Below are 57224 nucleotides of genomic sequence, written 5' to 3'. Positions count from 1 at the left end.
GGGCCGGGCGACGCTCGTGGACGGGAAGCTGGCGTGACAACTCTCATCGAATTCGCTGCCGACCAGAAGTCGGCGGAGGTGACCGACTGGGCGGCCCGCCTCGGCTGGGTCGCCGGACTGCTGCTCTTCATCGCCTTCGTCTACTGGCTGATGCGCCAGGGCTGGACGTGGCGCGGCAGCCTCCAGTCGGACCTGCCGGAGCTTCCCGCCGCGCCGGAAGCCCCCGGTACGGCGACACTGAGCATGAGCGGGCGCTACCACGGGTCCACGACCGCCGGACAGTGGCTCGACCGGATCGTGGCGCACGGCCTCGGCACCCGCAGCCGCGTCGAGCTGACGCTCGGCGACGCCGGCCTGAACGTCGTACGCCCCGGGGCGACCGACTTCTTCATCCCGGCCGACCGGCTGCGCGAGGCCCGGCTCGACAAGGGAATCGCGGGCAAGGTCCTCGCCGAGGGCGGGCTGCTGATCGTCACCTGGGAGCACGGCGAGAGGCTGATCGACTCCGGCTTCCGCTCCGACCTGGCGGCCGAGCACACCGGCTGGGTCGCGGCCATCAACTCCATGACCACCAAGAACACCACCACGAAGACGGAAGGCGCCGCACGATGACGACCTCCACCCGGGGAACGAGGGTTCCCGCCGTACTCGTCCTGGAGGACGGCCGCACGTTCCGCGGCCGCGCCTACGGGGCCGTGGGGGAGACCTTCGGCGAGGCGGTGTTCTCCACTGGCATGACCGGCTACCAGGAGACCCTGACCGACCCGTCGTACCACCGCCAGGTCGTGGTCATGACCGCCCCGCACGTCGGCAACACCGGCGTCAACGACGAGGACCCGGAGTCGGCCCGCATCTGGGTCTCCGGCTATGTCGTCCGCGACCCCGCCCGCACCCCCTCCAACTGGCGCGCCACGCGCTCGCTCGACGAGGAGCTGGAGCGCCAGGGCGTCGTCGGCATCAGCGGCATCGACACCCGCGCGCTCACCCGGCACCTGCGCGAGCGCGGCGCCATGCGCGTCGGCATCTTCTCCGGCGACGCGTGGTCCGGCGTCCGCGAGGAGGCGCTGCTGGCGAAGGTCCAGGCGCAGCCGCAGATGAAGGGCGCGAACCTCTCCGCCGAGGTCGCGACCAAGGAGCCGTACGTCGTGCCCGCGATCGGCCCCGACGGCGAAGCCGTCCCGATTGGCACAGCGAAGTTCACCGTCGCCGCCGTCGACCTCGGCATCAAGGGCATGACCCCGCAGCGGATGGCCGAGCGCGGCATCGAGGTGCACGTACTGCCCGCCACCGCCACCGCCGACGACGTCTACGCCGTCAACCCCGACGGGGTGTTCTTCTCCAACGGCCCCGGCGACCCCGCCACCGCCGACGGCCCCGTCGCCCTCATGCGGGCCGTCCTGGAGCGCCGGACGCCCCTGTTCGGCATCTGCTTCGGCAACCAGATCCTCGGCCGCGCCCTCGGCTTCGGCACGTACAAGCTGAAGTACGGCCACCGCGGCATCAACCAGCCGGTGCAGGACCGTACGACCGGCAAGGTCGAGGTCACCGCGCACAACCACGGCTTCGCCGTCGACGCCCCGCTCGACCAGGTGTCCGACACCCCCTACGGCCGCGCCGAGGTCTCCCACGTCTGCCTGAACGACAACGTGGTGGAGGGCCTCCAGCTGCTCGACCAGCCGGCCTTCAGCGTCCAGTACCACCCCGAGGCGGCCGCCGGCCCGCACGACGCCGCGTACCTCTTCGACCGCTTCGTCACCCTCATGGAGGCCGAGCGTGCCTAAGCGCACCGATATCCAGTCCGTCCTGGTCATCGGCTCCGGACCGATCGTCATCGGCCAGGCCGCCGAGTTCGACTACTCCGGCACCCAGGCCTGCCGCGTCCTCAAGTCCGAGGGCCTGCGGGTCATCCTGGTCAACTCCAACCCCGCGACGATCATGACCGACCCGGAGATCGCCGACGCCACGTACGTCGAGCCGATCACCCCCGAGTTCGTCGAGAAGATCATCGCCAAGGAGCGCCCCGACGCGCTGCTGCCGACCCTCGGCGGCCAGACCGCGCTGAACACCGCGATCTCCATGCACGAGCAGGGGGTCCTGGAGAAGTACGGCGTCGAGCTGATCGGCGCCAACGTCGAGGCCATCCACAAGGGCGAGGACCGCGACCTCTTCAAGGGGGTCGTCGAGGCGGTCAACGCCAAGATCGGCCACGGCGAGTCCGCCCGCTCGGTCATCTGCCACTCCATGGACGACGTCCTCAAGGGCGTCGAGACGCTCGGCGGCTACCCCGTCGTCGTCCGCCCCTCCTTCACCATGGGCGGCGCCGGCTCCGGCTTCGCCCACGACGAGGACGAGCTGCGCCGTATCGCGGGCCAGGGCCTCACCCTGTCTCCCACCACCGAGGTGCTCCTGGAGGAGTCCATCCTCGGCTGGAAGGAGTACGAGCTGGAGCTGATGCGCGACAAGCACGACAACGTCGTGGTCGTCTGCTCCATCGAGAACTTCGACCCGATGGGCGTCCACACCGGTGACTCGATCACCGTCGCCCCGGCGATGACCCTCACCGACCGCGAGTACCAGATCCTGCGCGACGTCGGCATCGCCATCATCCGCGAGGTCGGCGTGGACACGGGCGGCTGCAACATCCAGTTCGCGGTCAACCCCGAGGACGGCCGGGTCATCGTCATCGAGATGAACCCGCGCGTCTCCCGGTCGTCGGCGCTCGCCTCCAAGGCCACCGGCTTCCCGATCGCCAAGATCGCCGCCCGGCTCGCCGTCGGCTACACGCTGGACGAGATCCCCAACGACATCACCGAGCAGACCCCGGCCTCCTTCGAGCCGACGCTCGACTACGTCGTGGTCAAGGCCCCGCGCTTCGCCTTCGAGAAGTTCCCCTCCGCCGACTCCACCCTCACCACCACCATGAAGTCGGTCGGCGAGGCCATGGCCATCGGCCGGAACTTCACCGAGGCCCTCCAGAAGGCCCTGCGCTCGCTGGAGAAGAAGGGCAGCCAGTTCACCTTCACCGGCGAGCCCGGCGACAAGGACGAGCTGCTGCGCGAGGCCGTGCGCCCCACCGACGGCCGGATCAACACCGTCATGCGGGCCATCCGCGCCGGCGCCACCCGCGAGGAGGTCTTCGACGCCACGAAGATCGACCCCTGGTTCGTGGACCAGCTCTTCCTGATCAAGGAGATCGCGGACGAGCTCGCCGCCGCGGACAAGCTCGAACCGGAACTGCTCGCCGAGGCCAAGCGGCACGGCTTCTCGGACGCGCAGATCGGCGAGATCCGGGACCTGCGCGAGGACGTCGTCCGCGAGGTCCGCCACGCGCTCGGCGTACGCCCGGTCTACAAGACGGTCGACACCTGCGCCGCCGAGTTCGCCGCGAGGACGCCGTACTTCTACTCCTCGTACGACGAGGAGAGCGAGGTCGCCCCGCGCGAGAAGCCCGCCGTGATCATCCTGGGCTCCGGCCCGAACCGCATCGGCCAGGGCATCGAGTTCGACTACTCCTGCGTCCACGCCTCGTTCGCGCTGCACGACGCGGGCTTCGAGACCGTGATGGTCAACTGCAACCCGGAGACCGTCTCCACCGACTACGACACCTCCGACCGGCTCTACTTCGAGCCGCTCACCCTGGAGGACGTACTGGAGATCGTCCACGCCGAGGCGCAGGCCGGCCCGATCGCCGGTGTCGTCGTCCAGCTCGGCGGCCAGACCCCGCTGGGTCTCGCCCAGGCGCTGAAGGACAACGGCGTCCCGGTCGTCGGCACCTCGCCGGAGGCCATCCACGCCGCCGAGGACCGAGGCGCCTTCGGCCGCGTCCTGCAGGAGGCCGGTCTGCCGGCCCCCAAGCACGGCACCGCCACCACCTTCGCCGAGGCCAAGGCCATCGCCGACGAGATCGGCTACCCCGTCCTCGTACGTCCCTCGTACGTGCTCGGCGGGCGCGGCATGGAGATCGTCTACGACGAGGCGCGGCTGTCCACGTACATCGCCGAGTCCACCGAGATCTCCCCGACCCGTCCGGTCCTCGTGGACCGCTTCCTCGACGACGCGATCGAGATCGACGTCGACGCCCTGTACGACGGCGAGGAGCTGTACCTCGGCGGTGTCATGGAGCACATCGAGGAGGCCGGTATCCACTCCGGCGACTCGGCCTGCGCCCTGCCCCCGATCACGCTCGGCGGCTTCGACATCAAGCGCCTTCGCGTCTCCACCGAGGCGATCGCCAAGGGCGTCGGCGTCCGCGGCCTGATCAACATCCAGTTCGCCCTGGCCGGCGACATCCTCTACGTCCTGGAGGCCAACCCGCGCGCCTCCCGGACCGTCCCCTTCACCTCGAAGGCGACGGCCGTGCCGCTCGCGAAGGCCGCCGCGCGCATCTCGCTCGGCGCGACCATCGCCGAGCTGCGCGCCGAGGGCCTGCTCCCGAGGACCGGCGACGGCGGCACCCTGCCGCTCGACGCGCCGATCTCCGTCAAGGAGGCCGTCATGCCGTGGTCGCGGTTCCGCGACATCCACGGCCGGGGCGTCGACACGGTCCTCGGCCCGGAGATGCGCTCCACCGGCGAGGTCATGGGCATCGACTCGGTCTTCGGCACGGCGTACGCCAAGTCGCAGGCCGGCGCCTACGGACCGCTGCCCACCAAGGGCCGGGCGTTCATCTCGGTCGCCAACCGGGACAAGCGCTCGATGATCTTCCCGGCGCGTGAGCTCGTCGCGCACGGCTTCGAGCTGCTCGCCACCTCCGGCACGGCCGAGGTCCTCAAGCGCAACGGCATCAACGCCACCGTCGTGCGCAAGCAGTCCGAGGGCGAGGGCCCCGGCGGCGAGAAGACCATCGTGCGCCTCATCCACGACGGCGAGGTCGACCTCATCGTCAACACCCCGTACGGCACCGGCGGCCGCCTCGACGGCTACGAGATCCGGACCGCCGCCGTGGCCCGCGGCGTCCCGTGCCTGACGACGGTGCAGGCGCTCGCCGCGGCCGTCCAGGGCATCGACGCCCTCAACCACGGCGGGGTCGGCGTCCGCTCCCTCCAGGAACACGCCGAACACCTGATCGCGGCCCGCGACTAGCAGCCCACGAGGGGGACACCGGAAACGGTGTCCCCCTCTTCATGAGCCCTGGTGGGCTCCTCATGAGGACACCACTGAGATGTACAAGTTCTTCTTCGCCCTCGTCTTCACGCGCATGGACCCCGAGCGGGCCCATCACCTGGCGGTCCGCTGGATCCGGCTGGCCGCCCGCGTCCCCGTCCTGCGCACCTTCGTCGCCGCCGTGCTCGCGCCCCGCCGCAGGGAGCTGCGGACGGAGGCGCTCGGTCTGCGCATGCACGGCCCGTTCGGGCTGGCCGCCGGCTTCGACAAGAACGCCGTCGTGATCGACGGCATGGCCATGCTCGGCTTCGACCATGTCGAGATCGGCACGGTCACCGGCGAGCCGCAGCCGGGAAACCCCAGGAAGCGCCTCTTCCGGCTCATCCCCGACCGCGCCCTGATCAACCGCATGGGCTTCAACAACGAGGGCTCGGCCGCCGTGGCCGAGCGGCTCGCGGCGCGTACGGAGCTCTTCAGGACCGTCGTCGGCGTCAACATCGGCAAGACCAAGGCCGTACCCGAGACCGAGGCCGCCGCCGACTACGTGAAGTCGACCGAGCGCCTCGCCGCCCACGCCGACTACCTGGTCGTCAACGTCTCCTCGCCCAACACGCCCGGCCTGCGGAACCTCCAGGCCACCGAGGCCCTGCGCCCGCTGCTCACGGCCGTACGCGAGGCCGCCGACCGCACGGTCGCCGACCGTCGCGTACCGCTCCTCGTGAAGATCGCCCCCGACCTGGCCGACGAGGACGTCGACGCGGTCGCCGACCTCGCGGTCGAGCTCGGCCTCGACGGCATCATCGCCACCAACACCACCATCGCCCGCGAGGGCCTCGGGCTCGCCTCCGACCCCGCGGTCGTCAAGGAGACCGGCGGCCTGTCGGGGGCGCCCCTGAAGCAGCGCTCCCTGGAGGTCCTGCGCCGCCTGCACGCGCGCGTGGGCGACCGGCTCGTGCTGGTCGGCGTCGGCGGCATCGAGACCGCCGACGACGCCTGGCAGCGCATTCTGGCGGGCGCCACCCTCGTCCAGGGCTACAGCGCCTTCATCTACGAGGGCCCGTTCTACGCCCGCGCGATCAACAAGGGCCTCGCCGCCCGGCTGAAGGCATCCCCGTACGCCACGCTCGCCGACGCCGTCGGTGCCGACAACCGGAAGGCCGCCGCATGAGCACGCTCGAACCGTTCGGTGCCCGTCTCCGCCGGGCCATGGACACCCGCGGCCCGCTCTGCGTCGGCATCGACCCGCACGCCTCGCTGCTGTCCGCCTGGGGTCTGAAGGACGACATCACGGGTCTGGAGACGTTCACGCGCACGGTCGTGGACGCCCTCGCCGACAGCGTCGCCGTGTTCAAGCCGCAGAGCGCCTTCTTCGAACGGTTCGGCTCCCGGGGCGTCGCCGTCCTGGAGAAGGCCGTCGCCGATGTGCGCGACGCGGGCGGGCTCGTCGTCATGGACGCCAAGCGGGGCGACATCGGCTCCACGATGGGCGCCTACGCGGAGACGTACCTGCGCCGGGAATCGCCGCTGTTCTCGGACGCGCTGACCGTCTCGCCGTACCTCGGCTACGGCTCCCTGAAGCCGGCCGTCGACCTGGCGCGCGAGAACGGCGCCGGGCTGTTCGTCCTGGCCCTCACCTCCAACCCGGAGGGCGCGGAGGTGCAGAGGGCCGTGCGCGCCGACGGGCGCACCGTGGCCGCCACCATGCTCGCCCACCTCGCCGAGGAGAACGCGGGGGAGGAGCCCATGGGCTCCTTCGGCGCGGTCGTCGGCGCGACCCTCGGCGATCTGTCCTCGTTCGACCTGGACATCCAGGGGCCGCTGCTCGCCCCCGGCATCGGTGCGCAGGGCGCGACCCCGGCGGACCTGCCCGCGGTCTTCGGCGCCGCCGTGCGCAACGTCGTCCCGAACGTCAGCCGGGGTGTCCTGCGGCACGGTCCCGACGCGGACGCGCTGCGCGCCGCGGCGGCCCGGTACGCGGACGAGGTACGGGCCGCCGTCTCCGCCTGACGCCGGAGGAACCCGCTGGACCCGCGGCCCGTGTGACGTACGTCATGGTGGACGCGGGTCCATGCCGCGCTGTGACGCCCTCGGGGCGGGCTGTGACCGGTGTTGACGCGATCCGGACCCGAAACGGGGTCTTTATGTGCAGAATGTCTGGGTAGCTCAATGCTGACCAGGACTTTTCCTCTGTTCTCGCTGACTCCGGCGGCCCTGGCCGCTAGTCTCCGACGAGAGTCAGCGTTCGCAGCGGTCACTGCGTTGCTCGTTGCTCCCCTGGTGTGGGCCGACTAGGTTCCTCACCGGTCCGTATCCGACAGTTCGACATCCGAGGTGACGTAGGCGTGGCTCTTCCGCCCCTTACCCCTGAACAGCGCGCAGCCGCGCTCGAAAAGGCCGCCGCGGCTCGCCGGGAGCGGGCCGAGGTCAAGAATCGACTCAAGCACTCCGGCGCCTCTCTCCACGAGGTCATCAAGCAGGGCCAGGAGAACGACGTCATCGGCAAGATGAAGGTCTCCGCCCTCCTGGAGTCCCTGCCCGGCGTGGGCAAGGTCCGCGCCAAGCAGATCATGGAGCGGCTCGGCATCTCCGAGAGCCGTCGTGTGCGGGGTCTCGGCTCCAACCAGATCGCATCCCTGGAGCGCGAGTTCGGCAGCACCGGAGCCTGACGTCAAGGCCACCGGTGGGAAGCTGGAATAATCGCCCCATGGCTGCAACATCCCGGGGGACGACCCCCGAGCCCCCGGACGTACGTCCGCGACTGACCGTGCTCTCCGGCCCCTCAGGGGTCGGCAAGAGCACGGTCGTCGCCCATATGCGCAAGGTCCACCCGGAAGTCTGGCTGTCGGTGTCGGCGACGACCCGTAAGCCGCGCCCCGGCGAGCAGGACGGCGTGCAGTACCACTTCGTCACCGACGACGAGTTCGACAAGCTGATCGCCAACGGTGAGCTGCTGGAGTGGGCCGAGTTCGCGGGCAACCGCTACGGCACCCCGCGCCGCGCCGTCCTGGAGCGGCTCGACGCGGGCGAGCCCGTCCTCCTGGAGATCGACCTGCAGGGCGCCCGGCTGGTGCGCGAGTCGATGCCCGACGCGCGGCTGGTCTTCCTGGCCCCGCCGAGCTGGGACGAACTGGTCCGTCGGCTGACCGGTCGCGGCACCGAGTCGCCGGACGTCATCGAGCGCAGGCTCGCGGCGGCCAGGATCGAGCTCGCCGCCGAATCGGAGTTCGACGTCACGCTCGTCAACACCTCCGTCGAGGACGTCGCCCGTGAGCTGCTAGCCTTGCTGTGTTTCACTGGGGGAAGTTCGATTACCCCCTGATTTCGACCTCTGTCCAATTTTTCGGAAGGTAGAGCGTGTCCTCTTCCATCACCGCGCCCGAGGGCATCATCAACCCGCCGATCGACGAGCTGCTCGAGGCCACGGACTCGAAGTACAGCCTCGTGATCTACGCGGCCAAGCGCGCGCGTCAGATCAACGCGTACTACTCGCAGCTCGGTGAGGGCCTGCTGGAGTACGTCGGTCCGCTGGTGGACACCCACGTCCACGAGAAGCCGCTCTCGATCGCCCTGCGGGAGATCAACGCGGGCCTGCTGACCTCCGAGTCCGTAGAGGGCCCGGCGCAGTAGGCGCTCCTTCATCTCATCACCAGGCCCGGCGGGCGATCCGCCGGGCCTGTGGTGTGTCCTGGAAACCGTACGGAGAATCCGTACGCATCGGTCGGCGAACCGTCGAAGCGGGAGACGTAGTGGAAGCGGGAGACGCAGTGGACAAGCCCAAGCCGAAGGTCGTCCTCGGAGTGAGCGGCGGCATCGCCGCCTACAAGGCGTGCGAGCTGCTCCGGCGGCTGACCGAGTCGGGTCATGACGTACGGGTCGTCCCGACCGAGGCCGCGCTGCACTTCGTCGGCGCCGCCACCTGGTCCGCGCTCTCCGGCCACCCGGTGTCCACCGAGGTCTGGTCGGACGTCCACGAGGTGCCGCACGTACGCATCGGACAGCGGGCCGACCTCGTGGTGGTCGCCCCGGCCACCGCCGACATGCTCGCCAAGGCGGCCCACGGCCTCGCCGACGACCTGCTCACCAACACGCTGCTCACCGCCCGCTGCCCCGTCGTCTTCGCCCCGGCGATGCACACCGAGATGTGGGAGCACCCCGCCACCCGGGAGAACGTGGCCACGCTGCGCCGCCGGGGCGCGGTCGTCATCGAGCCGGCCGTCGGCCGCCTCACCGGAGTCGACACCGGCAAGGGGCGGCTGCCCGAGCCCGGCGAGATCTTCGAGGTGTGCCGCCTCGTCCTGAACCGGCACCGGTCGGCCCGGGGCGTCACCGGACCGGACCTCGCGGGGCGTCACGTCGTGGTCAGCGCGGGCGGCACGCGCGAGCCCCTGGACCCGGTGCGGTACCTGGGGAACCGTTCCTCCGGGAAGCAGGGGTACGCCCTGGCCCGGACGGCGGCGGCCCGGGGAGCCAGGGTCACCCTCGTCGAGGCCAACACCGGCATCCCCGACCCCGCGGGCGTCGACGTCGTCCACGTCGGTACGGCGGTCCAGCTGCGCGAAGCGGTCCTGAAGGCGGCCGCCGACGCGGACGCGGTGGTCATGGCGGCGGCCGTGGCGGACTTCCGGCCCGCCGCCTACGCCGAGGGCAAGATCAAGAAGAAGGAGGGCCAGGAGCCGGCACCCGTCGCCCTGGTCCGCAACCCCGACATCCTGGCCGAGATCTCCGCCGAGCGCGCCAGGCCCGGCCAGGTGGTCGTCGGCTTCGCCGCCGAGACCGACGACGTCCTCTCCAACGGCCGGGACAAGCTCCGCCGCAAGGGCTGCGACCTGCTCGTGGTGAACGAGGTGGGGGAGCGCAAGACGTTCGGCGCGGAGGAGAACGAGGCGGTGGTCCTCGCCGCCGACGGCACGGAGACCCCGGTCCCGTACGGCCCGAAGGAGGCCCTCGCCGACACCGTCTGGGACCTGGTGGCCCCCCGGCTCGCCTGACCGCCCCGGCCGGGTGCCGCCGGAGCCCGCCGATCGGGCGCCCGCCCGACCGCCCCGCCGGCCGTGGCGTGCCCACGCCGTCCGGGACCGCCGCACCGCCGTCGGCCTCCGTGGGGATGAATCTCTCATTCGCCCTAGTAGACGTAGGAAAACGGGAGGAAAGGGGCTGATGGGGGCGTTTTATGGAAGACCGGAAGGTGATCTTCGTACCGTGGGGAGGCGCACTGTGGCCGATCTGGCTCCCACCGTGCGAGACACCTGGTCCAATGCACGAGAGCGCCCGATAAACTGTCCTCGGAACGACGCGGGGCGCAGCCCCCTGCCGGTCCGTCATTGATCGCCAGCAGCCGCTGCAAACCCAGGGAGCGTTGTGTCCCGTCGTCTCTTCACCTCGGAGTCCGTGACCGAGGGTCACCCCGACAAGATCGCTGACCAGATCAGCGACACCATTCTCGACGCGCTGCTCCGGGAGGACCCCACCTCCCGCGTCGCCGTGGAGACGTTGATCACCACCGGTCTGGTGCACGTGGCCGGCGAGGTGACCACCAAGGCGTACGCCGACATCCCCACGCTGGTGCGCAACAAGATCCTGGAGATCGGTTACGACTCCTCGAAGAAGGGCTTCGACGGCGCGTCCTGCGGCGTCTCCGTCTCGATCGGCGCGCAGTCCCCGGACATCGCCCAGGGTGTCGACACGGCGTACGAGAAGCGGGTCGAAGGTGCCGCCGCGGGCGACGGCGGTGACGAGCTCGACAAGCAGGGCGCCGGCGACCAGGGCCTGATGTTCGGATACGCCTCCGACGAGACGCCCGAGCTGATGCCGCTGCCGATCCACCTGGCGCACCAGCTCTCGCGCCGCCTCACCGAGGTCCGCAAGAACGGCACCATCCCCTACCTGCGCCCCGACGGCAAGACCCAGGTCACCATCGAGTACGACGGCGACAAGGCCGTCCGCCTCGACACGGTCGTCGTCTCCTCGCAGCACGCCTCGGACATCGACCTGGAGTCGCTGCTCGCCCCGGACATCCGCGAGTTCGTCGTGGAGCACGTCCTCAAGCAGCTCCTGGACGACGGCATCAAGCTGGACACCGACGGCTACCGCCTCCTGGTCAACCCGACCGGCCGCTTCGAGATCGGCGGCCCCATGGGCGACGCCGGCCTCACCGGCCGCAAGATCATCATCGACACGTACGGCGGCATGGCCCGCCACGGCGGCGGCGCCTTCTCCGGCAAGGACCCGTCCAAGGTGGACCGCTCGGCCGCGTACGCGATGCGCTGGGTCGCCAAGAACGTCGTCGCCGCCGGCCTCGCCTCGCGCTGCGAGGTCCAGGTCGCCTACGCCATCGGCAAGGCCGAGCCCGTCGGCCTCTTCGTCGAGACCTTCGGCACCGCCAAGGTGGAGGTCGAGCGGATCGAGAACGCGATCGCCGAGGTCTTCGACCTCCGCCCGGCCGCGATCATCCGCGACCTCGACCTGCTGCGCCCGATCTACTCCCAGACCGCCGCGTACGGCCACTTCGGCCGCGAGCTGCCGGACTTCACCTGGGAGCGCACCGACCGCGTCGACGCCCTCCGCAAGGCGGCGGGGCTGTAAGCCCGCTCCGCTCACAGACGCCCCGGGAGTCCGGCACCGTACGCGGTGCCGGACTCCCGGCGCTCTGGAGGCGTGGCCGCCCGGACCGTTCGGCCCGGCTCGCCGACAGCCGGTCTCCGCGATCTCCCCGGCCGGCCCGGCCCGGGTGACGGACAGCGGCCAGGCCGTGTCATGACCGGCCACGCGGCCATCCAGGCGCATGGCGCCGACAGCGACGCTGTCAGTGCGGTCTGGTAGGCATAGGGCTGTGAGCAGCGCGAACGGAAACGACGAGGGCAGGCGGCCGGAACAGCCGCCCGAGCAGCTCGCGCTCATACGGGACGCGGTGCGCAAGGCCAAGGTGCCCCGGGCCAAGCCACGGACGTGGCGGGGAGCCGCGCTGGCGAAAGAGCTGCCCGTCGCGCGGGTCGTCGTGAACAAGGGCGTCCTCCACCTGGACCAGTTCTTCGACTACGCCGTGCCCGAGGAACTGGACGCCGTCGCGCGCCCGGGAGTGCGGGTCCGGGTGCGGTTCGGGGCGGGCGCGCACCAGGTGCGGGGCGGTCGCCGTGAGGGCGGGCGGCTCATCGACGGGTTCCTCGTGGAGCGGCGCGCCGAGTCCGACTACAGCGGGCCGCTCGCCGCGCTCGCCGACGTCGTGTCGCCCGAGCCGGTGCTCGGCCCCGAGCTGCTCGGGCTGGCGCGGGCCGTGGCCGACCGGTACGCGGGCAGCCTCGCGGACGTCCTGCAACTGGCCGTGCCGCCGCGCAGCGCCAAGGCCGAGGCCAAGCCGTCGCCCGCGCCGCTGCCCCCGCCCGCCGCGCCCGAGCCCGGCACCTGGGCGCGGTACGCGCGGGGCGAGGCGTTCATCGCCGCCCTGGCGCGCGGCGGTGCGCCGCGCGCCGTGTGGAACGCCCTGCCCGGACCCCACTGGGCGGAGGAGATCGCCCGGGCCGCGGCCGCCACGCTCGCCTCCGGGCGCGGCGCCCTCGTGGTGGTGCCCGACGGCCGGGCCGCCGCCCGCGTGGACGCGGCCCTGACAGGTGTCCTGGGCGATGGCCGGCACGCCGTGCTGACCGCCGAGGCCGGCCCCGAGAAGCGGTACGGGCAGTGGCTCGCCGTACGGCGGGGTGCCGTACGGGCGGTCGTCGGCACGCGCGCCGCCATGTTCGCGCCCGTACGCGACCTCGGGCTCGTCGCCATCTGGGACGACGGCGACAGCAGCCACAGCGAGCCCCACGCACCCCAGCCGCACGCCCGTGACGTACTGCTGCTGCGGGCCGCGCACCACAAGTGCGCCTTCCTCCTGGGCAGTACGAGCTGCACGGTCGAGGCGGCCCAGCTCGTGGAGAGCGGCTGGGCCCGGCCCCTGGCCGCCCCCCGCGAGCGGATCCGCGCCGCCGCCCCGCTCGTCCGGACCGTCGGCGACACGGAGGTGGCGCGCGACGAGGCCGCCCGCGCCGCCCGCCTGCCCTCACTGGCCTGGCAGACCGTACGGGACGGGCTGAAGCACGGGCCGGTGCTGGTACAGGTGCCCCGGCGCGGATACGTACCGCGCCTGGCTTGTGAGCGGTGCCGCACACCGGCGCGCTGCGCCCACTGCGCCGGCCCCCTGGAGGCCCCCGGACAGCGGGAGTTGAGGTGTGGATGGTGCGGCAGGGGCGCGCCCGACTGGCACTGCGCGGAGTGCGGCGGGACCCGGCTGCGCGCCCAGGTGGTCGGCGCGCGGCGCACGGCCGAGGAGCTCGGGCGGGCGTTCCCCGCGGTGCCCGTCCGCACCTCGGGACGCGATCACATCCTGGACACCGTGCCGGGCCGGCCCGCCCTGGTGGTGAGCACCCCCGGCGCCGAACCGGTCGCCGACGGCGGATACGCGGCCGCGCTGCTGCTGGACGGCTGGGCGATGCTGAACCGGCCCGACCTGCGGGCGGGGGAGGAGGCGCTGCGGCGCTGGATCGACGCGGCGTCCCTGGTGCGGGGGCAGGACGAGGGCGGCACCGTGGTCGTGGTCGCCGAGCCCACGCAGCGCCCGGTGCAGGCCCTGGTGCGCTGGGACCCGGTGGGCCACGCCCAGCGGGAGCTGGCCGAGCGGGCCGAGCTGGGGTTTCCGCCGGTGTCCCGGATGGCGTCGGTGGCCGGTCCGCCGGACGCCCTCGCCGCGTTCCTGGCGGCCGCCGAACTGCCGCGTGACGCCGAGGTGCTGGGCCCCGTGCCGGTACCGCCGCCCCCACCCGGCGGTCCTCGCCGCCCGGGTGACACTCCGCCGGGCGAGGTCTGGGAACGGGCGCTGCTACGGGTTCCGCCGGGCAGCGGGGCGGCGCTGGCTGCCGCGCTCAAGACGGCCCAGGCGTCGAAGCAGGCCCGGGGCACCACCACACCGGTCCGGATCCGCGTGGATCCCCCGGACATCGGCTGAACCGGGGCGGCCCCCACCCGGTCGGGCGACCGTGCGCGTCGACGCGCGTCGACGCCCACACGACGGCCGCCCCCGCCGACCGGGTGGGGCGGACGGCGGGGGCGGCGGGGTGGAAGGTCAGCCGTTGCGCGGGCCGGGGAAGGCGCTCGGGCGGACCTCCTCGCGGAGGCTCTGGTCCCGCAGACCCTGCTCGCGAAGGCCCTGCTCGCGGAGGCCCTGCTCGCGAAGATGGGGCTGCTCCCGCAGGCCCGCGTCCCGCAGGCCCGCGTCACGAAGAGCCTGGTCCCGGAGAGCCTGCTCCCGGAGGATCGGCTGGTCCCGCAGGGCCGCCTGGTCCCGCAGCGAGGCCGAACCCGCCGTCGGCTGCGGCGGCATCGAACGCGCCGCGGGCACCGACGGCAGCGGCGCCCCGACCGGCAGGGGGCGCGGCGCGGCCGCCGGCTCGGCGACCCGCTCCGCGTCGGCCGCGCCCGTCTGCTGAGCCGCCGCACGCCGGGAGCCGTACCTGCGGTGCACCGCCTGCTTGGTCACCCCCAGCGCCGACCCGACCGCGTCCCACGAGAAGCCCAGCGAGCGGTCGAAGTCCACCGCCGCGGTCACCAGGGTCTCGACGCTGTCCCGCAGCTCCTGGGCGAGCCGGACAGTGGGGGCCGGGGCCCTGCCGTAGACGACGAAGCCCGTCGACGGGCCGGAGCGCCGCGGGCGGTAGACATTGCCCAGCTGCGCCGTGAGCGTGCGCAGAGCGTCCACCTGCCGGCGGACCCGCTCGATGTCCCGCACCAGCAGGTGCAGGCTTGCCCGGGCTTGGGCGTCGTGGGTTGCGTGGTCGGCCATTTACAAGCCTCTCGAACCGGCGTTGAAAGGGGCGGGCCGTACCGGGGCGGCCCGTTTCGGTCAATCTCACTTGACCAACGCGCCACCCTCGTCCGGGGTCACGCTGCAGGGGCGTATCCGCATATGCGCAGGGCGCACGGGCATACGTACGCCCCCTGGGGTCCCGGACCCTAGGCCGTGTCCGGCGGATCATGCTTGGGCCGCGTGCCCTGGCACGCACGTCTGCGGCGTTGTCGTCGGTCGCCGATGCTCCGCAGCGGCTCCCTCCTCCGCCGTGCGTCCGCATCGCACCAGACCCCGCTCACCAGCGGGACAGCGCAACCGGCTCCCATGCCACCATGATCCGCCGGACACTCCCTAGACTGGTGCGCTGCCCACCCGGTCCCCGGGGGCGGCCCCGGACCCCGGCCGGACACCCGCGACCGAACCCGAACATGCGAGGTAATCCCGAGTGAAGCTGGTCTTCGCAGGCACCCCCGAGGTCGCCGTTCCCGCCCTGGACGCCCTGATCGCCTCGGACCGGCACGACGTGGCGGCCGTCGTCACCCGGCCCGACGCTCCCGCCGGACGCGGCCGACGGCTCGTCGCCAGCCCGGTCGCCGAGCGCGCGGCGGACGCCGGGATCGAGGTGCTGAAGCCGGCCAGGCCCCGGGACGAGGCGTTCCTCGCACGGCTGCGGGAGATCGCGCCCGACTGCTGCCCGGTCGTCGCCTACGGCGCGCTGCTGCCCAGGGCGGCCCTCGACATCCCCGCCCACGGCTGGGTCAACCTGCACTTCTCGCTGCTGCCCGCGTGGCGCGGCGCCGCACCCGTGCAGCACTCCCTGATGGCGGGGGACCAGGTGACCGGCGCGTCGACGTTCCAGATCGAGGAGGGTCTCGACTCCGGCCCGGTGTACGGCGTGATCACGGAGGAGATCCGGCCCACCGACACCAGCGGCGACCTGCTGACCCGCCTCGCCTTCGCGGGCTCCGGGCTGCTCGCCGCGACCATGGACGGCATCGAGGACGGCACCCTCAAGGCGGTGCCGCAGCCCGCCGACGGCGTCACCCTGGCGCCGAAGATCACCGTCGAGGACGCCCGTGTGGACTGGACGGCACCGGCCCTCCGCGTCGACCGCGTGGTACGCGGCTGCACGCCCGCGCCCGGCGCGTGGACCGTGTTCCGCGGCGAGCGGCTCAAGCTGATCCAGGCGGTCCCCGTCCCCGACCGCACGGACCTCGCCCCCGGCGAACCGGCCGTCGCCAAGAACAACGTGTACGTCGGTACGGGATCCCACGCCGTCGAACTGCTCTGGGTGCAGGCCCAGGGCAAGAAGCCGATGCGCGCCGCCGACTGGGCCCGCGGCGTCCGCGTCGCGCCCGGGGAGCGACTGGGCGCCTGAGCCCGGACGGCGCCCGGCGGCAGGGGCGGCGGTCGGTCGGCGGTTGAGGGGTGGTGCCTGCCCCGTCCTCGCGCCGTGGCGCACCACGGCCACGGCCAGCACCACGATCACGGCGAGGACCACGGCCACGGCCACCGCCAGGACCACGGCCACGGCGAGGACCACGGCCACGGCGAGGACCACGGCCGCGGCCGCGGCCGCGACAACGGGTGGCGGCGGACCTGCGGGCGGCGGCGGACCTGCGGGCGGGGCGACGTACCCTGGGAGGGTTCGACCCCCACCCCAAGCGGAGCACCTTTTGAGCGAGCAGGACCGTCGCCGTTCCCCCAAGCCGCATCGGCGCCCCAAGAAGGATCCCGTGCGGATCCTCGCCTTCGAGGTGCTGCGCGCCGTCGACGAGCGGGACGCGTACGCGAACCTCGTCCTGCCGCCGCTGCTGCGCAAGGCCCGGCAGAAGGACGGCTTCGAGGCCCGGGACGCCGCGCTCGCGACCGAGCTGGTGTACGGCACGCTGCGCCGCCAGGGCACGTACGACGCGATCATCGCGGCCTGCGTCGACCGGCCGCTGCGCGAGGTCGACCCGCCGGTCCTCGACGTCCTGTCGCTCGGCGCGCACCAGCTGCTGGGCACGCGCATCCCGCCGCACGCGGCGGTGTCCGCGACCGTCGAGCTGGCGCGGGTGGTGCTCGGCGACGGGCGGGCCAAGTTCGTCAACGCCGTCCTGCGCAAGATCACGCAGCATGACCTGGACGGCTGGCTGGAGCGGGTCGCCCCGCCGTACGACGAGGACCCCGAGGACCACCTGTCCGTGGTGCACTCGCACCCCCGCTGGGTCGTGTCCGCGCTCTGGGACGCGCTGGGCGGCGGCCGCGCGGGGATCGAGGACCTGCTGGAGGCCGACAACGAGCGGCCCGAGGTCACGCTCGTGGCGCGGCCCGGCCGGTCCACGCCGGACGAGCTGCTGGACGTCGTCGACGAGGACACCGCGCTGCCGGGCCGCTGGTCCCCGTACGCGGTGCGGCTCGCCGAAGGCGGCGAGCCGGGCGCCATCGAAGCGGTACGGGACGGTCGGGCCGGCGTCCAGGACGAGGGCAGCCAGCTCGTCGCGATCGCCCTGGCCGATGCCCCGCTCGACGGCCCCGACGAGCGCTGGCTCGACGGCTGCGCGGGCCCCGGCGGCAAGGCGGCCCTGCTCGGCGCCCTGGCCGCCGGCCGTGGCGCCGCCCTGCTCGCCGCCGAGAAGCAGCCGCACCGCGCCCGGCTGGTCGAGCGGGCGCTCGCCGGCAACCCGGGCCCGTACCAGGTGATCGCGGCCGACGGCACCCGCCCGCCGTGGCGCCCCGGCTCCTTCGACCGCGTCCTCGTCGACGTGCCCTGCTCGGGCCTCGGCGCCCTGCGCCGCCGCCCGGAGGCCCGCTGGCGCCGCCGCCCGGAGGACCTGGAGGGCTTCGCACCGCTGCAACGCGCTCTCCTGGTCGAGGCGTTGGCGGCGGTACGGATCGGCGGCGTCGTCGGGTACGCGACCTGCTCGCCGCACCTGGCCGAGACCCGCGTGGTGGTCGAGGACGTGCTCAAGGGGCGCGGCGGGCTCCCGGCGGTCGACGCCGAGTGGATCGACGCCAGGCCGCTGATGCCCGGCGTCCCCGCGCTCGGCGACGGCCCCGACGTACAGCTGTGGCCGCATCTGCACGGCACCGACGCGATGTACCTGGCGCTGCTGCGCCGTACCGGCTGAGCGGCTCACGCCCGCGCCGCGCGGCCGGGCGGGCCCCGACCGCGCCGTACCGGGCCCGCCGTGTGCGGTCCGGTCGGCCGGTGTTCCGGGAAATCAGGGCCCTTCGGCCCTCAACCCCGGAGTTTTGCCGGGAATGGGCGGAGTGTGCCGGGCCGCGCGACCGCTCGGCGGGGATCGGGGCGAGGAACGGCCACGGAGCATGGCAGGCTTGGCACATGGCCCAGATCAACCCCAGCATTCTGTCCGCCGACTTCGCGCGTCTCGCCGAGGAGGCGAAGGCGGTCGACGGCGCCGACTGGCTCCACGTCGATGTCATGGACAACCACTTCGTGCCCAACCTCACCCTGGGCGTGCCCGTGGTGGAGTCCCTCAGCCGGGCGACGGACACGCCGCTGGACTGCCATCTGATGATCCAGGACCCGGACCGCTGGGCCCCGCAGTACGTCGAGGCGGGCGCCGGGTCCGTCACCTTCCACGTCGAGGCCGCCGCCGCGCCGGTGCGGCTCGCCCGGGAGATCCGGGCCAAGGGCGCCCGCGCCTCCATGGCGCTGAAGCCCGCCACGCCGATCGAGCCGTTCGAGGACCTGCTTCCCGAGCTCGACATGCTGCTCATCATGACCGTGGAACCCGGCTTCGGCGGCCAAGCGTTCCTGGACATCATGCTGCCCAAGATCCGCCGTACCCGTGAGCTGATCTCCAAGCACGGTCTCGAGCTGTGGCTGCAGGTCGACGGCGGTGTCTCCGCGGCCACCATCGAGCGCTGCGCCGAGGCCGGCGCGGACGTGTTCGTCGCCGGTTCCGCGGTGTACGGGGCCGACGACCCGGCCGACGCGGTCCGCGCCCTGCGCGACCAGGCCACGCGGGCGACGGCCTCGGCCGCGTGGGCGTGCGGACACTGAGCCACCAGGGGGTCACCGGCAGATGAACGCAAACCAACAGGCCTGATCAAGGACCGCCGGATCTGCAAGGATGGCGATCCGGAGTGTGTGAACAGCAGTGAGGAGAACGCGGTGTCGTCAATGTCGGCGGGACGACCAGCCCTGCGGATGGGACCCGCGGAGCTGGTGCAGGCGGCGGCCATGGCCCGTCGCTTCTATCTCGAGGGCAAGTCGAAGATCCAGATCGCGGAGGAGTTCGGCGTCAGCCGCTTCAAGGTGGCCCGCGTCCTGGAGACCGCCCTGGAACGCGATCTCGTACGCATCGAGATCCGCGTACCCGCCGAGCTGGACGCGGAGCGCTCCGACGCCCTGCGCGCCCGCTACGGCCTGCGCCACGCCGTCGTCGTGGAATCGCCCGCCGAGGGCGAGGACGAGTCGCCCGACCCCGAGAACCTGGGCGAGGTCGCGGCCGACCTCCTCGGCGAGCTGGTGGCCGAGGGCGATGTCCTCGGACTGGCCTGGGGACGCTCCACCATCCACATGGCGGCCGCCCTCGACCGGCTCCCGCCGTGCACGGTCGTCCAGCTCACCGGCGTGTACGACGCCGGCACCGCCGAGCGTGGCTCGGTGGAGGCCGTCCGCCGGGCCGCCCAGGTCTCCGGCGGCGAGGCGCACCCCATCTACGCGCCCATGCTGCTGCCCGACCCGGCCACCGCCGCCGCGCTGCGCAACCAGACCGGTATCGCCCGCGCCTTCGAGTACTTCGACAAGGTCACGGTCGCCGCCGTGTCCATCGGCTCCTGGGAGCCGGGCATCTCCACCGTCCACGACATGCTCACGGACGAGGAGCGCGCCCACTACGCCTCCCTCGGCGTCGCCGCCGAGATGTCGGCGCACCTCTTCGACGCGGCGGGCCGCCGGGTCGGCCGGGACCTGGGGGAGCGGTGCATCACCGTCGAGGCCGACCGGCTGCGGCGCATCCCCGAGGTCGTGGCCATCGCGGGCGGCCACCGCAAGGCCGCCGCCATCGGCGCCGTGCTCCGCTCCGGCCTGGTCACCAGCCTGGTGACGGACACCGCGGCCGCGGACTTCCTGCTCACCGAGTCGGAGCCCGGCCCGAGGCCCGCGCTGGAGCGCTTCGACCCCGACAACTGAACGCGGACCCTGGCGGGCCGCCGAGCGGCTTGGAGGAACCTCCCAGGTCACCCGCTGTGACCTGGAGGTTTCGCCCGGGGTTCGAACGGCCGCACCCATGGGAGAATGAAGTACGTGCGTTTTCCCCCCGGCTGAGATGCCCGGGGGCCAACTCCGAACGACTGGGATGTTCTGCACGTGCGTTTCCTCAATGACCTGAAGCCGCCGTACGACCTGACGTACGACGATGTGTTCATGGTGCCTAGCCGCTCGGCCGTGGGCTCCCGCCAGGGCGTGGACCTCTCCGCCCCCGACGGCAGCGGCACCACCATCCCGCTGGTCGTCGCCAACATGACGGCGATCGCAGGCCGCCGCATGGCCGAGACCGTCGCCCGCCGAGGCGGGCTCGTCGTCATCCCCCAGGACATTCCGATCGACGTCGTCACCGACGTCATCTCCTGGGTCAAGAGCCGCCACCACGTGCTCGACACCCCGATCGTGCTCGACCCCCACCAGACCGTCGCCGACGCGCTGTCCCTGCTCCCGAAGCGGGCGCACAACGCGGGTGTCGTCGTGGACGCCGACCAGCGGCCCGTCGGTGTCGTCACCGACCGGGACCTGACCGGCGTCGACCGCTTCACACAGCTGTCCGAGGTCATGTCCAAGGACCTGCTGCTGCTCGACGCGGACATCGACCCGCGCGAGGCGTTCAACACCCTCGATCACCACAACCGGCGCTACGCCCCCGCCGTCGACGCCGACGGCCGTCTCGCCGGCATCCTGACCCGCAAGGGCGCACTCCGCGCGACCCTGTACACCCCGGCCGTCGACGACCGGGGCCGGCTGCGTATCGCCGCCGCCGTCGGTATCAACGGCGACGTGGCGGGCAAGGCCAAGCAGCTGCTCGACGCCGGCGTCGACACCATCGTCGTGGACACCGCCCACGGCCACCAGGAGTCGATGATCTCGGCGATCAAGGCCGTCCGGGGCCTGGACCCGCAGGTGCCGATCGTGGCCGGCAACATCGTCGCCGCCGAGGGAGTCCGCGACCTCATCGACGCCGGCGCGGACATCATCAAGGTCGGTGTGGGACCGGGCGCCATGTGCACCACCCGCATGATGACCGGCGTGGGCCGCCCGCAGTTCTCCGCCGTCCTGGAGTGCGCAGCCGAGGCGAAGAAGTACGGCAAGCACGTGTGGGCCGACGGCGGTGTCCGCCACCCGCGCGACGTCGCCATGGCGCTCGCCGCCGGTGCGTCCAACGTGATGATCGGCTCCTGGTTCGCCGGTACGTACGAGTCGCCGGGAGACCTGCAGCAGGACGCCGACGGGCGCCTTTACAAGGAGTCGTTCGGCATGGCGTCGGCGCGTGCCGTCCGCAACCGCACGAGCGAGGAGTCCGCGTACGACCGGGCCCGCAAGGCGCTCTTCGAGGAGGGCATCTCCACCTCGCGGATGTTCCTCGACCCGACCCGCCCGGGCGTCGAGGACCTGATCGACTCGATCATCGCGGGCGTCCGCTCCTCGTGCACCTACGCCGGCGCGGGCTCCCTGGAGGAGTTCGCGGAGAAGGCCGTCGTCGGTGTCCAGAGCGCCGCCGGCTACGCCGAGGGCAAGCCCCTGCACGCCAGCTGGAGCTGATCCCCCCCGCGACGCCGGTCCCGACCGCGGCCCCGTAGGCGACGCCGGTCCCGACCAGGACCCCCGCCGACGCCGGTCCCGACTCAGGTCCCCCGCGTACGACCCCCGAGGCCCGGCCCCGCAGCACCCGGAGCCGCCCCCGCCGCCACGCGGGGGCGGCTTCCGCGTGTTCGTCACGAGGGTGCTGCGGGCAGCCGCCTTTTCCGCCTTGGCCGCCCTTTCCTGCTCGACTTCGGCGACAGCTTCGCGCTCAGAGGCCGTTGCATGTGGTGACGGCACCCCTGGCCGATCGCCTGCGGCCGGCGACGAGGGTCCCCTTCGCAGAACGCAGGAGGCCCAACGTGTATTCGTCACTCTGACGTGAATCCTGGTCGAACCACGTCCCTGTCGGCCCTGGCTAGCCGCTGCTCTGCGATGCTGGAGGCCGATCGAGAGGGGCCGCAGCGATGCAGTGGAAGATCCACGGGGAACGTCCGATCTACGAGAACAGCTGGGTGAACCTGTGGCTCACCGACGTCGAGACGCCGGACGGGCACCGCTGGGAGCACCACGTCGTCAAGCTTCGGCACCTGGCCGTGGCCGCCGTCGTCAATGAGCGCCGCGAGGTTCTGATGATGTGGCGGCATCGCTTCATCACGGACGCCTGGGCGTGGGAGCTGCCCATGGGTCTGGTCGAGGAGGGCGAGACACCGGCCGAGGCGGCGGCCCGTGAGGTGCTAGAGGAAACCGGCTGGCGCCCCGGTCCGATCAAGCCGCTGATCTACGCCGAGCCGGCCAATGGCATCACCGACTCACAGCACCACGTCTTCCGGGCGGACGGGGCGACGTACGAGGGACCGCCGACCGAGAAAAACGAGTCGGACCGGATCGAATGGATCCCGCTGGCCGACGTCCGGGGCATGATCGACCGGCGAGAGATCGTCAGCAGCGGCTCCCTCGTCGGGCTGCTCTACGTGCTCATGGATGAGGCGATCCGCTGATCTGCCGGGGCAGCACTTCCCTGAGCCGGGACTCGAACGCCGCTGCGGCCGGTTCGCGGCGGAAGGGCTCCAGCTGCTCGTAGAACTCCCGGAGGTGGCCGGCGACCCGTTGCGAGCTGACGGCCGCCGCCGGGGCCAGGGCGTCCATGGCCGTGTGGCACGCCTCGTCGAGTTTGCCGCGCTGGAGCTGGGTGCGGGCGAGCCAGAAGGCGTGGAAGGCGCGGCCTCGGTGGTTCGACTGGTGTTCTCGGCGGAGAGCGTCCGCGATGAGGGGTTCGGCGAGGGCGGCTTCACCCAGGCGGCCGTGTGCGATGCCGGTGTCCACGATCAGCTTTGGCTCGTCGAAGTAGGCGACCCAGGCCGGGTCCGGATCACCTGTGCTGATCCGCCCGAACTGGGTGTGGGCTTCCGAGATCGCGGTGTGAGTCGCGCCGTGGTTACCAAGGGTGGCGTGGGCGAAGGCTTCGCGCATCGCAAGCATGGCCAGCACGCGCGGTGTCGTCCCCGCAGCCGCTCGGGCTTGGTCCTGGGCGGCCGTAACGAGTGCGAGGGCGTCACCAGGCTTGTCCTGGTAGGTGGCCTGGAGGCTCATGCAGGCGAGGACGTTGGCCATGAACTGGCGGTCGTCGATGGCCTTGGCCAGACCGAGGGATTCGGTGAAGTAGGCGCGTGCCTGGTTGTACTGGCGGGCGTCGAAGTAGGTCCATCCGGTGAGCCGGGCCAGCTCGGCCGCGATGCTGTGCAGGCCGTCCCGCAGAGGATCCGGACGCTGCTCCTTGAGGAGATCGACGACGTAGCGGAGCTGGCCGACGACCGCTGGCCGTAAGGTCTCGCCACCGTGCTCGTCGTCCCGGCGCCAGTAGTCCGCGATCGACGAATGCAGCGCGTCCAGCGTCGAGGCGCTGAGATCCCGCTCGGCCGCCAGGGCGAGGATGCTGTCGACGTCCGTCCCCGGTAGTCCGGCGGCCAGTGGTTCGACGGCTGAGGTCGGCACCTCGGCCGGTTCGCGGGGCATGACCGTCAGGCTGGGCGGCGTCTCCCAGGAGCGTCGGGCAAGTCCGAGCATGTGTCCGGGGATGCGCAGCCCATCAGAGATCCGTTCGATCACGTCCATGTGCAGCAGCTGTCGCCGTCCGGCGATTACCTCGCCCACGCGGCTCGGGGTCAGGTCGCAGCGGCGCGCGATCATCGACGGATAGATGCCTGCTCGTGCCTTGACCAGCTGAAAGATGCGGCCGAAGTCTCTGGCCTGGCATGCCTCGATCATCACTGGGTCCGTGAGCAGGCTGACCGGGAGTTCCTTCGAGCGAGATGGCTCGGGCATCGGCACGCTCCGGCATGAGGACTACGGATCGCTGCACTTGGTCAACCGAGGGTGATGTTACCCAAGTTGGGTAATCCGCTTGGCCTTTCTGGCCGGTCCCGCGGATCGCGATGCTCCTGGCCATGGCGAACGGACAGGACGACGTACGGATGACGTTGCGGGTCTCCCGCGACTCGGGCCAGACGTGGGGGCCTCTCACGGAGGTACGCGTGGGCGAGGACCCGGTGGTCCCGGAGAACCCAGGTCGCTACCCGCCCTGCGTCTGTACCCGGTGCTCGCAGCAGGCCCGGAATGCCGTCGGGTCCTTCCGGATGGTGTCGTGATGCGTTGCGCACACTGGCGCCGGGTGCCCCTCGAACTGGCAAGGGAAGCGCGGGAGAAGTCGACCGCCCCGTACATCGACAGGGCCGTGCAGTGCCAGCTGTCCGCGCACGGCGAGGGGGAGCACTTCGGCCTCCTCACCGACGCCGGCGCATACGGGACCGCGCTGTGGCTCCGCTGGCACGGGCCAGACGAGACGGAACTCGTCGTACTGCCGGACTGCCCGGTGACCGCCCCTGGTCCTGACGGCGAGGGCTGCTGTCTGTTCGCCGACCACGCCAAACAGCACACCTGGGAAGACGCCATGGAGGAGGTCTCGTGCACCAGCTGATCGCGAGCCCGCACAAGCCCCAGCGCCCTCGCTCGCCTCGCAACGAACAGTGCGGGGACTGCGGTGGCAGCGGCGCCAACTCGTCCGGCAAGACCTGCGGCACCTGCAACGGCTTGGGAGAGATCCACTGCCGCGCCAGCCGGCAGGAGTCCCGTTCGCTGTCCCGCTCCGTGATCCGGAAGGAGGGCCACCGATGGCCCACGCTCTGATCGCCTCCCCGTTCCTCGACGGGCACCTGCTCCTCAAGCCGGGAGCAAGGGCCGGTGCCCGAATCTCCGCCGACCACTACGAGGGCCTGCGTCAGGCCGCCACCGACGGTGAGTCGCTCCCCGCCTGGGCGGTGCAGACCGCCGCCGACGTGTGGGGCCTGGACCTGGGTGGCCAGACCGCGCATGGCACCGTGCTGGTACGCGAACCGTCCCCATACGGCTACTGCCGGGCCTCCTGGGAGATCAACCTCGGCTGCAACTTCGGCTGCAAGCACTGCTACCTCGGCGAGCGCCCCTTCTCCGGCCTCGGCTGGGACGACAAGGTGCGACTGCTCGACATCATGCGCGAGGCCGGCGTCCTCTGGCTCCAGATCACCGGCGGCGAACCCACCATGGACCCCCACTTCCAGGGCGCCTACCGGTACGCCTGGCAGGCCGGGATGATGCTCACCATCTCCACCAACGGCTCGCTGCTCTGGCGGCCCGACCTCCTCGAACTCTTCCGGGACTGCCCGCCCTACCGGCTGGTCGTCAGCATGTACGGGGCGAGCGAGGAGTCCTTCGACACACTCACCCAGCGCCGCGGGGCGTGGAAGGCGTTCCGGCGCGGCATGGACGCCGCCCGTGAGGCGGGCCTGCCGCTGCGCATCAACATCGTGGTAACCGAGGACAACGCCTCCGAGGCCGACGAGATGGCCGCCCTCGCCGACGAGTGGAACGTCGAGAACCACGCGTACACGAACATGACGCCCACGATCTACGGCGGCGGTGAACCGCTGCTCGCCCAGTCCGCCGCCCACCTGCGACAGCGCAAGCCGTTCGCCGGCTGCAACGCGGGACACACCTTCTTTCACGCCGACCCGCACGCCAAGGTCTCGATCTGCAAGGTCGGCCGCGACGACCAGATCGACCTCATGGCCGAAGGCATCGACGGCCTCACCCGGCTCGGCGCCATCGCCGACCGCCTCATGCTTCGCACCGGAGGGTGCGAGGGCTGCGCCCTGTCCGGCACCTGCCGGGTCTGCCGCCCCCTGGCCAAGCACTACCAGGAGGCCAAGGCGCCGCTGCACAGCTACTGCCAGCACGGAGACAAGGAGAACGCCTCATGACCCCGCCCGTACCGGTGACCATCCTCCCCGGCCCGCCGGCCTCGGCCCGCCGCGCGGCCCCGCCCGTCGCGACCGCGTCGATCACCGCCGTCCAGGACCTCGACGTGATCGTGGAGAGCGCGGAGTGCTCCTGCGACGCCGGGGACGACAACCCCCACTGACCGACACGATCCGGTCAGCTCACTTCAGGCCCCGGCACGCTCCCGTCCGGGGCCTGAGCCCAGCCTGGCTCACCGTTAGGGTGCCGTTCATGTTCTTCCGCTGGGACTGGCTCCGGCCCCAACTGGCCGCGCCGATCGTGCCGACCCTCGGCCCCGTCCACCCCGATGCGCTGACCCCCGGCATCTTCGAGGACATCCTGCGAGCGGCCGACACCGGGGAGTTCCTGTCTTACGACAAGGACCAGCGCTGGGGCGGCGAGAAAGGCGAGAAAGTCCTCTGCGAAGACGTGGTGCACCAGTCCGAGCACACCCTCATCCCCACCTTGACCCCACGCGGACGCGGCACCGTCAAGGTCTTCGCCTACGGGCTCCCCGACAGCGTGGTGGGGGAGGCTGCCGAGCTGGCCGCGAAGCTTGCCGCCGCGCACGACGTGGTGAACGCCAGAGTCGTACGCCCTCTGGGCCCCCGAACCGCACACCCGTGCGGCACGCGCATCCAGGTGAAGGACTTCACCGCTGGCTCCTGCCCCGCCCCCGACGGCCCGGTCCGCCCCGTCACCGACTGGTCGACCGCCGTGCAGGAGACCTTCGCGCCGTTCGCCGAGGCCATGGCCGCCGACGGCCTGGCCTTCCTCCACAGCCAGATGCAAGCCGACCGGTGCGGCCCGGTCCTCGCCGCCGCTATCGAGGACCGCATCGTGGGCGCGATCGGCCCCATGGGGGTGCGCGCGGACGCGAAGGGGCGTCCCCAGCTCATGCCCCAGTACTTCGCCGTCCTGCCCGAGGCCCGAGGCCAGGGCCTCGGACGTGTCCTGTGGCGGGCCGCGATGCGCTGGGGCCAGTCCCACGGCGCCGCCTACCAACTCCTCCAGACCGAGGTCGGCGGCCCCTCCGACCGGCTGTGCCAGGCCGAAGGACTGACCTGCCTCGGCTTCACCCACACCATGCACGTGTAAGCCCGTCCCCTGCCCCTGCGGGAACACATGGGTCTCAAGACGGAGCCAACGACCTCAGTACATGAGGAACCTCTCCGTATCCATCCTGATGAACCCACGGTGGGTTGCGCCACGACGATTCTCAGGACCGTGCCCGCGCGTCGGGGGCCCCCGGGAATCCCGTCGCCCGCACCGCGCCCGCGACCGCTGCCGCCAGGCGGGCGTGGCCCGTGTCGTTCGGGTGCAGTCCGTCCGCGAGGTGTTCAGGGGCCAGCAGGTCCCGCCCCGGCAGCAGGGCGAGCCGCTCGTCGCCGGCCGCGACGAGGTCCCTGGCGGCCGCCTCGACGGCCGCCCTGAGGTCGGCGAGGTCCGCGCCGAGCGCGTTCGCCGCGGACTCGGCGGCGGGGCGCAGCAGCGGCGACACGACCAGCAGCGGGGTGTCCGGCCGGTTCCGGCGTACCAGGCCGACGAACGCCCGTGTCGTCTCGTACAGCAGGGGAGCGGAGTACGGCACGCCGTCCCAGCAGTTCGTGCCGAAGGCCACCGTGAGCAGCGCGGCGGGGAGCCGTGCCAGCTGCTGTGCGACGGGCGGTTCGCCCCGCGCCGAGCCCGCGTAGCCGAGGTTCACGGCGTCCAGGCCGAGGGCGCGCCCGGCCACGGCGGGCCAGGCACGGGCAGGGCGGGTGGACCACCACCCCTCCGTGATCGAGTCGCCGTACACCACCCAGCGCGGTCGGCGCGGCGCCGGGGCGACCGCCCCGCCGACCGGGCGGACGCCGAGGATCACCGGGGCCTGGCTCTCCGGCGGGTACACCGTGAACGGCCCTCCGCCCGGCGGGAGCGGCAGGGTGACCGAGCCCGTGGGGGCGGGGGAGGCCAGCACCTCGCGTACGCACCGGTCGCCGCGCCACAGGCCGAAGCAGTGCGCGCACCCGTGCAGCGGGTCCGCCGGGTCCGGCACGTTCGCCCGGTAGCGGATCTCGACGGCCCGGGTGGCCGCCGACGCGGTGAACTCCAGCCGTACACCGATGGGCAGCGCCGCCCTCTCAGCCGTGTCCCAGGGCAGGCGCACGGCGTCGGCGGGATCCGCCCGTACGGGCCTGCCGCCCTCCAGCCACGCCGTACCGCGCAGGAAGGGCGCCGGGTCGAGCCAGCCCGCGACCGCCATGGCGACCTCCGTCCGTCGACCCACACCACCGTGCCGGACCCGCCCGCCCAGGGGCCCGCTCGGGCCCTCTGTCCGGGTACGTCTCACCGTCCGGTCGACTCACCCCTTCCCGACCCTCAATGTGTCGATTCGTGCGGCAGCGCGCAATGTTTCCCCGTCCGTGCCCGAAGCGCGCAATGATCATCCACCGATGCGCAACAACGATGCATTACGAGCGCGAAGGGCAGCTCGTAGGCTCAGGGCCCGTACCAGGAGTGGCGGTGACCGCCTGCTCGGCGGTTCCCCCTCCCCCGCGGGTCGTCTTCGTCTGCCCGCGCACCCGCCGTCGGTCGCCGTCCTTCACCCCCGCAGTGATGAAGGAGCCTGACGCGTGCTGGACCAAGGCGTAGCCCCACCTGCCACGGAGAACTCGGCGCCCAAGAAGTCCCCGCTCTCCGCCCTCGGCCGGCGCAAGCCGGTGGAACTGCTGGTCGCAGAGGGTGGGAAGGGCGAGGGCGGCAGCCTCCGCCGCACCCTCTCCATGTGGCAGCTGACCATGATCAGCATCGGTGCCACACTGGGCACCGGCATTTTCGTCGTCCTCGGAGAGGCTGTACCGGTGGCCGGCCCCGCGGTCACGATCGCCTTCGTGATCGCCGGTCTGACGGCGCTGTTCTCGGCCCTCTCGTACGCCGAGCTGGCCGGCACCATCCCGGTCGCCGGCTCCTCCTACTCGTACGCGTACGCAACGATGGGCGAACTCGTCGCCTGGGTCTGCGGCTGGTGCCTGGTGCTGGAGTACGGCGTGTCCGTGGCCGCCGTGGCCGTCGGCTGGGGCGAGTACCTCAACGAACTGCTGAGCGGCACCATCGGAGTCACCATCCCCGACGTGCTGTCGTCCGCGCCCGGTGAGGGCGGTGTGGTCAACCTGCCCGCCCTGATCGTCGTGCTCCTCGCGATGGTCTTCCTGCTCGGCGGCGCCCGCGAGTCCGCCCGCGTCAACACGATCATGGTCATCGTGAAGATCGGCGCCCTGGTCCTGTTCTGCGCTGTCGGGTTCATGGGCTTCAAGTCCGGCAACTACGCCGACTTCATGCCGCTCGGCATGACGGGTGTCAGCGCGGCCGGAGCGATGCTCTTCTTCTCGTACATCGGCTTCGACGCCGCCTCCACGGCGGGCGAGGAGGCCAAGAACCCCAAGCGCGACCTGCCCCGCGCGATCATGCTCTCGCTGATCATCGTCACCGCGCTGTACGTCCTCGTCGCCGCCATCGCCGTCGGCGCCTGGAACTGGACGAAGTTCGAGGGCTCCCAGGCATCGCTCGCCGCGATCATGAACGACGTCAGCGGCCAGACCTTCTTCGGCACGCTGCTCGCCGCCGGTGCGGTCATCTCCATCGCGAGCGTCGTCCTCGCCGTGCTCTACGGCCAGACCCGCATCCTGTTCGCGATGTCCCGCGACGGCCTGGTGCCCAAGGCCTTCGGCAAGGTCGACGCGAAGACCGGCACCCCGCGCATCGGCACGATCATCGTGTCCCTGTTCTGCGGTGTCCTCGCCGCGCTCATCCCGCTCGGCGAGCTCGTGAACGCCACCAGCATCGGCACGCTCTTCGCCTTCGCCCTGGTCAACGTGGCCGTGGTGGTCCTGCGCTACACCCGCCCCGACATGGAGCGCACGTTCAAGGTGCCGTTCGGCTGGCTCTTCCCGCTGTTGGGCTTCCTGTTCTGCGCGTACAACATGATCAGCCTGGAAGCACCCACGTGGATAGCCTTCGGTGGCTGGATGGTCGCGGGCCTCGTGTTCTACTTCCTGTACGGCATGCGCCGCTCCCGAATGGCCACGGCAGAGAAGTGATCCACCCCTCGTGCGACTGAACGACCTCGACGAACGCATCGTGCACGCGCTCGCGGAAGACGCCCGCCGCAGCTACGCCGACATCGGCTCGCTCGTCGGCCTGTCCGCCCCCGCCGTCAAGCGGCGGGTGGACAGGCTGCGCGCCGAAGGCGCCATCACCGGCTTCACGGTGCGGGTCGACCCGGCGGCGCTCGGCTGGGAGACCGAGGGCTTCATCGAGATCTACGCACGCGGCAACACCTCGCCCGAGACCATCCAGCGCGGTCTCGAGCGCTACCCGGAAGTCGCGTCCGCCTCCACCGTCACCGGCGAGGCGGACGCGATCGTCCAGGTCTTCGCCTCCGACATGCGCCACTTCGAGCGCGTGCTCGAGCGCATCGCGGGCGAGCCGTTCGTCGAGCGCACCAAGTCGGTGCTGGTGCTGTCGCCGCTGCTGCGGCGCTTCTCCTCCGGCTCGCCCGCGTAGCCGTAGCCCGGCCGGGCACAGGGGAACCGCCTCCGGCCTCGGGCGGAGCGCCGCGCAACGAATCACCGCCGAAGCGGGCAACCACGCAACGGTTCGACGGTCGGTCCGCAACGGTCGCGTCTTGTCGGGGCAGAACGGCGGAACGTACCTTTTTCACGTCTCCTCCGACACCTCCCCGCACCCACCAGACGAGGTCCCGCCAGATGTCGCTGCGCACCGCCCTGCTACAGAGCTCCGGACAGCTCGGTGACGTCGCCGCCAACCTCAAGGTCCTGGACGAGGCCGCCGCCAGCGCGGCGGCCACCGGCGCGGGGCTGCTGGTAGCCCCGGAGATGTTCCTGACCGGCTACGCGATCGGCTCCGACATCCCCCGGCTCGCCGAGCCGGCGGACGGCCCCTCCGCCGAGGCCGTCGCCGCCATCGCCGTACGCCACGGCCTGGCCATCGCCTACGGCTACCCGGAGCGCGAGGGCGGCACCGACACCGAAGCCGGTACCGCCACCGCCCCCGCCCCCGTCTACAACGCGGCGCAGCTGATCGGCGCCGACGGCGCCCGGCTGGCGAACTACCGCAAGACACACCTCTTCGGCGACTTCGAGCAGCGGTGGTTCACCCCCGGCGAGCGGCCCGTCGTCCAGGCGGAGCTCGGCGGACTGCGCGTCGGCCTGATGATCTGCTACGACGTGGAGTTCCCGGAGAACGTCCGGGCGCACGCGCTCGCCGGTACGGACCTCCTCCTCGTACCGACCGCGCTGATGCACCCCGCCGAGGTGGTCGCCGAGGCCGTCGTCCCGGTGCGTGCCTTCGAGAACCAGCTGTACGTGGCGTACGCCAACCGGGCCGGTCTGGAGGGTGAGTTCGAGTTCGTCGGACTCTCCGCGCTGGCCGGACCCGACGGCACCGCTCGCGCCCGGGCGGGCCGGGGCGGGGAACTGATCGTCGCCGACGCCGACCCGGACCTCCTGCGGGTCTCCCGCGAGGCCAACCCCTACCTCCGGGACCGCCGCCCCGGCCTGTACACGTCTCTCACGCGGGATGCCCGGGACAGCTGAGACATCCGCGTCACCCGAGACATCCGCGTCACCCGACCTCACTGCGCCGGCTGCTCACCGAGCCGGCGAGTCACCGAGCCACCTGAGCCCCCGCTCAGCTGAGTCCCCCGCTCAGCGCACCCCCTCGTCTTCACCCGTGCAAGGAGTCCGTACCCCATGACGTCCACGGTGCCCACCGCTGTCCAGCACACCGACGCTCAGCCGCCGATCACCATGTTCGGTCCGGACTTCCCGTACGCGTACGACGACTTCCTGGCCCACCCGGCCGGTCTCGGCCAGATACCCGCGACCGAGCACGGCACCGAGGTCGCCGTCATCGGCGGCGGGCTCTCCGGCATCATCGCCGCCTACGAGCTGATGAAGATGGGCCTCAAGCCCGTCGTGTACGAGGCCGACCAGATCGGCGGCCGGCTGCGCACCGTCGGCTTCGACGGCTGCGACCCCGAGCTCAACTGCGAGCTGGGCGCGATGCGGTTCCCGCCCTCCTCGACCGCTCTCCAGCACTACATCGACCTCGTCGGCCTGGAGACCAAGCCGTTCCCGAACCCGCTGGCCGAGTCCACCCCGTCGACCGTGGTCGACCTGAAGGGCGAGTCGCACTACGCGACCACGGTGGACGACCTGCCGCAGGTCTACCGCGATGTGATGAACGCGTGGAACGCCTGCCTGGAGGAGGGCGCCGACTTCTCCGACATGAACCGCGCCATGCGCGAGCGCGACATCCCGCGCATCCGCGAGATCTGGGCGAAGCTGGTCGAGAAGCTGGACAACCAGACGTTCTACGGCTTCCTCTGCGAGTCGGAGGCGTTCAAGTCGTTCCGGCACCGGGAGATCTTCGGCCAGGTCGGCTTCGGCACCGGCGGCTGGGACACCGACTTCCCCAACTCCATCCTGGAGATCCTCCGCGTCGTCTACACCGAGGCCGACGACCACCACCGCGGCATCGTCGGCGGCAGCCAGCAGCTCCCGCTGCGGCTGTGGGAGCGCGAGCCCGAGAAGATCGTCCACTGGCCGCTCGGCACGTCGCTGAAGTCCCTGCACGAGGGCGAGCCGAAGCCCGCCGTGACGCGGCTGCACCGCACCGCCGGCAACCACATCACGGTCACCGACGCGAACGGCGACATCCGCACGTACCAGGCGGCGATCTTCACCGCCCAGTCGTGGATGCTGCTCTCCAAGATCGCCTGCGACGACTCGCTGTTCCCCATCGACCACTGGACGGCGATGGAGCGCACCCACTACATGGAGTCGTCCAAGCTGTTCGTGCCGGTGGACCGGCCGTTCTGGCTGGACAAGGCCGTCGACGACAGCGGAAATCCGACCGGCCGTGACGTCATGTCGATGACGCTCACCGACCGGATGACCCGCGGTACGTACCTGCTGGACAACGGCCCGGACAAGCCGGCCGTCATCTGCCTCTCGTACACCTGGTGCGACGACAGCCTGAAGTGGCTGCCGCTGTCCGCGAACGAGCGGATGGAGGTCATGCTGAAGTCGCTCGGCGAGATCTACCCGAAGGTCGACATCCGGAAGCACATCATCGGCAACCCGGTGACCGTGTCGTGGGAGAACGAGCCGTACTTCATGGGCGCGTTCAAGGCCAACCTGCCGGGCCACTACCGCTACCAGCGGCGTCTGTACACGCACTTCATGCAGGACCTGCTGCCCGAGGACAAGCGGGGCATCTTCCTCGCCGGCGACGACATCTCCTGGACGGCCGGCTGGGCCGAGGGCGCCGTGCAGACCGCGCTCAACGCCGTGTGGGGCGTCATGCACCAGTTCGGCGGCGCCACCGACCCGTCCAACCCGGGCCCCGGCGACCTCTTCGACGAGATCGCCCCGGTGGAGCTCCCCGAGGACTGAGCGCCACGGCGGCGGGGCGGATCAGACACCGCGCGGCGTCAGCGGCGTCAGCAGCATCCGCCCCACCAGGCCGACGGAGCGGTCGAGGCGTTCGGTGAACTCCTCGGCCAGCTCCGGCACCGGCAGCCGGTGCAGCTGCCACAGTGAGCGGGCCGCGAGCCACGCCCCGTCGCGGGCCCGCTCCAGACTCCAGCAGCCGAGCAGATGCGTCAGCGGATCGGCGATCTCCAGCAGGTCGGGGCCCGGCATCAGCTCCTCCCTGACCCGCTCCTCCAGCAGCGTCAGGACATCGCCGACCTGGTCGAACTCCGCCTCCAGCGCGGTGGGTTCGCAGCCCAGCGTCCGGCAGGCGGCCACCACCGCCAGGGCCAGGTCGTGCCCGATGTGCGCGTTGATCCCGGCCAGCGCGAACTGCAGCGGCCGGATTCCCGGATGCCGCCGGTACTGGAACAGGGGCCGCCAGCAGGCGGGTGGCCGGCCGCCCGACGCCACCGCGTCGACGGCGGCGAGATAGCGCTCGGCGAACCGTACGTCCAACGCGACGGCCGCCCGCCGGTCGGTGAACTCACCGGCGGCGATCCGTCGTCCGATCTCCTCCGTGACGGTCAGGTACACCCGGTTGAAGACCGCCACGCCGTCCCTCTCCGGCCATCCCGCGCCCAGCGCCCGCATCCGCGCCACGACCGCCTCGACGGACAGGCGGGGCTCGGCGGGCGGGAAGGTGCCGACGGGCGGGAAGGTGCCGGCGGGCGGCGGGGTGGTGCGGGTGCGGCCGGTGAACTGGTCGATCTGCGCCATGGGCGAAGCGTCCCAGGCGGCGGGCCCTCCGTGGTGTCATCGAGCCGTGCTTCCCCGGAACGGGCGAACGACCGTCCACCGGCCCACGGTCAGCCGCGCTCCCGGTGTGCCGCCAGCAGCGGCCGCAGGGCGATCAGCGCCCCGACGACGAACACGCCCGTCGCCAGGTAGATCAGGCCGAGGTGGCCGAGGGTGTCGAGGTCGAACGGGTAGTGCGCGGGCAGCGCGACGGCCAGCCCGAGCACGGGGACGGCGATCGCGGTGACGTACGCCCACAGCAGGCCGCGGCGCACCCCGAACCAGGCGAGCGCGACCGTCGCCAGTCCGGCCGCCGCGATGAAGCCGGACACCGCGATGTGCAGATGCGCGATGTAGTCGTACAGCTCGGGGCTGAACGCCCTGATGTCGGACCGGCCCACATCCACCTCGCCCCGGCCGACGCCCAGTTCCAGGAACGCGTCGGTGAAGTTGCGGATGAAGAAGATCACCGCGTACGCGATGAACGCCAGTCCGGCCAGCGCCATCAGCGCCGAGCCGAGCCGGAGCGAACCCGGGGCGGTCCCCGGCGTCGTGCCGCTCCCGCCGGCGGTGTTCCGGCGGTGGGTGACGGTGGTCATGGGGTGCCTCCTTGCGGTCGGTCGCCGGGTGACGCCGCGGGGGGGTGCGGGGTCGCCGCGGTCGGGTCTGGTCGCGAGCAGCGAGATGCTGCTGTCGGCGCTCTCGTCGTCGACCGGCGGATCCTCGATCCGGCCCGCACGGAACTCGACGACCTTCCCTTCGGGGAACGCGGCCGCGTCGTCCGGCCCGGAGGCGGTCAGCCGGCGCGCCTTGCGCAACTGCTCCGGCGTGAGGTCGATACCGACGACGTGTCCCGAGCCGCCGACCAGCAGCGCGGCGCAGCAGCTGTCGGTGCCCGAGCCGCTGCCCAGGTCGACCACGCTCTCCCCGGGCCGGAGGGCCGCGAGGTCGAGGAACCAGCCGACACCGGCGAACGACTCGACCGCCTCCGCCGGCACCCGGTCGAGGAGGGCGGCCGGGTAGCCGAGGCTCTCGGCGAGGGGCCGCCCCATCGCGAAGTGATAGGGGCCGGACGGCTGCTCCGCCACATGCCGGTAGAGGTCCTTGACCTTCGTCTCCAGCGCCCGGGTGTCCACTGCCGTCATGGTGTCCACGTCCTCTCCGAACGGTCTCCTGCGGCACTGGTAGGGAGACGACCGAGGACGCCCGCGTTATTGCAATCGGGCAAAACGCAATAAACTCGGACTCCGGGATCGTCTACGTGGTGTGGCGGACGTGCGGCTCATCGAGACCGATCAGAAGGAGGCCTTCCGCCGGCTGGTGCGGGCGGAGCTTCCGCATCTGTACGCGATCGCCCGCTCGCTGGTCGGGGGCGACGCCGAGGACGCCGTACAGGACTGCATGCTGAAGGCTTTCGAACGGCTCGATCAGCTCCGTGATCCCGCCGCGGGCGCCGCCTGGCTGCGCAGGATCCTCGTCAACTGCTGCCGCGACCGGCTACGGGCCAGAGCCAGACAGCCCGCTCCCGTGGACTTCGACGAGGCCGAGAACTTCTCCCTCTACCAGAAGATCGCCTACGAGGACCCCTTCCCGTACTCGGACTCCCTCCACCTGGACTTCCTCCAGGGATTCGGCCCCGAGGACGTGCGCGCCGTGCTGCTGCGGCTGCCCGAGATCTACCGGGTCCCGCTCGTCCTGGTCCATATGCACGGCTTCCTCGCCAAGGAGACGGCGACAGCCCTCCACGTGCCGCTGGGAACCGTGCTCGCCCGCCTGCACCGGGGGCGGAAGCTCTTCGAGAAGCAGATGTGGGACTACGCGAAGGAGACCGGACTGCTGAAGGAGGGAGTGCGGTGATCACCTGCTCCGAAGCGGTGAGGCACCTGTGGGAGTACCTCGACGCCACGGTCGACCAGGCGGACCGCGCGGCGGTCGAGGAGCACCTGTCCCTGTGCCGGCGCTGCTGCGGCGAGCTCGAGTTCGCCGTCGAGCTGCGCGCGCTGCTGCTCGGCTCCGGCCGCGAGGACATCCCGTCGGACGTGCTGACGCGGTTGAACGAGACCCTGGAGGAGCTGGAGTGATGAGCCGGGACCTGATGCACAGCGCCGAGGTCAGACAGCTGGTACGGGACGCCTACCGGAACGTCCCGGCGTCCACCGCCGCCGTGGCCCGCAAGCTCTACACCCCGGAGGAACTGGCCGAGGTGCCCCGGGCCGCCGTCGACCGGGCCCTCGGCGTGGCCGACCACGTTCCGTTCGCCGGTATCCGGCCGGGCGAGACCGTCCTCGACATCGGGTGCGGCGGCGGTATCGACACCATCCTCGCCGCCCGTCGCACCGGTCCGGGCGGCCGGGTCCTGGCCCTGGACTTCCTGCCCGAGATGCTGCACCGCACCCGCGAGGCCGCCGCCGACGCCGGTCTGACGAACATCGAGCCCCTGCAGGGCGAGATGGAGGCCATCCCCCTCCCGGACGACTCGGTCGACGTGATCGTCTCCAACGGCGTCATCAACCTCTCCGCCCGCAAGTCCCGTGTGATGGCCGAATGCGCCCGTGTGCTGCGCCCCGGCGGCCGGTTCTGCGTCTCCGACCTGACCGTCGGACAGGACGGCCTGCCGCCGGAGATCCTCACGCAGCCCGCCGCGTGGGCGGGCTGCGTGGCCGGTGCGCTGTCCGAGGAGGACTTCGTACGGAAGCTGGAGCGGGCCGGTTTCCTGGACGTACGGGTGCCCCACCGGCACCCCATGAGCGTCGACGACTGCGCGCTGTACCCGCTGTTCAGCGCCGAGGTGATCGGGCTGATGAGGCGGCTGATCCCGGCGGACCGGCAGGACGCGGTGGCGGTCTCGGCGGTCGTCCTGGCCCGGCTCCCGCTGGGGGAGGCGGGGGAGACGGACACTCCCTAGGGCCGCGGCTCAGGGCTTGGCGGCAGGCCGCTCGTCGTTTCCGGAGTCGTACGCCGACGTGCCCGAGTCCAGCAGCGGCTCCTGCTCGGCCATGCGGTCCTTCATATGGGCGGGCGCGAAGGCGCGCAGCACGTGGTAGCCGGTGATGACCACCAGGGTGCCGAGCGCGATGCCGCCGAGCTCGAACGTGTCGGTGATCTTCAGGCTGACGCCGCCGACGCCGATGATGATGCCGGCCGCAGCCGGTACCAGGTTCAGCGGATTGCGCAGATCGACCTTGGCGTTGATCCAGATCTGGGCGCCCAGCAGGCCGATCATGCCGTACAGGATCACCGTGATGCCGCCGAGGACGCCGCCGGGGATCGCCGCGACGACCGCGCCGAACTTGGGGCAGAGCCCGAAGAGCAGCGCGAAGCCCGCGGCGGCCCAGTAGGCGGCGGTGGAGTAGACGCGCGTCGCGGCCATGACGCCGATGTTCTCGGAGTACGTGGTGTTCGGCGGGCCGCCGACGGCGGTGGAGAGCATCGACGCGGCACCGTCCGCCGCGATGGCGGTGCCGAGCTGGTCGTCCAGCGGGTCGCCGGTCATCTCCCCGACGGCCTTGACGTGTCCGGCGTTCTCGGCGATCAGCGCGATGACCACGGGCAGGGCGACCAGGATCGCGGACCACTCGAAGGCCGGGGCGTGGAACGACGGCAGCCCGATCCAGTCCGCGCGGGCGACCCCGGAGAGGTCGAGCCGCCAGTGGTCCACGGCCTCCGCGCCGCCCACCGGGGAGTGGATCTTGCCGAAGGCCAGGTCGAGCACCCAGGAGAGGACGTAACCGAAGACCAGGCCGAGGAAGATGGCGACCCGCGACCAGAAGCCGCGCAGACACACCACCGCGAGCCCGGTGAACAGCATGACCAGCAGGGCGGTCCACTGGTCCTGCGGCCAGTACGTCGCCGCGGTGACGGGCGCGAGGTTGAAGCCGATCAGCATCACCACGGCGCCGGTCACGATCGGGGGCATCGCCGTATGGATGATCCGGGCGCCGAAGCGCCGCACGGCGAGCCCCGCCAGGAACAGCGCGAGACCGACCACGAGGACCGCGCCGGTCACCGTGGCGCTGGAGCCGCCGGACGCCCGGATCGCGGCGGCGACGCCCACGAAGGAGAGCGAGCAGCCGAGATAGCTCGGCACCCGGCCGCGCGTGGCGAGCAGGAAGATCACCGTCGCGACGCCGGACATCATGATGGCCAGGTTGGGGTCGAGCCCCATCAGGACCGGCGCCACGAACGAGGCGCCGAACATGGCCACCACGTGCTGGGCGCCGAGCCCGGCGGTACGGGGCCAGGAGAGCCGCTCGTCCGGCCGCACCACGGCCCCGGGAGCGGGGGTCCTTCCGTCGCCGTGCAGGGTCCAGCGCACGCCGAGGTTCATGGGGGTCGCTCCAGTTCTCCGAGTGGTACGGCGGCCGGATCCGGCCGCGGAAGATCAGCGCAATGGTACGGGCACACATGTACGCCCCCACCCGGGCCGAACGTCCCCGTGGCCCCTCCGCCCCCGGACCGCCCTCCAGGGGCCGTAGACCCGCGAACCGCCCTTCCCAGGGCCGTACACCCGCGAACCGGCCTCCGTGGGCCGTCCACCCGCGAACCGCCCTTCCCAGGGCCGTCCACCCGCGAACCGGCCCGCTGGGTGCCGCCCGGGACGGTGGCATGCACCCGTGGGCCGTCCATCCGCGAACCACCGCCACCGGCGGCCGCTCTCCCGCGCGTAGTCCCCCCGGAAGGGCCCGAAGCGTCGCCCGCAGCCCTGGCAGCCCTGGCCGCCCGGTCCACCCTGGCCGCCGTCCGCCCTGGCTGGCTGCCGTCCTGGCTGGCGGCCGTCAGCCGGTGTGCTCCCGCGCCGTCGGCTTCGTCGCGTTCGCGCCCGTGTGCGCCCGGCCGGCCGTGCGGAGAACGCCGGCCCCGAGCACGAGGCCGAACGCCAGCACGGTCACCAGGGCGAACGACACCGTCAGCGATGTCGCGTCGGCCACCGCGCCCATCGCCGACGGCGCGATCAGCCCGGACGTGTACGTGATGGTCGCGACGCCCGCGATGGCCTGGCTCGGGTTGGGGCCGCTGCGCCCCGCCGCCGCGAAGGCCAGCGGTACGACGACGGCCACCCCGAGCCCCAGCAGTCCGAAGCCCGCCAGCGCGGCCGCCGGATGCGGTGCGAGGACCACCAGTACGCCGCCCGCCGTCGCCGCGACGCCGCCGACCCGTACCGTGCGGACCGCCCCGAACCGGTCGACGATCCGGTCTCCCACCAGCCGGGCGACCGCCATGGTCAGCGCGAACGCGGTGGTGGACGCCGCCGCGAGCCCCGCCGACGTCTCCAGCTCGTCGCGCAGGTACACGGCCGACCAGTCGAGGCTGGCGCCCTCCGCGAAGACACCGCAGAAGCCTATGGCGCCGATCACCAGCGCCGACTTCGGCGGCAGCGCGAACCTCGGCGGCGGGTCCTCGTCGGGGGCGCTGCGCAGATCCAGCACGCCCCGGCAGAACAGGGCGCCGAGCCCGGTCAGGGCCAGGGCGGCGACCAGGTGGTGCACCCGGGCGTCCGTGCCGAAGTGCGCGGCGACCGTGCCCGCCGCCGAACCCAGCAGGGCGCCCACGCTCCACATGCCGTGCAGGCTGGACATGATGGAGCGGTGGAGCCGGCTCTCGACCTCCACGCCCATCGCGTTCATCGCCACGTCCGACATGCCGGCGGTGGCGCCGAACACGAAGAGTGCCGCGCACAGCCCGTACACGTTGGGCGCGAGCGACGGCAGGCTCAGCGCCAAGGTCCACAGCGCGAGCAGCCCCCGCAGAGCCGTGCGGGCGCCGAACCGGTGGCTGATCGCGCCGGCGAGCGGCATCGCCACCGACGCCCCGAGCGCGGGGAAGGCGAGGGCGAGCCCCAGCTGTCCCGCGCCGACGCCGGCGTGGTCCTGGATCCAGGGGATGCGGGTCGCGAAGCTGCCCGTCACCGCGCCGTGCACGCAGAACACCGCGGCCACGGCGAACCGCGCCCTCCTCAGCCGTCGTCCGGCGTCGCCGCCCTGCCCGGTCCCGCCCACACCATCCCCGTCATCCGGCACGTTCCCTCCCCGGTCCTTCACTCCCCAGTGTTGCCCGGTAAACTATCAGGAACCCTGCCTGATAAAAAAGTCTGAAAGGATCGGGGCCATGCCGTCCGCCCCCGCCTCCCCCAGCACCGCCCGGGCCATGAACGACCGGCTCGCCCTGCGACTGCTGCAGGACGAAGGACCTCTGACGGCAAGTCAGCTGAAGGGGCTCACCGGACTCTCCCGCCCCACCGTCGCCGACCTCGTCGAACGCCTCACGAGCGCCGGACTGGTCCAGGTGGTCGGCGAGACGGGCGCCGAGCGCCGGGGCCCCAACGCCCGCGTGTACGGCCTCGTCGCCGACCGCGCGCACCTCGCCGCCCTCGACGTGCGGCTGCGCGGCGTCTCGGTCACCGTCACCGATCTGCTGGGCACCCCGCTCGCCGATGCGGCGCTGCCCATCGGCGGGGACACCGGCACCGGCCCCGCCGTCCAGCGGGCGGCCGCGCTGCTGGAGCGGACCGTACGACGGGCGGGCGCCACCCGGCTGCACACGGTCGGCATCGGCGCGCCCGGTCTCATCGACCCCGCGACCGGCGCCCTCCGTGACTCGGCCGGGCTCCCGGCGTGGCACCGGCAGCTCGTGAGCGCCCTCCAGGAACGGCTGCCGGCGACGGTCCTGGTGGAGAACGAGACCAACCTCGCGGCCGTCGCGGAGCAGCGCGAGGGCGCCGCGGGCGACCGCGACACCTTCGTGCTGCTGTGGCTCGGGCACGGCGTCGGCGCGGCCGTCGTCCTGGACGGCCGGCTGCGCCGCGGCGCCTCGGGCGGCGCGGGCGAGATCGGGTTCCTGCCGGTCCCGGGTACCGGCGGGCTGCCGTCGGCGACGGACTGCGCGGGCGGCTTCCACGCGCTGGCCGGATCGGCCGCCGTCCGGGAACTCGCGGGACGGTACGGGATCGTGACCGACGGCCGGGACGGCGATGCCGAACCGGCGGGCGCCGTGGCGGTGCGCGTCGCGCGCGAGACCGGTGCCGACGCGTTCCTCGACGCCCTCGCGGAGCGTGTCGCCCTCGGCGCGGCCGCCGTCGCCGCCGTACTCGACCCGGGGCGCGTCGTCCTCGGCGGCGAGCTGGGCCACGCGGGCGGCGACGACCTCGCGGCCCGCGTCGAGACCCGGCTCGCGGCCCTGTCGCCGCTGCGCACCGACGTGCGGGCGAGCACGCTCGGTGGCGCGGCGGTCCTGCGCGGCGCACTCCTGACGGCCCGCGACGCGGCCCAGGACGACCTGTTCGCCGCCCCCCGCCGCTGACCAGCGGCCGGGGCGACGCACGGGCGCCGGGGGAGTCGCGGGCCCTGGTTCAGCGGCGAGCGCCGCCCTCGCCCCGGCCGTCCGCCGACCGGCGCGTGAGGAACTCCTCGAACGTCACCGTGCCGACGGCACGCTCAGGGGCCAGATGGCCGCCCGCCCGGAAGCCGCGGTAGGCCTTCCCGAACAGCGGGACGCCCACCACCGGCCGCCGCCTGCCGGTCGCCCGCAGATACGCCCGCGCCAGGTCGTGGAGCGCCCGCACCTGCGGGCCGCCCATGTCCGGCACCCGCCCCGCGGGTTCCGCCGCGGCGAGCGCGGCCAGCCGCCCGGCGACCTCCGCCACCTCGACCGGCTGGTCGGCGACGCCCGCGGGGACCGGCATGACCGGCAGCCTGGCGCAGCCCTGGAGCAGGGTCAGCACCAGTTCGTGGAACTGCGTCGCGCGCAGCACGGTCCAGCCCAGGCCGGACTCCTCGATCAGCCGCTCCACCGCGAGCTTGGTCCGGTAGTAGCCGAGCGGCACCCGGTCCACGCCGACGATCGAGATGTAGACGACATGGGCGACGCCCGCCCCGCGCGCCGCCTCGATCAGATTGCGGGCGGCCCGCTCGTCGCCGCCCCGTGGCGAGCTGGCGCAGTGCACCACCGTGTCGACGCCTGCGACCGCCGCGTCCAGGCCGGTGCCCTGGATCAGGTCGACGGCGTACTCGCCGCTCCGGCGGCTCAGGACCCGTACCTCGTGGCCTTCCTCGCGCAGCCGTTCCGTGACGTGTCTGCCGAGCGTGCCGGTCCCGCCGGTCACCAGGATCGTCTTCATGATCCGAGAGTGCCACGAGCCGCGCGGGCGGTACGCACGGACCCGGCGGGAACGCCGGGGAGGCACACGGATCCGGCGTTCCCGCCGGGGAGGCACACGGATCCGGCGTTCCCGCCGGGGAAGCACACGGATCCGGAGCGGGAACGCACCGGAGGGCGGACGTGCGGAGCCCCGGCGGCGGGCAAGGGCCGTTCTGTCCGCCGCCGGGTCCCGTCCCTACCAGGTCAGCAGGCGCCGAGGTCCTGCCAGACACCCCACTCGCCGGTGGTTCCGGGCGCCTCGCCCTTCGTCCACCACTTCGCCTTCCAGGTGCGGGACGCGTGGGAGACCGTGGTACCGCCGCCGTACGCGACCGCCGCGTCCCACGCGGGTGCGGCGCACGCGCCCGGGGTCGGGGTGGGGGTCGGGGTGGGCGTCGGGTTCGTCGGGTCGGGGCTCGGCGACGGGGTCGTACCCGTGCCGGGGTCGACCACGGTCGTACCGCGTGCCAGGTCACCGGCGAGGGCGTAGGTCTTCCCTCCGAAGCCCACCGTCCAGTTCGACGGCGTCGAGACCGGCAGGTAGTACACGAAGTCCAGCTCGACCGATGCGCCCGGCGCCAGCGTCTGCCAGGCCGGCAGCTTCAGCGACACCCGGTGGTAGTCGCCCTTCAGCCCGCCGACGTTGCCGCCGGTGTGGTCGCTGCGCACGATCGTCGTGCCGAAGCCCGACTGGTCCTTGGCGTTGGCCGGCGCGGAGGTCGCGTAGTCGAACTGGAACTCCGTGCCGCCGGGCAGCGTCGCCTTCGTGTTGTTGGTGATCTTCAGCTTGGGGCTGATCGGGTAGTTGGAGTCGCCGAGCGGGAACTGCCCGAAGTCCACGGCCACGTCGATGGCCTGGGACGGCAGTTTCGTGGTGGCCCGCTTCGCGCCGTACGGAGACGCCGACTTGAAGGCGTCGTACATGGTGGTGGTGAGCGTGTCGCCCATCTCGTACTGGCCCTTGGCCGCGTTCCAGTCGTAGTCGCCCGCGAGCTCCCACACCATCGTGCCGCCGATGCCGCGGTCCACCACGTAGTCGGCCTTCGCCTTCACCGACTGCTCGTCCTCGGTGGACAGGAACACCTTCTTCTGGGCGTTCCACAGCCACGGCGCGACCAGCGTGGAGTCGTACTTCCGGGCGTAGGTGCCGGTCAGCGTGGTGGACGCCGGGAAGCCGTACCGCGTGACGTAGTCGCCGACGACGCCCTTCTCCAGGTTCTTGGCGTGCCACATCGGGTTGGAGCCCGCCGGGGACTCCTTGCCGTTGTCGTCCTTGTCGTGCCACAGGTTGTCGATGCCGACCGCGCCGTCACCGCACTTGGTCAGTCCGGCGCCGGCCGGGCAGGTGGTCGTGGCCGCCTTGCCCCACAGTCCGTCGGTGCCGCCCTGCACGTTCTTGAAGCCGCGCGTGTAGTAGGGCAGGCCGATGTTGATGCGGCCGGCCGGCATCGAACCGCGGAAGTAGTGGTACGCCCAGTCGGTGTTGAGGTAGCCGATGCCGCCGTACTGCGACGTGGTGTAGACGCCGGCGCTCGCCAGCTCCGCGTCCTTGCCGTCGTCGAACAGCGAGGCGTTGGGGCCGACGTACTCGTTCCAGGCGCCGTGCAGGTCGTACGACATGATGTTGACGTAGTCCAGGTACTTCTGCTGCTGGTAGGTCTCCATGCCGCGCAGCAGATAGCCGGAGGACGGCGCGGCGACGGTGAGCAGGTAGTGCTTGCCGTCGGACGCGCCGGCGCGGTCCAGCTTCTCGCGCAGCGTCTTCATCAGCGCCGAGTACCCCTTGACGAGGCCGGCGCGGCGGGCGTTGGAGAGCTGCCAGTCGAGCGGGTTGCCCGCGTCCTTCATCGTCGTCGGGTACTCGTAGTCGATGTCGACGCCGTTGAAGCCGTACGTGCGGATGAACCGCACCGCCGAGTCGGCGAACGTGTTGATGCCCGCCTGGTTGACCGAGCCGTCCGCGTGGGTGGCCATCGAGTAGAAGCCGCCCGAGGCCACCCGGTCGCCGTTGTCGTCGAAGTAGCCGCCGGTCTCGGCCCAGCCGCCGACGGAGATCAGCGTCTTGACGTCCGGGTGCTGCTTCTTGAACTTGTTGAGCAGGTTGAAGTGGCCCTTGTAGGGCAGGGCCGGGTCCATCTCGGCACCCGCCACGCCCGGCCAGGTCATGCCGGTGGCGGCGTTCGCGGCGGTGTTCGCGCCGACCGAGATCCTGTTGGCCGCGTCCACGTGCGCGAAGGCGTAGTTGATGTGGGTGACCTTGTCCCACGGGATGTCGGATGCGAGGTAGGCGGGCGTGCCGTCCTTCCCGGTGCGCCAGCCGGTGAAGTAGCCGATGACCCGCCGCTGGTGGTCGGCGCCCATCTTCTCGCGGCCCTCGGTGTCGTAGACGGAGCAGTACGGAACGTCGACACCGGGGGTCTGGTACAGCCCGTCGGGGCGACAGGCCTCGTTGTCGGCGGCGTACGAGACGCCGCCGGACAGGGAACTGAGCAGCAGTCCGGCGATGGTGGCGCCGGACGCGAGCAGACCGACTCTGGTCGATGCTCTCGCGCGGGGGGTTGACGGCACGGTCGGTTCCTCCTGGGAGGTCGGGACTCACACAGCAAACGGCTACTGACAACTGGCAGGGGTTCGGCTCGTGTTGGGCCCGGGTGTGCGCACACCGGTGGGCCGACTCCGCGGAGGTGACGCAGAGATTAAGTGGACTAGACCAAAGCGTCAATAGGTCTGGACCAATCACGGGACCTGTGGCCGCTGTGAGTGAGCCCACAGTCGATCACCCGCATGGCCGAGCGGCAGTCGTGGCACACTGGCCCTGTATCAGCAGCAGCGCACTCCGGGGTCGGTGTAATTCCGAACCGGCGGTTACAGTCCGCGACCCGGCTACCTCCAGTAGCCGGTTGACCAGGTGAAATTCCTGGACCGACGGTGAAAGTCCGGATGGGAGGCAGTGCGCGGCGGGCGACACCCCTGGGTGTGCCGGCCGTTTCCGCTGGTCGTCGGCCCCCGCGGCCCCGACCGGCGTATCCGGCGTCCGGCGTTCCCCGTGGTGCCGTACCGCTCAGCTCCTGTCGTCATCGACAGGCCCCGGAGTCCGTGCCCGAAGAGGCAGGAGGACCCGGTGGCCACCACAGCCGACATCGACGCCATGCGCCGAGCCATCGCGCTCGCCGCCCGCGGCCTCGGCTCCACCAGCCCCAACCCGGTCGTCGGGTGCGTCGTCCTCGACGCCTCCGGGCACCAGGTCGGCGCCGGCCACCACGAACGGGCCGGCGGCCCGCACGCCGAGGTGAACGCCCTGCGCGAAGCGGGCGTCCTCGCCCGGGGCGGCACCGCCTACGTCACCCTCGAACCCTGCGACCACACCGGTCGCACCGGCCCCTGCACCCAGGCCCTCATCGAGGCGGGCGTCGCCCGGGTCGTGTACGCCGTCGCCGACCCGAACCCGCAGGCCATGGGCGGCGCCGACACCCTCCGCGCCGCCGGCGTCCAGGTCGAGCGCGGCCTCCTCGCCGACGAGGCCGAAGCCGGCAACGCCGCCTGGCTCACCTCCGTACGCCTCGGCCGCCCCCACGTCCTGTGGAAGTACGCGGCCACCCTCGACGGCCGGGTCGCCGCCGCCGACGGCACCAGCCGCTGGATCAGCTCGGCCGACTCCCGCGCCGACGTCCACCGGCTGCGCGCCCAGGCCGACGCCGTGATCGTCGGCTCCGGCACCGCGCGCACGGACGACCCGCACCTCGCCGTACGCGGCGTCGAAGGCGCCGTCCAGCCGCTGCGGGTCGTGCTGGACACCGAGGCCACCGCCGTGAAGCCCGGCGCCCGCGTCCTGGACGACGCCGCACCCACACTGATCGCCGTCGCCGACGACGCCCGGGGCACCGACCACCTCACGGAAGCCGGAGCCGACGTCGTACGGCTCCCCAGGGCGGCCACCGGACCCGGCCTTTCCGTACCGGCCCTGCTGGCCGACCTCCACCGGCGCGGCATCCGCTCCGTACTCCTCGAAGGCGGCCCGGCACTCGCCGGGGCCTTCGTCGCCGCGGGCGCCGTCGACCGCGTCGTCGGCTACCTCGCCCCCGTCCTCGTCGGCGCGGGCCCCACCGCCCTCGCCGACGCCGGGATCACCACCCTCACCGACGCGCTGCGCCTCCACATCACCGACACCGTCCGCATCGGCCCCGACCTGCGCGTCACGGCCGTCCCCGCCGCCCCCGCCGTCCCCACTCCCAAGGAGAACTGAGTGTTCACCGGAATCGTCGAAGAGCTGGGCGAGGTCACCGCCGTCGAGAACCTCGGCGACGCCTCCCGCTTCCGGCTGCGCGGCCCCGTCGTCACCGAAGGCGCGAAGCACGGCGACTCCATCGCCGTCAACGGCGTCTGCCTCACCGTCGTGGAGACCGAGGCCGGCGAGTTCACCGCCGATGTGATGGCCGAGACGCTCAAGAGGTCCAGCCTCGGCGCCCTCACGGCCGGCTCCCGGGTCAACCTGGAACGCCCGATGGTCGCCGACGGCAGGTTCGGCGGCCACATCGTCCAGGGACACGTCGACGGCACGGGCACCATCGTCTCCCGCGAGCCCTCCGAGAACTGGGAGATCGTCACGGTCTCGCTGCCCGCCGAACTCTCCCGTTACGTCGTCGAGAAGGGCTCCATCACGGTCGACGGCGTCAGCCTCACCGTGGTCGACGCGGCCGCCGACCACTTCAGCGTCAGCCTCATCCCCACCACGCTCGCGCTGACCACGCTCGGCCTCAAGCAGCCCGGCGACCCGGTCAACCTCGAAGTCGACATCATCGCCAAGTACGTCGAGCGGATGCTCGGCACCACGACCGGGGAGACCACCGCGTGAGCGCCGCCGACTGGCTCAACGGGGAGGCGTTCACCGCCTTCGGACAGCACATCATGTGGTCCGACATGATCGGCAACACCATCGGCCTGGCCGCGCTCGCCCTCGGCTGGCGACGCTCCATCTGGACCTGGCCCGCCCAGTTCCTGTCCGGCCTCATCCTCGTCGCCGCCTACGCCTCCGCCCAGCTCAGCGGCGGCGTGGGCAAGCAGCTCCTGGTCATCGGCGTCGCCCTGTGGGGCTGGCGGCAGTGGCACATCGGACGGGGCCAGGCACAGGACGGCTCCATCGCCGTCCGGTTCGCCACCTGGAAGGAGCGCGCCCTGCTGCTCGGCGGCGCGGTCCTCGGCACCCTCGCCGTCGGCGGCCTGTTCACCCTGTACCCGGCGCTCTCCTGGAGCCCGTGGGCCGACGCGTACATCTTCGTCGGCACGCTCGTCGCGATGGTCGCCCAGGCCCGCGGCCTGGTCGAGTTCTGGTTCGCCTGGCTCCTGGTGGACGTGGTCGGCGTCCCGCTCGCCTTCAGCAGCGGCCTCGCCTTCTCCGGCCTCGTGTACGTGATCTACTTCGCCCTCGTCCTGTGGGGCATGCGCGACTGGTGGCTCAGGACGCGCACTCCGGCTCTGGAAGGAGCACCCGCATGACCGCCACGACCGCAGCCCTGACCGTGTGGGACACCACCGACCTCGCGCTCGACCCCGTCGAGCAGGCCATCCGCGACATCGCCGCCGGCCGCCCCGTCGTGGTCGTCGACGACGAGGACCGGGAGAACGAGGGCGACCTCGTCATCGCCGCCGAGAAGGCCACCCCCGAGATCGTCGCCTTCATGATGAGCGAGTGCCGCGGCCTGATCTGCGCCCCCATGGAGGGCGACGAACTCGACCGGCTCCAGCTCCCGCAGATGGTGACCGACAACACCGAGTCGATGCAGACCGCGTTCACCGTCTCCGTCGACGCGGGCCCCGCCCACGGCGTCACCACCGGCATCTCCGCGTCCGACCGCGCCACCACCCTCCAGCTCCTGGCGAGCGGCGACGCCGAGCCCTCCGACCTCGTACGCCCCGGCCACGTCTTCCCGCTGCGCGCCCGGCCCGGCGGCGTCCTCGTCCGCAACGGCCACACCGAGGCCGCCGTCGACCTGGCACGGCTCGCCGGACTCCGCCCGGCAGGCGCCATCGTCGAGATCGCCGGCGAGGACGGCGTGATGCTGCGCCTGCCCGAACTCGTCCCGTTCGCCCGGAAGCACGGCCTGACGATCATCTCGATCGAGGACCTCATCGCGTACCGCCGCCGCTCCGAGCCCACGGTCCGCCGCGAGGCCGAGGTCAGGCTCCCCACCGCGCACGGCGAGTTCACGGCGTACGGCTACCGTTCCACCGTCGACGGCGTCGAGCACGTCGCGCTCGTCCACGGCGACATCGGCGACGGCGACGACGTCCTCGTCCGCATGCACTCCGAGTGCCTCACCGGCGATGTCTTCCACTCGCTGCGCTGCGACTGCGGCCCCCAACTGCACGCCGCCATGGACCGGATCACGGAGGCGGGACGCGGAGTCGTCGTCTACCTCCGCGGACACGAGGGCCGGGGCATCGGCCTGCTCTCCAAGCTCCGCGCGTACGAACTCCAGGAGCGCGGCCGCGACACCCTGGACGCCAACCTGGAGCTCGGCCTGCCCGCCGACGCCCGCGACTACGCCGCCGGCGCGCAGATGCTCGCCGACCTGGGCGTGCGCGGCGTACGGGTCATGACCAACAACCCGGACAAGACCACCGCCCTGGAGGAGCACGGCCTGACCGTGACCGGCCGGGAGCCCATGCCCGTGCAGGCGGGCGAGCACAACCTGCGGTACCTGCGCACCAAGCGCGACCGGATGGGTCACGAGCTGCCGTGGCTGGACGCCCCGGCGGCGTCCGCGGGCACCCCCCGATAGACACACCCGAACAAGGCAACCGACCCCCACCCCACCACCCCCACCCCACCCACCACCCCCACACCCACCCACCAGCAAGAGGCACGAGGAGAGACGTGAGCGGCAAGGGCGCACCCGAACTGAGCGTGAAGAACTGCGGCGACCTCCGGGTCGCCGTGATCGCGGCGCAGTGGCACGAGAAGGTCATGGACGGCCTCGTCAACGGCGCCCTGCGCGCCCTGCGCGAGCTCGGCATCGACGAGCCGACCGTCCTGCGCGTGCCCGGCAGCTTCGAGCTGCCCGTGGTCGCCAAGGTCCTCGCGGGCCGCGGCTACGACGCCATCGTGGCGCTCGGCGTCGTCATCCGCGGCGGTACGCCCCACTTCGACTACGTGTGCCAGGGCGTCACCCAGGGCCTGGTCCAGGTCTCACTCGACACCGGCGTCCCGGTCGGCTTCGGCGTGCTGACCTGCGACACCGAGGAGCAGGCCCTCGACCGAGCGGGCCTGGAGGGCTCCAACGAGGACAAGGGGCACGAGGCCGTCACCGCCGCCGTCGCCACCGCGGCCACGCTGCGCACCGTCAGCGAACCCTGGCGCTGAGTGCCCACCCGGGACCCCGTACTCTTAGGACCATCATGGCGAACAAAACCTTCGAAGAGCTCTTCGCCGAGCTCGAGCTCAAGGCCAAGACCGGCGACCCCGCCACCTCCCGCACCGCCGAGCTGGTGGACAAGGGCGTCCATGCCATCGGCAAGAAGGTCGTCGAGGAGGCCGCCGAAGTCTGGATGGCCGCCGAGTACGAGGGCAAGGAAGCCGCCGCCGAGGAGATCTCCCAGCTGCTGTACCACGTCCAGGTGATGATGGTCGCGCGCGGGATCTCCCTCGACGACGTCTACGCCCACCTCTGATCCCACCCTCCCCACCCGCACCACCTCCGAAGCAAAGGAAGCCCACCCCATGCTGCGCATCGCCGTCCCCAACAAGGGTTCACTGTCCGGACCTGCGTCGGCGATGCTCCATGAGGCCGGCTACCAGCAGCGCAAGGAGTCCAAAGAGCTGGTGATGGTCGACCCGGAGAACGAGGTCGAGTTCTTCTACCTCCGCCCCCGCGACATCGCCATCTACGTCAGCTCCGGCAAGCTCGACATCGGCATCACCGGCCGTGACCTGCTGCTGGACTCCGGCGCCAACGCCGAGGAGATCCTCCAGCTCGGCTTCGCCCGCTCCACCTTCCGGTACGCGACGAAGCCCGGCACCGCGAGCGGCCCCGCCGAGTTCGGCGGGATGACGATCGCCACCTCCTACGAGGGAATCGTCGCCAAGCACCTCGCCGACCAGGGCATCGACGCCTCCGTCGTCCACCTCGACGGCGCGGTCGAGACCGCCATCGAGCTCGGCGTGGCCCAGATCATCGCCGACGTCGTGGAGACCGGCACCTCCCTGCGCAACGCCGGTCTGGAGGTCGTCGGCGACCCGATCCTCACCTCCGAGGCCGTCGTCATCCGGCGCACCGGCGCCCCCTCCGACGACCCGAAGGTGCAGCAGTTCCTCCGCCGCCTCCAGGGCGTCCTGGTGGCCCGCAGCTACGTGATGATGGACTACGACTGCCGCGCCGAGCACCTGGAGCAGGCCGTCGCCCTCACCCCGGGCCTGGAGTCCCCGACGGTCTCCCCGCTGCACAACGAGGGCTGGGTCGCCGTCCGGGCCATGGTCCCCGCGAAGGAGGCGCAGCGGATCATGGACGATCTGTACGCGCTGGGCGCCCGCGCCATCCTGACCACGGAGATCCACGCCTGCCGCCTCTGACGGCCCCCGCCGGACGGGCCCCGGCCGGGGCCTTCCGGCGGCCCCCGAAGCCCGCCGAAGCACCGAAGGCCACCGCACATGTCTGATGTCCAGCCCCCCGCCCTCCCGGTCACGTTCCGCCCGAACCGCACCCGGGCGGTCCTGCTGACCATCGGCGCGCTCATGTTCGCCGTCATCACGGCCGTCGCCCTGATGCTGGAGAACCTCGGCGCGGGGGAGCGTGCCAGTTTCCTCTTCACCGCGCTGCTCTTCTTCGGTGTCCTCGCCCTGCTGAGCCGCCCCAAGGTCGTCGCCGACGACGGCGGCGTCACCGTCGTCAACCTCACCCGGACCCGCCGTCTGGCATGGGCGGAGATCCTGCGGGTCAACCTGCGCCCCGGCGACCCCTGGGTGTTCCTCGACCTGAGCGACGGCACCAGCCTGCCCGCCCTCGGCATCCAGCCCGGCATCGGCAAGGAACAGGCCATCCGGGACGCCCGCGCCCTGCGTGCCCTCGCCGAGACGCGCGGCACCGGCTCCGAGGCGCGCTGACCGCCGTACGGCTGGGCCCGTGGTCCCCCGTACGGTGCCGCACCCTGCCCTGTCCGGCCGTGCCGTGATTACTCTTGGCTCGGCGGCGCGAGCGCGCCCCGCCCCGCGCACCCGGCGAGCGTCTCGGCCGGCGGGGCACCTGCGACCCGAGGAGTGACTCCCTCCAGCAATGGACGGACCGTCCGGTAGTACCCGCGCCGCCCCCTTCGCACCCGAGGAGGCGGCGGCATGACCCTCCCCCTCCTGCTGCTCGCCGCGGCATTCCTCCTGATCCTCGCCAACGGCTTCTTCGTGGCGGCCGAGTTCGGCCTCGTCACCGTGGAGAAGGCGGACGCCGAACGCGCCGCCGCCGAAGGCGACCGACGGGCCCGTACCGTCGTGAAGTCCCTGCGCGAGCTGTCCTTCCAGCTGTCCGGGACCCAGCTCGGCATCACCATCACCTCGCTCGTCGTCGGCATGCTCGCGCAGCCCGCGCTGGCACGGCTCCTCGACGGACCGCTGACCGCCGTCGGGCTCCCCGCCGGCGCCGTACCGTCCGTCGCCGTCGTGATAGGCATGCTGGCCGCGTCCGCCGTGCAGATGGTGATCGGCGAACTCGTCCCTAAGAACTGGGCGGTGTCCCGCCCGCTCCAGGTGGCCCGTTTCGTGGCCGGCCCGCAGCATGTCTTCGCGACCCTCTTCCGTCCGGTGATCACGCTGCTGAACGCGGTGGCGAACCGCCTGGTGTGCCTCTTCGGAGTAGAGCCCACCGAGGAGCTGGCCTCCGCCCGCACCCCCGGCGAACTGGTCTCGCTCGTCCGGCACTCGGCCCGCGCCGGTGCCCTGGAACAGGACACGGCCGATCTCTTCGTCCGTACGATCTCCCTCGGCGGACTCACCGCCCAGCATGTGATGACCCCCCGAGTGAAGGTCAGCGCCCTCCAGTCGGACGCGACCGCCGCGGACGTCCTGAACCTCACCCGCGCCACCGGCCTGTCCCGTTTCCCGGTGTACCTCGAGCGCATCGACGAGATCGTCGGCATGGTCCATCTGAAGGACGCCCTGGCGGTCCCCGCACACGAGCGCCTGCGCACCCGGGTGGGCCGGATCGCCGTCCCGCCGCTCCTCGTCCCGGAGACCCTCCCCGCCCAGGCGCTCCTGGAGCGGCTGCGCAGCGAGCAGCCGATCGCCGTCGTCGTGGACGAGTACGGCGGTACGGCCGGCGTGGTCACCCTGGAGGACATCGTGGAGGAACTCGTCGGCGAGGTCCGCGACGAGCACGACGCCGCCGGGGACGACCTGCCCGAGCTCGCCGCCGCCCCCGCCGAGGACGGCCGCCCCGCCTGGGAGGCCGACGGCAGCTGCCGCGTCCACACGCTGCAGCGCATAGGCCTCGACGTACCCGAGGGCCCGTACGAGACCGTCGCCGGGCTCGTCGCGGACCTGCTCGGCCGTATCCCGGCCCCCGGCGACCACGCCGAGCTGCCCGGCTGGCGGCTCTCCGTCCGCCAGGTGAACCGCTACCGCGCGGAACGCGTCCGCCTGGTCCGCACGGCGGACGTCCTGGAGGCAGCCCGGTGAACGCCCTGCAACTGCTCTTCGCAGGACTCCTGGTCCTCGCGAACGGCTTCTTCGTCGGCGCCGAGTTCGCCCTCGTCTCCGTACGCCGCAGCCAGATCGAGCCGATCGGCTCCAAGCGGGCCCGCCAGGTCCTCCACGGGCTGGAGAACCTGCCGCAGATGATGGCCGCCGCCCAGTTCGGCATCACCGTCTGCTCCCTCACCCTCGGCGCGGTCGCGGAACCGACCGTGGCCCGCCTGCTGGAGCCGCTGTTCCACGCCGTCCACATCCCCGAAGGGCTGATCCACCCCCTCGGCTACGTCATCGCGCTCGCCGTGGTCGTCTTCCTCCACCTCGTCGTGGGCGAGATGGTGCCGAAGAACCTCGCCATGGCGGCGCCCGAGCGGACGGCGCTCTGGCTCAGCCCCGGCCTGGTCGCCTTCGCCCGGCTGTGCCGCCCGGTGACGGTGGCGCTGGGCGCGTGCGCGCGGCTGGTCCTGAGAGCCTTCGGGGTGGAGCCCAAGGACGAGGTCGAGGCGGTGTTCACCAGCAGCGAGCTGGGCCGGCTGGTCGAGGTCTCCGGCCAGGCGGGCCTCCTCGACCGCGCCGCCCAGGAACGCCTGGAGGACGCCCTGGAACTGGGCACCCGCCCCGTCCGGGACGTCATGATCCCCCGCACGGCCCTGGTGACGGTGCCCCCCTCGGTCAGCCCGGCCCAGGTCGAGGACCTCACGGTCCGCACGGGCTACTCCCGCTTCCCGATCCGCGCGGAGGGCGGCGGCGCCTTCCTGGGCTTCCTGCACGTCAAGGACGTCCTGGACCTGGAGGACAGCGACAAGGCAGTGCCCCAGCACGTCTGGCGCCCGATGGCGACCCTGCGCGCGGAACTGCCCCTGGACGACGCGCTCACGGTGATGCGCCGCGCGGCGACCCACCTGGCGCAGGTCGCGGACCCCTCCGGCCGCGTGCTGGGCCTGGTGGCGCTGGAGGACGTACTGGAGATGCTGGTAGGCGAGGTCCGGGACCCGGCGCACCGCACGACACCGCACATCACCGCCCCGCGCCCCACCCGAACCGCCCTCACGGCCTGACCACAGCACCACAAGCCAGGTACTCACCCACCAGGAACCCACCCACCCGCCAGGTACTCACCCACCCCCACCAGGAACCCACCCACACCAGGACCCACCCACCCCAGGAACCCACCCCCACCAGGAACCCACCCACACCAGGACCCACCCACCCCAGGAACCCACCCACACCAGGACCCACCCACACCAGGACCCACCCACAAGGCGTTGCTCCACCCTCGCGGTCCCGTCCTCACCCACCGGCCTCTGGGGCGGGGCCGGCGGGAGGGGACGTGGAGGGTCGCCCCCGCAGGGGATGGCGGCGTCGGGTGGGTTCGCTCTTCCGGGGGCCAAGGCCGCCGTCCCCGAGGAGGTGAGCCCGGAACGGCACCGACCCACCCTCGTACCGCGCCCGCCCACCCACCCTCAGGTCAGTACGGCGAGGGCGGGTCCGGCGGACCGGGCCGCTGCGCGGGGCCGCGCCCGGAGAGCACCTCGCCGTACGCCTGCATCAGGTCCGGCAGCCGCAGCGTCGCCAGGTCGTCCCGCGTCGGCGTCCCCGCGTACCCGGACAGCCGCAGATCCCGGTACGCGCACGACTTCTCGTACAGCGTCCGCAGGAACCTGCCGTTCCCGAGCTCGTCGATCCACCCCTGGTCCACCACGTGCCCGCTGATCGACCGCAGCTCGTCCAGCGATTCCTCGTCCCACATGTCCCCGTTGCCGGCCGCCAGCACCTCGCCGATCGCCGTCAGCTCCAGCGGCCGGTACGACGGGAAGTCGACCCGCGTCGTGAACCGGGAGGACAGCCCGGGGTTGGCGGCGAGGAGCCGGTCCATGCCCTCGGGGTAACCCGCGAGGATCACCACCAGATGGTCCCGGTTGTCCTCGGCGCGCTTCAGCAGCACCTGGAGCGCCTCGTCCCCGTACGCGTCGCCCTTGCTGTAGCCCGAGTTTGACAGGGAGTACGCTTCGTCGACGAACAGGACGCCGCCCAGCGCGGAGTCGATGAGTTCGTTGGCCTTCACCGCGGTCTGCCCGAGGAACTCGCCCACGAGGTCGGCCCGCTGCGCCTCCACCAGATGGTCGCCTCCGAGCAGACCCAAGGCGTAGAACACGCGCCCGAGAATGCGGGCGACGGTGGTCTTGCCGGTACCGGAGGGGCCGGAGAAGACAAAGTGACGTTTCGGCGGCTGCACCGGCAGCCCCTGGCTCGCGCGGAGCCGTGCCATCTCCAACTGCGCGGACAGGGCTTTGACCTGTCGCTTCACCGGCTCCAGGCCCACCATGCGCTCCAGCTCCGAGAGGGCTTCGGCGAGCAGCCGCGGGTCCGTGGGGCTCGCCGGGAACGGAGGGGCCACCGGCCGCCCAGGCCCGGCCGCCTTCTCGCGTACGCCGTCGGGCAGGCCGGACGACGACACGCCGCCGACCCCGCCCCCGCCGCCGACCCCGCCCCCGCCGCCGACCCCGCCCCCAGCCCCGACCCCGCCCCCAGCCCCGACCCCGCTTCCAGCCCCGACCCCGCCCCCGCCTCCGGCGCCACCCCCGGCAACCCCCGCCCCGCCCCCGGAAGCCCCGGCTCCGCCCCCGGACCCGACGCCAGCCCCGCCCCCGGACCCGCCGCCCTGCGGGTCGGATCCGTACCGCAGGACGTCACCCGGCAGCGCGGTGTCGGCGGCGTCCGCCGCCTCCGCGCCCGTGTCGCGGCCGTCCCGCCCGTCGACGGTGTCGAGACCGTCCTGCTGCCCGAGGCCCGTCCCGGCTCCGGCCCCGGCGCGGGACACGGCCGCGAGGTCGGCCGCGGCTTCGTCGGAGCCGTCGAAGCCGTCGTATTCGGCGATCGCTGCGAGCCGGGCGGCGGTGTCCATGAAGGCCGGGTCGATGCGGTGCACCGCCCGGTAGAGGGGGAGCGCGGCGGCGCTGCGGCCGGTGCCTTCGTGCGCCCGGGCGAGCCAGTACCGCAGCTCCTTGCGCTGTGGCTGTTCGCTGCGGCAGCGCATCAGCGCGGCGGACAGCAGCGGCTCGGCCTGCCCGTACATCTCCAGCCGGACGCGGGCCATGCCGCCGAAGAGGCCGGCTTCGATGCCGAGGACGGGGTCGTTGACGAGGGGTTCGGTGTGCCGCAGGAGCTGGTCCCAGTCCTTGACGAGGTAGGCACGGCAGGCGTGCAGGAAGCGCACCTGCGGGTCGGTGTCGACGGGGGGAAGATCGGCCAGTGCCCGGTCGAGCTCCGGTACGTGGCGGCCGTCGAGCCAGTGCGAGGCGTGCGCGAGCAGCAGGTCGCGCGGGCTTTCGAGGACGGGCTGGACCCACCAGCCGAGCCAGTACCAGGAGTTCAGCGTGCGCCGGTGGCGGGTCCGCTGTTCGCCGAAGCGGTCCCGGTGGTGGTACATGCGCAACAGCGCGGTGGTCGTGTCGACTCTTAAGGCGTGCAGGCCGAGCCAGCCGTCGGCCATGCCGGGATCGATCCGCACCGCCGCCCGGAACTCTTCCTCGGCCTGCGGATACGCGCCCATCGTGTAGGCGTCCACGCCGCGCAGCCAGGCGAGGTCGGCCGGGGCCTGTGTGCCCTGAGTGCCGGTGTCCATCGGGTCCCCCACAAACCGTGCCCCCGTACCTGTTCCCGCCGGGCGGCCGCCCGCCGGAAGCGTTCCCAATCGCCCTCTCATGAACGGGATTTGACCGCACCGTGGTGCATCGTACCTGCGCAGGGGGGATGCGATTAAGGGCGCCGGAGGCGTTCGAGGGGTGATTCGGGGGTGTCGGGGGCTCTGTGCGGGGCGGGCGCTCGACGGCCGAAAACGGTGACCCACGGTGAGCAACGACCGGGTCGGCGGCGCGGGGAGGGCGAGGCGGGGGGCAGAACGAAGCCCCCGATCACGGGGGAACAACCGGGGGCTTCGCGTCTGCGGCAGCTCCGAAAAGCCGCACATTGAGAACGTAAGACCTGTACGCCCCGTCGGTCAAGCGAAGTTGAGGCACTCTCGGCGGCTGATTTCCGACTGGTCGGTACGATGCGGAACCTGCTTACACCGAGTGACGATCTGGTTTCATGAGGGGTGTCGCAGACGGCCCGGGAAGCCACTCGTACCCCTCCTGGCACTCCCGTACCAGGGCGTGGGCGAACGGA

Annotated in this window: 52 protein-coding genes and 1 riboswitch (2 of these 53 cut by a window edge); of the genes, 41 read left to right on the top strand and 11 right to left on the bottom strand. The window is 72.2% G+C overall.

From position 1 onward, the window contains the following. From ACGF5U_RS29780 to ACGF5U_RS29725, 12 genes are all read left to right on the top strand, one after another. A protein-coding gene (locus ACGF5U_RS29780) for a dihydroorotase (RefSeq protein WP_392717660.1) crosses the window boundary here: on the top strand, window positions 1-37 show its end. It extends 1277 nt beyond the left edge of the window; 37 of the gene's 1314 nt are visible here — the last part of the coding sequence; its start codon lies off the left edge, out of view; it ends in the stop codon at window positions 35-37. Beyond that, window positions 34-612: a hypothetical protein gene (locus tag ACGF5U_RS29775; protein WP_392717658.1), complete on the top strand. Its 579-nt coding sequence runs from the start codon at window positions 34-36 to the stop codon at window positions 610-612. Before ACGF5U_RS29780 ends, ACGF5U_RS29775 begins: the two co-directional genes overlap by 4 nt. Then, on the top strand, window positions 609-1781 hold the full coding sequence (carA, locus tag ACGF5U_RS29770) for a glutamine-hydrolyzing carbamoyl-phosphate synthase small subunit (protein WP_392717656.1): 1173 nt from the start codon (window positions 609-611) through the stop codon (window positions 1779-1781). Before ACGF5U_RS29775 ends, carA begins: the two co-directional genes overlap by 4 nt. After that, window positions 1774-5082 carry a carbamoyl-phosphate synthase large subunit gene (carB, locus tag ACGF5U_RS29765; protein WP_392717654.1) on the top strand — a complete coding sequence of 1103 codons (3309 nt, stop codon included), beginning with the start codon at window positions 1774-1776 and terminating at the stop codon, window positions 5080-5082. The genes carA and carB overlap by 8 nt, the downstream gene beginning before the upstream one ends. A gap of 79 nt (window positions 5083-5161) precedes the next feature. After that, on the top strand, window positions 5162-6271 hold the full coding sequence (locus ACGF5U_RS29760) for a quinone-dependent dihydroorotate dehydrogenase (RefSeq protein ID WP_392717652.1): 1110 nt from the start codon (window positions 5162-5164) through the stop codon (window positions 6269-6271). Beyond that, complete coding sequence (gene pyrF / locus ACGF5U_RS29755; protein ID WP_392717650.1) at window positions 6268-7110, top strand: orotidine-5'-phosphate decarboxylase; 843 nt, start codon at window positions 6268-6270, stop codon at window positions 7108-7110. Before ACGF5U_RS29760 ends, pyrF begins: the two co-directional genes overlap by 4 nt. A gap of 335 nt (window positions 7111-7445) precedes the next feature. Then, window positions 7446-7769 (top strand): integration host factor, encoded by a 324-nt coding sequence (locus tag ACGF5U_RS29750; protein ID WP_026246651.1) that lies wholly within the window; start codon window positions 7446-7448, stop codon window positions 7767-7769. Between the two features lie 38 nt (window positions 7770-7807). Beyond that, window positions 7808-8422: a guanylate kinase gene (gene gmk, locus ACGF5U_RS29745; protein ID WP_392717648.1), complete on the top strand. Its 615-nt coding sequence runs from the start codon at window positions 7808-7810 to the stop codon at window positions 8420-8422. A 35-nt stretch (window positions 8423-8457) separates the two neighbouring features. Then, window positions 8458-8730, top strand: coding sequence for a DNA-directed RNA polymerase subunit omega (gene rpoZ / locus ACGF5U_RS29740; protein WP_200421180.1), 273 nt, complete (start codon window positions 8458-8460; stop codon window positions 8728-8730). A 137-nt stretch (window positions 8731-8867) separates the two neighbouring features. After that, window positions 8868-10091 carry a bifunctional phosphopantothenoylcysteine decarboxylase/phosphopantothenate--cysteine ligase CoaBC gene (gene coaBC / locus ACGF5U_RS29735; RefSeq protein ID WP_392717645.1) on the top strand — a complete coding sequence of 408 codons (1224 nt, stop codon included), beginning with the start codon at window positions 8868-8870 and terminating at the stop codon, window positions 10089-10091. A gap of 370 nt (window positions 10092-10461) precedes the next feature. Continuing rightward, window positions 10462-11685: a methionine adenosyltransferase gene (gene metK, locus ACGF5U_RS29730; protein ID WP_392717643.1), complete on the top strand. Its 1224-nt coding sequence runs from the start codon at window positions 10462-10464 to the stop codon at window positions 11683-11685. Window positions 11686-11932: 247 nt separating this feature from the next. Continuing rightward, a complete protein-coding gene (locus ACGF5U_RS29725; protein WP_392717641.1) occupies window positions 11933-14080 on the top strand; it encodes a primosomal protein N' in 2148 nt (715 codons plus the stop codon). 117 nt (window positions 14081-14197) lie between these two features. Here the strand turns inward: ACGF5U_RS29725 and ACGF5U_RS29720 are convergent, their stop codons facing one another. Further along, window positions 14198-14914: a hypothetical protein gene (locus tag ACGF5U_RS29720; protein WP_392717639.1), complete on the bottom strand. Its 717-nt coding sequence runs from the start codon at window positions 14912-14914 to the stop codon at window positions 14198-14200. A 451-nt stretch (window positions 14915-15365) separates the two neighbouring features. Between ACGF5U_RS29720 and fmt the strand changes: the two genes are divergently transcribed. The 6 genes from fmt (at window position 15366) to ACGF5U_RS29690 (ending at window position 22666) form a co-directional block, all read left to right on the top strand. Beyond that, window positions 15366-16298, top strand: coding sequence for a methionyl-tRNA formyltransferase (gene fmt / locus ACGF5U_RS29715; protein WP_392717637.1), 933 nt, complete (start codon window positions 15366-15368; stop codon window positions 16296-16298). Window positions 16299-16596: 298 nt separating this feature from the next. After that, window positions 16597-18033 (top strand): RsmB/NOP family class I SAM-dependent RNA methyltransferase, encoded by a 1437-nt coding sequence (locus tag ACGF5U_RS29710; protein WP_392717635.1) that lies wholly within the window; start codon window positions 16597-16599, stop codon window positions 18031-18033. A gap of 215 nt (window positions 18034-18248) precedes the next feature. Continuing rightward, on the top strand, window positions 18249-18932 hold the full coding sequence (rpe, locus tag ACGF5U_RS29705; RefSeq protein ID WP_392717633.1) for a ribulose-phosphate 3-epimerase: 684 nt from the start codon (window positions 18249-18251) through the stop codon (window positions 18930-18932). An 87-nt stretch (window positions 18933-19019) separates the two neighbouring features. Then, entirely contained in the window at window positions 19020-20066 is a 1047-nt protein-coding gene (locus tag ACGF5U_RS29700; RefSeq protein WP_392818942.1) for a sugar-binding transcriptional regulator, read from the top strand. Between the two features lie 177 nt (window positions 20067-20243). Further along, entirely contained in the window at window positions 20244-21686 is a 1443-nt protein-coding gene (locus tag ACGF5U_RS29695; RefSeq protein WP_392717631.1) for a GuaB1 family IMP dehydrogenase-related protein, read from the top strand. 446 nt (window positions 21687-22132) lie between these two features. Beyond that, window positions 22133-22666 carry an NUDIX hydrolase gene (locus ACGF5U_RS29690; protein WP_392717629.1) on the top strand — a complete coding sequence of 178 codons (534 nt, stop codon included), beginning with the start codon at window positions 22133-22135 and terminating at the stop codon, window positions 22664-22666. On the opposite strand, the gene ACGF5U_RS29685 is transcribed toward ACGF5U_RS29690, so the two are convergent. Beyond that, a complete protein-coding gene (locus ACGF5U_RS29685) occupies window positions 22644-23990 on the bottom strand; it encodes a hypothetical protein (RefSeq protein WP_392717627.1) in 1347 nt (448 codons plus the stop codon). The genes ACGF5U_RS29690 and ACGF5U_RS29685 overlap by 23 nt on opposite strands. Before the next feature lie 322 nt (window positions 23991-24312). Here ACGF5U_RS29685 and ACGF5U_RS29680 point away from each other — a divergent pair, with 322 nt between their 5' ends. The 5 genes from ACGF5U_RS29680 to ACGF5U_RS29660 all read left to right on the top strand — a co-directional run bounded on the left by ACGF5U_RS29680 (window position 24313) and on the right by ACGF5U_RS29660 (window position 27077). Beyond that, window positions 24313-24642, top strand: a complete 330-nt coding sequence (locus ACGF5U_RS29680) for a hypothetical protein (protein ID WP_392818940.1) — start codon at window positions 24313-24315, stop codon at window positions 24640-24642. Then, the gene (locus ACGF5U_RS29675; protein WP_392717623.1) at window positions 24630-24851 is read left to right on the top strand and encodes a hypothetical protein; all 222 of its coding nucleotides are present in this window, start codon (window positions 24630-24632) and stop codon (window positions 24849-24851) included. Before ACGF5U_RS29680 ends, ACGF5U_RS29675 begins: the two co-directional genes overlap by 13 nt. Next, window positions 24836-25960: a radical SAM protein gene (locus ACGF5U_RS29670; RefSeq protein WP_392717621.1), complete on the top strand. Its 1125-nt coding sequence runs from the start codon at window positions 24836-24838 to the stop codon at window positions 25958-25960. The genes ACGF5U_RS29675 and ACGF5U_RS29670 overlap by 16 nt, the downstream gene beginning before the upstream one ends. Beyond that, the gene (locus ACGF5U_RS29665; RefSeq protein ID WP_162952559.1) at window positions 25957-26121 is read left to right on the top strand and encodes a hypothetical protein; all 165 of its coding nucleotides are present in this window, start codon (window positions 25957-25959) and stop codon (window positions 26119-26121) included. Before ACGF5U_RS29670 ends, ACGF5U_RS29665 begins: the two co-directional genes overlap by 4 nt. 89 nt (window positions 26122-26210) lie before the next feature. Next, window positions 26211-27077: a GNAT family N-acetyltransferase gene (locus ACGF5U_RS29660; RefSeq protein ID WP_392717618.1), complete on the top strand. Its 867-nt coding sequence runs from the start codon at window positions 26211-26213 to the stop codon at window positions 27075-27077. Window positions 27078-27198: 121 nt separating this feature from the next. Here ACGF5U_RS29660 and ACGF5U_RS29655 read toward each other — a convergent pair whose 3' ends face one another. Next, on the bottom strand, window positions 27199-28224 hold the full coding sequence (locus ACGF5U_RS29655; protein ID WP_392717616.1) for a GDSL-type esterase/lipase family protein: 1026 nt from the start codon (window positions 28222-28224) through the stop codon (window positions 27199-27201). Between the two features lie 370 nt (window positions 28225-28594). Here ACGF5U_RS29655 and ACGF5U_RS29650 point away from each other — a divergent pair, with 370 nt between their 5' ends. The 4 genes from ACGF5U_RS29650 (at window position 28595) to ACGF5U_RS29635 (ending at window position 33439) form a co-directional block, all read left to right on the top strand. Continuing rightward, window positions 28595-30058 carry an amino acid permease gene (locus tag ACGF5U_RS29650; protein ID WP_392717614.1) on the top strand — a complete coding sequence of 488 codons (1464 nt, stop codon included), beginning with the start codon at window positions 28595-28597 and terminating at the stop codon, window positions 30056-30058. A 10-nt stretch (window positions 30059-30068) separates the two neighbouring features. Further along, on the top strand, window positions 30069-30524 hold the full coding sequence (locus tag ACGF5U_RS29645) for an Lrp/AsnC family transcriptional regulator (RefSeq protein ID WP_168440253.1): 456 nt from the start codon (window positions 30069-30071) through the stop codon (window positions 30522-30524). 203 nt (window positions 30525-30727) lie between these two features. Beyond that, window positions 30728-31576 carry a carbon-nitrogen hydrolase family protein gene (locus tag ACGF5U_RS29640; RefSeq protein ID WP_392717612.1) on the top strand — a complete coding sequence of 283 codons (849 nt, stop codon included), beginning with the start codon at window positions 30728-30730 and terminating at the stop codon, window positions 31574-31576. A gap of 156 nt (window positions 31577-31732) precedes the next feature. Continuing rightward, a complete protein-coding gene (locus tag ACGF5U_RS29635) occupies window positions 31733-33439 on the top strand; it encodes a flavin monoamine oxidase family protein (protein ID WP_392717610.1) in 1707 nt (568 codons plus the stop codon). A gap of 21 nt (window positions 33440-33460) precedes the next feature. Here ACGF5U_RS29635 and ACGF5U_RS29630 read toward each other — a convergent pair whose 3' ends face one another. After that, window positions 33461-34111, bottom strand: coding sequence for a DUF5995 family protein (locus tag ACGF5U_RS29630; protein ID WP_392717707.1), 651 nt, complete (start codon window positions 34109-34111; stop codon window positions 33461-33463). Window positions 34112-34326: 215 nt separating this feature from the next. Next, complete coding sequence (locus ACGF5U_RS29625) at window positions 34327-35400, bottom strand: methyltransferase domain-containing protein (protein ID WP_392717608.1); 1074 nt, start codon at window positions 35398-35400, stop codon at window positions 34327-34329. A 121-nt stretch (window positions 35401-35521) separates the two neighbouring features. Here ACGF5U_RS29625 and ACGF5U_RS29620 point away from each other — a divergent pair, with 121 nt between their 5' ends. From ACGF5U_RS29620 to ACGF5U_RS29610, 3 genes are read left to right on the top strand one after another with little or no spacing between them, the layout of a single operon-like run. After that, a complete protein-coding gene (locus tag ACGF5U_RS29620) occupies window positions 35522-36112 on the top strand; it encodes an RNA polymerase sigma factor (protein WP_392818939.1) in 591 nt (196 codons plus the stop codon). Then, complete coding sequence (locus ACGF5U_RS29615; protein WP_392717604.1) at window positions 36109-36336, top strand: anti-sigma factor family protein; 228 nt, start codon at window positions 36109-36111, stop codon at window positions 36334-36336. Before ACGF5U_RS29620 ends, ACGF5U_RS29615 begins: the two co-directional genes overlap by 4 nt. Continuing rightward, on the top strand, window positions 36336-37160 hold the full coding sequence (locus tag ACGF5U_RS29610) for a methyltransferase domain-containing protein (RefSeq protein WP_392717602.1): 825 nt from the start codon (window positions 36336-36338) through the stop codon (window positions 37158-37160). Before ACGF5U_RS29615 ends, ACGF5U_RS29610 begins: the two co-directional genes overlap by 1 nt. 9 nt (window positions 37161-37169) lie before the next feature. On the opposite strand, the gene ACGF5U_RS29605 is transcribed toward ACGF5U_RS29610, so the two are convergent. Further along, window positions 37170-38582, bottom strand: a complete 1413-nt coding sequence (locus tag ACGF5U_RS29605; RefSeq protein ID WP_392717600.1) for a uracil-xanthine permease family protein — start codon at window positions 38580-38582, stop codon at window positions 37170-37172. A gap of 448 nt (window positions 38583-39030) precedes the next feature. Next, window positions 39031-40272, bottom strand: coding sequence for an MFS transporter (locus ACGF5U_RS29600; RefSeq protein ID WP_392717598.1), 1242 nt, complete (start codon window positions 40270-40272; stop codon window positions 39031-39033). A gap of 88 nt (window positions 40273-40360) precedes the next feature. Between ACGF5U_RS29600 and ACGF5U_RS29595 the strand changes: the two genes are divergently transcribed. After that, a complete protein-coding gene (locus ACGF5U_RS29595; protein ID WP_392717596.1) occupies window positions 40361-41551 on the top strand; it encodes an ROK family protein in 1191 nt (396 codons plus the stop codon). A gap of 49 nt (window positions 41552-41600) precedes the next feature. Here the strand turns inward: ACGF5U_RS29595 and ACGF5U_RS29590 are convergent, their stop codons facing one another. Together ACGF5U_RS29590 and ACGF5U_RS29585 are read right to left on the bottom strand one after the other, a co-directional pair. After that, entirely contained in the window at window positions 41601-42368 is a 768-nt protein-coding gene (locus ACGF5U_RS29590) for an SDR family oxidoreductase (protein ID WP_392717594.1), read from the bottom strand. Window positions 42369-42592: 224 nt separating this feature from the next. Further along, window positions 42593-44956: a chitinase C-terminal domain-containing protein gene (locus tag ACGF5U_RS29585; protein ID WP_392717592.1), complete on the bottom strand. Its 2364-nt coding sequence runs from the start codon at window positions 44954-44956 to the stop codon at window positions 42593-42595. A gap of 259 nt (window positions 44957-45215) precedes the next feature. Continuing rightward, a riboswitch (FMN riboswitch) is annotated at window positions 45216-45346 on the top strand. A 163-nt stretch (window positions 45347-45509) separates the two neighbouring features. Here ACGF5U_RS29585 and ribD point away from each other — a divergent pair. From ribD to ACGF5U_RS29535, 10 genes are all read left to right on the top strand, one after another. Continuing rightward, a complete protein-coding gene (ribD, locus tag ACGF5U_RS29580; RefSeq protein ID WP_392717590.1) occupies window positions 45510-46631 on the top strand; it encodes a bifunctional diaminohydroxyphosphoribosylaminopyrimidine deaminase/5-amino-6-(5-phosphoribosylamino)uracil reductase RibD in 1122 nt (373 codons plus the stop codon). Next, entirely contained in the window at window positions 46632-47240 is a 609-nt protein-coding gene (locus ACGF5U_RS29575; RefSeq protein ID WP_392717588.1) for a riboflavin synthase, read from the top strand. It abuts the gene before it with no gap. Next, window positions 47237-47881 carry a nicotinamide riboside transporter PnuC gene (locus ACGF5U_RS29570; protein WP_392717586.1) on the top strand — a complete coding sequence of 215 codons (645 nt, stop codon included), beginning with the start codon at window positions 47237-47239 and terminating at the stop codon, window positions 47879-47881. The genes ACGF5U_RS29575 and ACGF5U_RS29570 overlap by 4 nt, the downstream gene beginning before the upstream one ends. Then, window positions 47878-49167: a bifunctional 3,4-dihydroxy-2-butanone-4-phosphate synthase/GTP cyclohydrolase II gene (locus ACGF5U_RS29565; RefSeq protein ID WP_392717584.1), complete on the top strand. Its 1290-nt coding sequence runs from the start codon at window positions 47878-47880 to the stop codon at window positions 49165-49167. The genes ACGF5U_RS29570 and ACGF5U_RS29565 overlap by 4 nt, the downstream gene beginning before the upstream one ends. Before the next feature lie 95 nt (window positions 49168-49262). Next, window positions 49263-49748: a 6,7-dimethyl-8-ribityllumazine synthase gene (gene ribH, locus ACGF5U_RS29560; RefSeq protein WP_392717582.1), complete on the top strand. Its 486-nt coding sequence runs from the start codon at window positions 49263-49265 to the stop codon at window positions 49746-49748. A 35-nt stretch (window positions 49749-49783) separates the two neighbouring features. Then, complete coding sequence (locus ACGF5U_RS29555) at window positions 49784-50056, top strand: phosphoribosyl-ATP diphosphatase (protein ID WP_031078175.1); 273 nt, start codon at window positions 49784-49786, stop codon at window positions 50054-50056. Between the two features lie 49 nt (window positions 50057-50105). Continuing rightward, the gene (gene hisG, locus ACGF5U_RS29550; RefSeq protein ID WP_392717580.1) at window positions 50106-50954 is read left to right on the top strand and encodes an ATP phosphoribosyltransferase; all 849 of its coding nucleotides are present in this window, start codon (window positions 50106-50108) and stop codon (window positions 50952-50954) included. A gap of 78 nt (window positions 50955-51032) precedes the next feature. Beyond that, on the top strand, window positions 51033-51485 hold the full coding sequence (locus tag ACGF5U_RS29545) for a PH domain-containing protein (protein WP_392717578.1): 453 nt from the start codon (window positions 51033-51035) through the stop codon (window positions 51483-51485). A gap of 228 nt (window positions 51486-51713) precedes the next feature. Next, entirely contained in the window at window positions 51714-53045 is a 1332-nt protein-coding gene (locus ACGF5U_RS29540; RefSeq protein WP_392717576.1) for a hemolysin family protein, read from the top strand. Next, entirely contained in the window at window positions 53042-54115 is a 1074-nt protein-coding gene (locus ACGF5U_RS29535; protein WP_392717574.1) for a hemolysin family protein, read from the top strand. The genes ACGF5U_RS29540 and ACGF5U_RS29535 overlap by 4 nt, the downstream gene beginning before the upstream one ends. A gap of 410 nt (window positions 54116-54525) precedes the next feature. Here the strand turns inward: ACGF5U_RS29535 and ACGF5U_RS29530 are convergent, their stop codons facing one another. Together ACGF5U_RS29530 and ACGF5U_RS29525 are read right to left on the bottom strand one after the other, a co-directional pair. Further along, a complete protein-coding gene (locus ACGF5U_RS29530; RefSeq protein WP_392717572.1) occupies window positions 54526-56682 on the bottom strand; it encodes an AAA family ATPase in 2157 nt (718 codons plus the stop codon). 439 nt (window positions 56683-57121) lie between these two features. Continuing rightward, window positions 57122-57224, bottom strand: partial view of a uridine kinase gene (locus ACGF5U_RS29525; RefSeq protein ID WP_392717569.1) — the end only. The gene runs 506 nt beyond the window's last position; only the last 103 of its 609 coding nucleotides appear in the window; its start codon lies off the right edge, out of view; its stop codon occupies window positions 57122-57124.

Source organism: Streptomyces sp. NPDC047886, from assembly GCF_043204435.1.
Lineage (GTDB): Bacteria > Actinomycetota > Actinomycetes > Streptomycetales > Streptomycetaceae > Streptomyces.
The sequence above is the reverse complement of the archived record's forward strand: the minus strand, read 5'-3'. Positions and strand labels throughout refer to the sequence as shown.

Coding starts and splice junctions, on each gene's coding strand:
- carA (WP_392717656.1), top strand. CDS start 609: ATGACGACCTCCACCCGGGGAACGAGGGTTCCCGCCGTACTCGTCCTG.
- ACGF5U_RS29760 (WP_392717652.1), top strand. CDS start 5,162: ATGTACAAGTTCTTCTTCGCCCTCGTCTTCACGCGCATGGACCCCGAG.
- pyrF (WP_392717650.1), top strand. CDS start 6,268: ATGAGCACGCTCGAACCGTTCGGTGCCCGTCTCCGCCGGGCCATGGAC.
- gmk (WP_392717648.1), top strand. CDS start 7,808: ATGGCTGCAACATCCCGGGGGACGACCCCCGAGCCCCCGGACGTACGT.
- ACGF5U_RS29720 (WP_392717639.1), bottom strand. CDS start 14,914: ATGGCCGACCACGCAACCCACGACGCCCAAGCCCGGGCAAGCCTGCAC.
- rpe (WP_392717633.1), top strand. CDS start 18,249: ATGGCCCAGATCAACCCCAGCATTCTGTCCGCCGACTTCGCGCGTCTC.
- ACGF5U_RS29690 (WP_392717629.1), top strand. CDS start 22,133: ATGCAGTGGAAGATCCACGGGGAACGTCCGATCTACGAGAACAGCTGG.
- ACGF5U_RS29685 (WP_392717627.1), bottom strand. CDS start 23,990: ATGCCCGAGCCATCTCGCTCGAAGGAACTCCCGGTCAGCCTGCTCACG.
- ACGF5U_RS29680 (WP_392818940.1), top strand. CDS start 24,313: ATGCGTTGCGCACACTGGCGCCGGGTGCCCCTCGAACTGGCAAGGGAA.
- ACGF5U_RS29670 (WP_392717621.1), top strand. CDS start 24,836: ATGGCCCACGCTCTGATCGCCTCCCCGTTCCTCGACGGGCACCTGCTC.
- ACGF5U_RS29665 (WP_162952559.1), top strand. CDS start 25,957: ATGACCCCGCCCGTACCGGTGACCATCCTCCCCGGCCCGCCGGCCTCG.
- ACGF5U_RS29660 (WP_392717618.1), top strand. CDS start 26,211: ATGTTCTTCCGCTGGGACTGGCTCCGGCCCCAACTGGCCGCGCCGATC.
- ACGF5U_RS29655 (WP_392717616.1), bottom strand. CDS start 28,224: ATGGCGGTCGCGGGCTGGCTCGACCCGGCGCCCTTCCTGCGCGGTACG.
- ACGF5U_RS29640 (WP_392717612.1), top strand. CDS start 30,728: ATGTCGCTGCGCACCGCCCTGCTACAGAGCTCCGGACAGCTCGGTGAC.
- ACGF5U_RS29635 (WP_392717610.1), top strand. CDS start 31,733: ATGACGTCCACGGTGCCCACCGCTGTCCAGCACACCGACGCTCAGCCG.
- ACGF5U_RS29630 (WP_392717707.1), bottom strand. CDS start 34,111: ATGCGGGCGCTGGGCGCGGGATGGCCGGAGAGGGACGGCGTGGCGGTC.
- ACGF5U_RS29625 (WP_392717608.1), bottom strand. CDS start 35,400: ATGACGGCAGTGGACACCCGGGCGCTGGAGACGAAGGTCAAGGACCTC.
- ACGF5U_RS29610 (WP_392717602.1), top strand. CDS start 36,336: ATGAGCCGGGACCTGATGCACAGCGCCGAGGTCAGACAGCTGGTACGG.
- ACGF5U_RS29605 (WP_392717600.1), bottom strand. CDS start 38,582: ATGAACCTCGGCGTGCGCTGGACCCTGCACGGCGACGGAAGGACCCCC.
- ACGF5U_RS29595 (WP_392717596.1), top strand. CDS start 40,361: ATGCCGTCCGCCCCCGCCTCCCCCAGCACCGCCCGGGCCATGAACGAC.
- ACGF5U_RS29590 (WP_392717594.1), bottom strand. CDS start 42,368: ATGAAGACGATCCTGGTGACCGGCGGGACCGGCACGCTCGGCAGACAC.
- ACGF5U_RS29565 (WP_392717584.1), top strand. CDS start 47,878: ATGACCGCCACGACCGCAGCCCTGACCGTGTGGGACACCACCGACCTC.
- ACGF5U_RS29555 (WP_031078175.1), top strand. CDS start 49,784: ATGGCGAACAAAACCTTCGAAGAGCTCTTCGCCGAGCTCGAGCTCAAG.
- hisG (WP_392717580.1), top strand. CDS start 50,106: ATGCTGCGCATCGCCGTCCCCAACAAGGGTTCACTGTCCGGACCTGCG.
- ACGF5U_RS29545 (WP_392717578.1), top strand. CDS start 51,033: ATGTCTGATGTCCAGCCCCCCGCCCTCCCGGTCACGTTCCGCCCGAAC.
- ACGF5U_RS29540 (WP_392717576.1), top strand. CDS start 51,714: ATGACCCTCCCCCTCCTGCTGCTCGCCGCGGCATTCCTCCTGATCCTC.
- ACGF5U_RS29530 (WP_392717572.1), bottom strand. CDS start 56,682: ATGGACACCGGCACTCAGGGCACACAGGCCCCGGCCGACCTCGCCTGG.